This is a genomic window from Arthrobacter sp. KBS0703 (assembly GCF_002008315.2).
Classification (GTDB): Bacteria; Actinomycetota; Actinomycetes; order Actinomycetales; family Micrococcaceae; genus Arthrobacter.
The window spans coordinates 3,474,646-3,529,713 of sequence record NZ_MVDG02000001.1 but is presented as its reverse complement, the minus strand read 5'-3'; the positions used below and the strand labels follow the sequence as shown (position 1 = coordinate 3,529,713).

The 55,068-nt window shown below is 68.1% G+C and carries 54 protein-coding genes and 4 pseudogenes (2 of these 58 cut by a window edge); 35 read left to right on the top strand and 23 right to left on the bottom strand.

Translation table 11 applies throughout. The annotated features are described in order from the left end of the window. Positions 1–1,699, bottom strand: the 5' portion of a protein-coding gene (locus B1A87_RS23115; RefSeq protein ID WP_185982349.1) for a M1 family metallopeptidase. Its footprint begins 524 nt before the window's first position; the window shows 1,699 of its 2,223 coding nt (coding positions 1–1,699); it begins with the start codon at positions 1,697–1,699; its stop codon lies off the left edge, out of view. A gap of 136 nt (positions 1,700–1,835) precedes the next feature. Next, positions 1,836–3,188 carry a DUF445 domain-containing protein gene (locus tag B1A87_RS16400; RefSeq protein WP_078029096.1) on the bottom strand — a complete coding sequence of 451 codons (1,353 nt, stop codon included), beginning with the start codon at positions 3,186–3,188 and terminating at the stop codon, positions 1,836–1,838. A gap of 50 nt (positions 3,189–3,238) precedes the next feature. Between B1A87_RS16400 and B1A87_RS16395 the strand changes: the two genes are divergently transcribed. The 6 genes from B1A87_RS16395 to B1A87_RS16370 all read left to right on the top strand — a co-directional run bounded on the left by B1A87_RS16395 (position 3,239) and on the right by B1A87_RS16370 (position 6,783). After that, complete coding sequence (locus B1A87_RS16395; protein ID WP_078029097.1) at positions 3,239–4,114, top strand: glycerophosphodiester phosphodiesterase family protein; 876 nt, start codon at positions 3,239–3,241, stop codon at positions 4,112–4,114. Positions 4,115–4,155: 41 nt separating this feature from the next. Continuing rightward, a complete protein-coding gene (locus tag B1A87_RS16390; protein WP_139362875.1) occupies positions 4,156–4,932 on the top strand; it encodes an AzlC family ABC transporter permease in 777 nt (258 codons plus the stop codon). After that, positions 4,929–5,240 carry an AzlD domain-containing protein gene (locus tag B1A87_RS16385; protein WP_078029099.1) on the top strand — a complete coding sequence of 104 codons (312 nt, stop codon included), beginning with the start codon at positions 4,929–4,931 and terminating at the stop codon, positions 5,238–5,240. The genes B1A87_RS16390 and B1A87_RS16385 overlap by 4 nt, the downstream gene beginning before the upstream one ends. A gap of 107 nt (positions 5,241–5,347) precedes the next feature. After that, on the top strand, positions 5,348–5,590 hold the full coding sequence (locus tag B1A87_RS16380; protein WP_078029100.1) for a hypothetical protein: 243 nt from the start codon (positions 5,348–5,350) through the stop codon (positions 5,588–5,590). Between the two features lie 107 nt (positions 5,591–5,697). Then, a complete protein-coding gene (locus B1A87_RS16375) occupies positions 5,698–6,375 on the top strand; it encodes an SIS domain-containing protein (protein WP_078029101.1) in 678 nt (225 codons plus the stop codon). 111 nt (positions 6,376–6,486) lie between these two features. Continuing rightward, a complete protein-coding gene (locus B1A87_RS16370; RefSeq protein ID WP_139362876.1) occupies positions 6,487–6,783 on the top strand; it encodes a hypothetical protein in 297 nt (98 codons plus the stop codon). 90 nt (positions 6,784–6,873) lie between these two features. On the opposite strand, the gene B1A87_RS16365 is transcribed toward B1A87_RS16370, so the two are convergent. Together B1A87_RS16365 and B1A87_RS16360 are read right to left on the bottom strand one after the other, a co-directional pair. After that, on the bottom strand, positions 6,874–7,125 hold the full coding sequence (locus tag B1A87_RS16365; RefSeq protein ID WP_139362877.1) for a hypothetical protein: 252 nt from the start codon (positions 7,123–7,125) through the stop codon (positions 6,874–6,876). 171 nt (positions 7,126–7,296) lie between these two features. Next, positions 7,297–7,917, bottom strand: a complete 621-nt coding sequence (locus B1A87_RS16360; protein ID WP_078029103.1) for a TetR/AcrR family transcriptional regulator — start codon at positions 7,915–7,917, stop codon at positions 7,297–7,299. Between the two features lie 111 nt (positions 7,918–8,028). Here B1A87_RS16360 and B1A87_RS16355 point away from each other — a divergent pair, with 111 nt between their 5' ends. Then, on the top strand, positions 8,029–8,367 hold the full coding sequence (locus tag B1A87_RS16355) for a thiamine-binding protein (RefSeq protein WP_144275851.1): 339 nt from the start codon (positions 8,029–8,031) through the stop codon (positions 8,365–8,367). An 84-nt stretch (positions 8,368–8,451) separates the two neighbouring features. Next, positions 8,452–9,129 (top strand): O-methyltransferase, encoded by a 678-nt coding sequence (locus B1A87_RS16350; RefSeq protein WP_144275850.1) that lies wholly within the window; start codon positions 8,452–8,454, stop codon positions 9,127–9,129. A 118-nt stretch (positions 9,130–9,247) separates the two neighbouring features. Here B1A87_RS16350 and B1A87_RS16345 read toward each other — a convergent pair whose 3' ends face one another. After that, positions 9,248–11,458, bottom strand: a complete 2,211-nt coding sequence (locus B1A87_RS16345; protein ID WP_078029105.1) for a VCBS repeat-containing protein — start codon at positions 11,456–11,458, stop codon at positions 9,248–9,250. Between the two features lie 492 nt (positions 11,459–11,950). On the opposite strand from B1A87_RS16345, the gene lepB reads away from it, so the two are divergent. From lepB to B1A87_RS24120, 5 genes and pseudogenes are all read left to right on the top strand, one after another. Beyond that, on the top strand, positions 11,951–12,439 hold the full coding sequence (gene lepB, locus B1A87_RS16340) for a signal peptidase I (RefSeq protein WP_260680898.1): 489 nt from the start codon (positions 11,951–11,953) through the stop codon (positions 12,437–12,439). 255 nt (positions 12,440–12,694) lie between these two features. Next, entirely contained in the window at positions 12,695–13,822 is a 1,128-nt protein-coding gene (locus tag B1A87_RS16335) for a hypothetical protein (protein WP_078029107.1), read from the top strand. Continuing rightward, complete coding sequence (locus B1A87_RS16330) at positions 13,819–14,820, top strand: PIG-L family deacetylase (RefSeq protein WP_313902491.1); 1,002 nt, start codon at positions 13,819–13,821, stop codon at positions 14,818–14,820. The genes B1A87_RS16335 and B1A87_RS16330 overlap by 4 nt, the downstream gene beginning before the upstream one ends. Then, positions 14,821–15,204, top strand: coding sequence for a class I SAM-dependent methyltransferase (locus B1A87_RS24730; protein ID WP_313902490.1), 384 nt, complete (start codon positions 14,821–14,823; stop codon positions 15,202–15,204). A 15-nt stretch (positions 15,205–15,219) separates the two neighbouring features. Continuing rightward, positions 15,220–15,720 (top strand): annotated as a pseudogene (locus B1A87_RS24120) (glycosyltransferase); the annotation flags it as partial. 272 nt (positions 15,721–15,992) lie between these two features. On the opposite strand, the gene B1A87_RS16320 reads toward B1A87_RS24120, so the two are convergent. Further along, the gene (locus tag B1A87_RS16320) at positions 15,993–17,174 is read right to left on the bottom strand and encodes a YihY/virulence factor BrkB family protein (RefSeq protein WP_221937590.1); all 1,182 of its coding nucleotides are present in this window, start codon (positions 17,172–17,174) and stop codon (positions 15,993–15,995) included. Positions 17,175–17,193: 19 nt separating this feature from the next. Next, positions 17,194–17,436 (bottom strand): hypothetical protein, encoded by a 243-nt coding sequence (locus tag B1A87_RS16315; protein WP_078029109.1) that lies wholly within the window; start codon positions 17,434–17,436, stop codon positions 17,194–17,196. 192 nt (positions 17,437–17,628) lie between these two features. Here B1A87_RS16315 and B1A87_RS16310 point away from each other — a divergent pair, with 192 nt between their 5' ends. Continuing rightward, positions 17,629–18,075: a hypothetical protein gene (locus B1A87_RS16310; protein ID WP_078029110.1), complete on the top strand. Its 447-nt coding sequence runs from the start codon at positions 17,629–17,631 to the stop codon at positions 18,073–18,075. 104 nt (positions 18,076–18,179) lie between these two features. Here the strand turns inward: B1A87_RS16310 and B1A87_RS16305 are convergent, their stop codons facing one another. The 4 genes from B1A87_RS16305 to B1A87_RS16290 are packed head-to-tail and all read right to left on the bottom strand — an operon-like array spanning position 18,180 to position 21,293. After that, a complete protein-coding gene (locus tag B1A87_RS16305) occupies positions 18,180–19,229 on the bottom strand; it encodes a sulfate/molybdate ABC transporter ATP-binding protein (protein WP_078029111.1) in 1,050 nt (349 codons plus the stop codon). After that, positions 19,226–20,047: an ABC transporter permease gene (locus tag B1A87_RS16300; protein WP_078029112.1), complete on the bottom strand. Its 822-nt coding sequence runs from the start codon at positions 20,045–20,047 to the stop codon at positions 19,226–19,228. Before B1A87_RS16300 ends, B1A87_RS16305 begins: the two co-directional genes overlap by 4 nt. A gap of 22 nt (positions 20,048–20,069) precedes the next feature. Beyond that, on the bottom strand, positions 20,070–20,843 hold the full coding sequence (gene modA, locus B1A87_RS16295; RefSeq protein WP_144275849.1) for a molybdate ABC transporter substrate-binding protein: 774 nt from the start codon (positions 20,841–20,843) through the stop codon (positions 20,070–20,072). A 39-nt stretch (positions 20,844–20,882) separates the two neighbouring features. Continuing rightward, the gene (locus tag B1A87_RS16290; RefSeq protein ID WP_078029114.1) at positions 20,883–21,293 is read right to left on the bottom strand and encodes a molybdopterin-binding protein; all 411 of its coding nucleotides are present in this window, start codon (positions 21,291–21,293) and stop codon (positions 20,883–20,885) included. Between the two features lie 184 nt (positions 21,294–21,477). Between B1A87_RS16290 and B1A87_RS16285 the strand changes: the two are divergent. Further along, positions 21,478–22,266 (top strand): annotated as a pseudogene (locus B1A87_RS16285) (sigma-70 family RNA polymerase sigma factor); the annotation flags it as partial. Between the two features lie 26 nt (positions 22,267–22,292). Here the strand turns inward: B1A87_RS16285 and B1A87_RS24115 are convergent. Then, the gene (locus B1A87_RS24115; RefSeq protein WP_144275847.1) at positions 22,293–23,237 is read right to left on the bottom strand and encodes a glycosyltransferase family 9 protein; all 945 of its coding nucleotides are present in this window, start codon (positions 23,235–23,237) and stop codon (positions 22,293–22,295) included. 114 nt (positions 23,238–23,351) lie between these two features. On the opposite strand from B1A87_RS24115, the gene B1A87_RS16275 reads away from it, so the two are divergent. From B1A87_RS16275 to B1A87_RS16245, 9 genes and pseudogenes are all read left to right on the top strand, one after another. After that, positions 23,352–23,888, top strand: coding sequence for an HAD-IIIA family hydrolase (locus B1A87_RS16275; RefSeq protein WP_078029117.1), 537 nt, complete (start codon positions 23,352–23,354; stop codon positions 23,886–23,888). Then, on the top strand, positions 23,885–24,961 hold the full coding sequence (locus B1A87_RS16270; RefSeq protein WP_144275846.1) for a glycosyltransferase family 9 protein: 1,077 nt from the start codon (positions 23,885–23,887) through the stop codon (positions 24,959–24,961). The genes B1A87_RS16275 and B1A87_RS16270 overlap by 4 nt, the downstream gene beginning before the upstream one ends. Next, positions 24,958–25,992 (top strand): glycosyltransferase, encoded by a 1,035-nt coding sequence (locus B1A87_RS16265; RefSeq protein ID WP_078029118.1) that lies wholly within the window; start codon positions 24,958–24,960, stop codon positions 25,990–25,992. Before B1A87_RS16270 ends, B1A87_RS16265 begins: the two co-directional genes overlap by 4 nt. Next, a complete protein-coding gene (locus B1A87_RS16260; protein WP_078029119.1) occupies positions 25,989–27,239 on the top strand; it encodes a glycosyltransferase in 1,251 nt (416 codons plus the stop codon). The genes B1A87_RS16265 and B1A87_RS16260 overlap by 4 nt, the downstream gene beginning before the upstream one ends. Next, positions 27,236–27,955 (top strand): annotated as a pseudogene (locus B1A87_RS16255) (SIS domain-containing protein); the annotation flags it as partial. The gene B1A87_RS16260 and the pseudogene B1A87_RS16255, both read left to right, overlap by 4 nt. A gap of 390 nt (positions 27,956–28,345) precedes the next feature. Then, positions 28,346–28,507, top strand: a complete 162-nt coding sequence (locus B1A87_RS24725) for a hypothetical protein (protein ID WP_313902489.1) — start codon at positions 28,346–28,348, stop codon at positions 28,505–28,507. A 2-nt stretch (positions 28,508–28,509) separates the two neighbouring features. Beyond that, on the top strand, positions 28,510–28,632 hold the full coding sequence (locus tag B1A87_RS24720) for a hypothetical protein (RefSeq protein WP_313902488.1): 123 nt from the start codon (positions 28,510–28,512) through the stop codon (positions 28,630–28,632). Between the two features lie 208 nt (positions 28,633–28,840). Further along, entirely contained in the window at positions 28,841–29,389 is a 549-nt protein-coding gene (locus B1A87_RS24715; RefSeq protein ID WP_313902487.1) for an adenylyltransferase/cytidyltransferase family protein, read from the top strand. Positions 29,390–29,486: 97 nt separating this feature from the next. After that, positions 29,487–30,188, top strand: coding sequence for an SDR family oxidoreductase (locus tag B1A87_RS16245; RefSeq protein ID WP_078029121.1), 702 nt, complete (start codon positions 29,487–29,489; stop codon positions 30,186–30,188). Here B1A87_RS16245 and B1A87_RS16240 read toward each other — a convergent pair. After that, the gene (locus tag B1A87_RS16240; RefSeq protein ID WP_078029122.1) at positions 30,154–31,344 is read right to left on the bottom strand and encodes a glycosyltransferase family 9 protein; all 1,191 of its coding nucleotides are present in this window, start codon (positions 31,342–31,344) and stop codon (positions 30,154–30,156) included. The genes B1A87_RS16245 and B1A87_RS16240 overlap by 35 nt on opposite strands. 343 nt (positions 31,345–31,687) lie before the next feature. Between B1A87_RS16240 and rfaE2 the strand changes: the two are divergent. Continuing rightward, positions 31,688–33,225: pseudogene (gene rfaE2 / locus B1A87_RS25100) on the top strand (D-glycero-beta-D-manno-heptose 1-phosphate adenylyltransferase). Between the two features lie 165 nt (positions 33,226–33,390). Beyond that, positions 33,391–34,296: a spermidine synthase gene (locus tag B1A87_RS16230; protein WP_078029124.1), complete on the top strand. Its 906-nt coding sequence runs from the start codon at positions 33,391–33,393 to the stop codon at positions 34,294–34,296. A gap of 27 nt (positions 34,297–34,323) precedes the next feature. On the opposite strand, the gene B1A87_RS16225 is transcribed toward B1A87_RS16230, so the two are convergent. Further along, positions 34,324–35,241 (bottom strand): LysR family transcriptional regulator, encoded by a 918-nt coding sequence (locus B1A87_RS16225; protein WP_078029125.1) that lies wholly within the window; start codon positions 35,239–35,241, stop codon positions 34,324–34,326. Positions 35,242–35,470: 229 nt separating this feature from the next. Here B1A87_RS16225 and B1A87_RS16220 point away from each other — a divergent pair, with 229 nt between their 5' ends. Next, positions 35,471–36,220 (top strand): 3-hydroxybutyrate dehydrogenase, encoded by a 750-nt coding sequence (locus tag B1A87_RS16220; RefSeq protein ID WP_078029126.1) that lies wholly within the window; start codon positions 35,471–35,473, stop codon positions 36,218–36,220. A gap of 74 nt (positions 36,221–36,294) precedes the next feature. Here the strand turns inward: B1A87_RS16220 and B1A87_RS16215 are convergent, their stop codons facing one another. From B1A87_RS16215 to B1A87_RS16195, 5 genes are all read right to left on the bottom strand, one after another. After that, on the bottom strand, positions 36,295–36,930 hold the full coding sequence (locus tag B1A87_RS16215) for a LysE family translocator (protein ID WP_078029127.1): 636 nt from the start codon (positions 36,928–36,930) through the stop codon (positions 36,295–36,297). 54 nt (positions 36,931–36,984) lie between these two features. Further along, complete coding sequence (locus tag B1A87_RS16210; protein ID WP_078029128.1) at positions 36,985–37,224, bottom strand: helix-turn-helix domain-containing protein; 240 nt, start codon at positions 37,222–37,224, stop codon at positions 36,985–36,987. A gap of 52 nt (positions 37,225–37,276) precedes the next feature. Next, positions 37,277–37,531 carry a hypothetical protein gene (locus tag B1A87_RS16205; RefSeq protein ID WP_078029129.1) on the bottom strand — a complete coding sequence of 85 codons (255 nt, stop codon included), beginning with the start codon at positions 37,529–37,531 and terminating at the stop codon, positions 37,277–37,279. 303 nt (positions 37,532–37,834) lie between these two features. Beyond that, positions 37,835–39,310: an amino acid permease gene (locus B1A87_RS16200; RefSeq protein ID WP_185982348.1), complete on the bottom strand. Its 1,476-nt coding sequence runs from the start codon at positions 39,308–39,310 to the stop codon at positions 37,835–37,837. 167 nt (positions 39,311–39,477) lie between these two features. Next, the gene (locus B1A87_RS16195; protein ID WP_078029130.1) at positions 39,478–40,395 is read right to left on the bottom strand and encodes an SDR family oxidoreductase; all 918 of its coding nucleotides are present in this window, start codon (positions 40,393–40,395) and stop codon (positions 39,478–39,480) included. A gap of 164 nt (positions 40,396–40,559) precedes the next feature. Here B1A87_RS16195 and B1A87_RS16190 point away from each other — a divergent pair, with 164 nt between their 5' ends. The 4 genes from B1A87_RS16190 (at position 40,560) to B1A87_RS16175 (ending at position 45,376) form a co-directional block, all read left to right on the top strand. Beyond that, positions 40,560–41,396, top strand: coding sequence for an IclR family transcriptional regulator (locus B1A87_RS16190; protein ID WP_078029131.1), 837 nt, complete (start codon positions 40,560–40,562; stop codon positions 41,394–41,396). Positions 41,397–41,598: 202 nt separating this feature from the next. Then, positions 41,599–43,296, top strand: a complete 1,698-nt coding sequence (locus tag B1A87_RS16185; protein ID WP_078029132.1) for a urocanate hydratase — start codon at positions 41,599–41,601, stop codon at positions 43,294–43,296. An 88-nt stretch (positions 43,297–43,384) separates the two neighbouring features. Next, positions 43,385–44,977, top strand: coding sequence for a histidine ammonia-lyase (gene hutH / locus B1A87_RS16180; RefSeq protein WP_078029133.1), 1,593 nt, complete (start codon positions 43,385–43,387; stop codon positions 44,975–44,977). Positions 44,978–45,139: 162 nt separating this feature from the next. Then, on the top strand, positions 45,140–45,376 hold the full coding sequence (locus B1A87_RS16175; protein WP_078029134.1) for a hypothetical protein: 237 nt from the start codon (positions 45,140–45,142) through the stop codon (positions 45,374–45,376). A 96-nt stretch (positions 45,377–45,472) separates the two neighbouring features. Here the strand turns inward: B1A87_RS16175 and B1A87_RS16170 are convergent, their stop codons facing one another. Next, positions 45,473–45,733 (bottom strand): hypothetical protein, encoded by a 261-nt coding sequence (locus B1A87_RS16170; protein ID WP_185982347.1) that lies wholly within the window; start codon positions 45,731–45,733, stop codon positions 45,473–45,475. Positions 45,734–45,895: 162 nt separating this feature from the next. Here B1A87_RS16170 and B1A87_RS16165 point away from each other — a divergent pair, with 162 nt between their 5' ends. After that, entirely contained in the window at positions 45,896–48,160 is a 2,265-nt protein-coding gene (locus B1A87_RS16165; protein WP_078029136.1) for a transglycosylase domain-containing protein, read from the top strand. Here B1A87_RS16165 and hutG read toward each other — a convergent pair. Both hutG and B1A87_RS16155 read right to left on the bottom strand, forming a co-directional pair. After that, positions 48,157–49,221 carry a formimidoylglutamase gene (gene hutG, locus B1A87_RS16160; RefSeq protein ID WP_078029137.1) on the bottom strand — a complete coding sequence of 355 codons (1,065 nt, stop codon included), beginning with the start codon at positions 49,219–49,221 and terminating at the stop codon, positions 48,157–48,159. The two genes, B1A87_RS16165 and hutG, sit on opposite strands and share 4 nt — an antisense overlap. Before the next feature lie 88 nt (positions 49,222–49,309). Next, complete coding sequence (locus B1A87_RS16155; protein ID WP_078029138.1) at positions 49,310–50,752, bottom strand: NCS2 family permease; 1,443 nt, start codon at positions 50,750–50,752, stop codon at positions 49,310–49,312. Between the two features lie 196 nt (positions 50,753–50,948). Between B1A87_RS16155 and B1A87_RS16150 the strand changes: the two genes are divergently transcribed. Then, positions 50,949–51,542 carry a copper resistance CopC family protein gene (locus tag B1A87_RS16150; protein WP_144275845.1) on the top strand — a complete coding sequence of 198 codons (594 nt, stop codon included), beginning with the start codon at positions 50,949–50,951 and terminating at the stop codon, positions 51,540–51,542. 28 nt (positions 51,543–51,570) lie between these two features. Here B1A87_RS16150 and B1A87_RS16145 read toward each other — a convergent pair whose 3' ends face one another. Beyond that, the gene (locus B1A87_RS16145; protein WP_185982410.1) at positions 51,571–52,200 is read right to left on the bottom strand and encodes an FAD-binding protein; all 630 of its coding nucleotides are present in this window, start codon (positions 52,198–52,200) and stop codon (positions 51,571–51,573) included. A gap of 413 nt (positions 52,201–52,613) precedes the next feature. Here B1A87_RS16145 and B1A87_RS16140 point away from each other — a divergent pair, with 413 nt between their 5' ends. Next, positions 52,614–53,651: a universal stress protein gene (locus B1A87_RS16140; RefSeq protein WP_078029141.1), complete on the top strand. Its 1,038-nt coding sequence runs from the start codon at positions 52,614–52,616 to the stop codon at positions 53,649–53,651. Positions 53,652–53,654: 3 nt separating this feature from the next. Further along, on the top strand, positions 53,655–55,068 hold the 5' portion of the coding sequence (locus tag B1A87_RS16135; protein ID WP_078029142.1) for a PEP/pyruvate-binding domain-containing protein. It continues 1,352 nt past the right edge of the window; only the first 1,414 of its 2,766 coding nucleotides appear in the window; the start codon lies at positions 53,655–53,657; its stop codon lies beyond the right edge, outside the window.

The following is a 55,068-nucleotide window of genomic DNA, read 5'->3' as shown; positions in this document are numbered from 1 at the left end:
ACTGGTGTGCCAGCTCGTGGACCACCACCGAGTCGCCGCCCTTCGGCGTGGCAAAGAAGAGCCTGGAATAGATGGGCCTGGTCTGGTTCTCCAGCGCAAACCCGAGGTTCCGCACGTCATCCACGATCCCTCCGGCGGCCGTGAACGGGTACGGGCCCAGGAACCCGGCCAGGAACCTGATGATCTCCGGCTGCCTCTTGAAGGACGCCTGGACTTTGTCGCCGAGCGACGGCGGCCCTTGCGTTCCGGCGGTCCAGCCGCCTGCGCCGGGAGGACTGCCGGCAGGAGGGCCGGCTGCCGTCCAGCCGTCCAGGGTGTTGCCGTCCTTCTCGAAGGACGTGGAGCCTTCCCCGATGGAGACGGTGATGTCATCCACGGACACGCCGTCAAAGGGGATGGCGTTATCACTGACATAGGTGATCGAGACTTCCACGCTTTTCCCTGCGAAACCGGCCAGGTTGACCGCCCACGGTTCCCAGCCGGTGCCCTGCCCCGTGGCCGCCCACCACTTACCCGAGCTGCCTGCGGGCGCGCATGTTCCCTTGCCGCCGGACGTCTGATAGTGCTTCAGGAACGGGTGGAGCGCCAGCAGACCGGTGCACGACCGGCCCGTATCGGCGGACGTGTGGCCGTTGGCATCCGGCAGCGTGGTCCAGTCGGAGGCCCCTGCCGTTCGCGCTTCCACAAAGGTGAAGTCGCGGCCCGCTTCGATGTTCCGGGTGAGCCAGAAGGAGAGACGGGCTCCGGCCTGCGGAACGCGGATGGTCCTGGTCAGGCGCGTGTATGAACCCGTGCCGGCGTGCGACCACGCGAAGTCCGCGCCGGTCCGTGGCATCACCACCGGCGTGAAGAGGTCGGGATCGATGGCGTCCACGTAGCTGATCCGGCCGTCCCGGTAGGCGTGGAGCCGGAACTGGCCGACGCTCGCGGTCGCAAGGTAGGTGGCCATCGGTTCCTCGGCGTTCCAGACCCAGGTTGTCCGGCGCTGCCCCGATTCCGTCTCCGTCTCGTGTTCGCGGAGCACGCCGTTAGCCACTGCCTGCAGCCCCTCCGGAACCGTGATCCGGAACGTGAAGGCGGCCTTGTCCGACGGGTGGTCGTTGGCGGGGAACCACGTGGCGGCCACATGGGGCTGCCCGATCACCAGAGAGCCGTCGTCGGTGTGGATGAACCCGGAGGTGCCGAACTGGGCGGCAAGGGTCTTCGGTACGCCGCCGTACCTCACGACGGCTTCGAACTCCCGTCCGTCCCTGAGGCCCTCGCGCGGGGTCACTGTGAGCTCCGTGCCGCTGCGGCTGAAGGCCGCAGCCTCGCCGTTCACCGTGACGGAACGGACCGTGAGGCCGTCCAGGTCCAGGTTGAACGCGGAAAGGTTCTGCGTTGCCTCGGCACGGATCGTGGCGGAACCGGCAAGGACGTTGGACGCGGGGTCGTAGCTGAGGTCCAGCAGGTAGTGGGCGACGTCGTAACCGCCGTTGCCGTCCAGCGGATAGTACGGATCGCCGAGGCCGGGGCTGCCTGGCCGGTAGCCGCCGTCGGGATCAGGGCCGGCGCCGGCGGCCGGGAGGGACTGGGCAGAAAGTGCCGTGGTCAGCAGCAGGAGGCACAACAGCCGGCCCCTGTTCCGGGCCGGCGATCTCCGGCGGACGCGCCCGAACACTGTTGGTCCGCCAGGGGAGGAGCAGGGATTGCGGCTCATGGCACCTCATTCCGGACGCTGCGGAACCAACGCCGGGGCCGGATCGTGTCCGCACGGGATAGCCCGGGAGGTGACCGGCCGGCGCTGTAGACACCAACGTGGCCTCGGCGGTCCGCCCTGTCAAGAGCAGCCCGTGCTAGCCGAAGGTCAGGTGCGCAACCGTGAAGATCGCAAGCCCGGCCAGCGACCCCACCACCGTGCCGTTGATCCGGATGAACTGCAGGTCCTTGCCCACCTGGAGCTCGATCTTCTGCGACGTCTCCTCGGCATCCCAGCGCCCCACGGTATCGGTGATCACCCCGGCGATGTCGGACCGGTAGGTGCGCACGAGGTAGCCCGCGGCGTCGCCGATCCACGCGTTGACCTTGCCGGCCAGTTCGTCGTCGTTGACCAGCCGCGCGCCGAAGTCGCGGACGGCCGCCTTGAACTTCACGGTGAGCTCGCTGTCCGGATCGTCGACGGCGGTGAGCAGCGCGTCCTTGATGGTAGCCCACGTCCGGGAGGCCAGTTCGCGGACCTCCGGGTCGCCGAGGACCTGGGCCTTGATGCCTTCCGCACGGGCGATCATGGCCGGATCGTGCTGCAGGTCCTGCGCCAGGTCGGTGAGGTATTTGTCGATGGACAGGCGGACCTGGTGCTGCGGGTCAGTCTGGACGGCGCGCGTGAACTTGAGCAGCTCGAGGTAGACCTTGTCTCCCACCAGGCCGTCCACGAAGCTGGGAACCCACTGCGGCGAGCGGTCCGTTACCAGGCGGTTAACCGTTTCATGGTTGGCGGCCATCCAGTCCGCGGCGCGGTCCAACAGCAGGTCAACGAGCTTGTGGTGGTGCCCTTCGGCGAAGAGCCGCTCCGCCATCCTGCCCACCGGCGGTCCCCACGGCGGGGTGAGCAGATGCTTGCGGACCATCCCCTCGATCACCGCCTGGACGTCGTCGTCGTTCAGGACCTTGAACGCGCCACGGATGACCGCTGCACCTTCCTTGGCCACCCGCTCGGCGCCGCCCGGTCCGGACAGCCACTGGCCGGCCCTGCCGGAAATGTTCAGGCTCGCCAGTTTCTCCTGGACCACCTGCTCCGAGAGGAAGTTGGTCTCCACGAACTCTCCCAGCGACGCCCCGATCTGGTCCTTGCGGCGCGGAATGATGGCGGTGTGCGGGATTTTGAGGCCCATGGGGTACTTGAACAGCGCCGTCACCGCGAACCAGTCGGCGAGGGCGCCCACCATCCCGCCTTCGGCCGCGGCCCGGACGTACTCCAGCCAGGGGTACTGCTTCTGCAGGGCGAAGGCGACGACAAACACCACGGCCATGGCGATCAGCAAGGAAAGCGCGAGGAGCTTCATTTTCCGGAGGGCGGCGGCCTTCTCGGCGTCGCCGGCGCTGAGCTGCCGATTCGCGACGGCGGAACGGGGCGGCGCCGGGCTGGAGGGTGCCTGCGGTCCTGCGGGAGGAGCTGCCGGCTGGGTGGTTGGCTCAGAGTTCACCTGCATGTGCCCAGCCTAGTCCCGCTTCCGTACCGGCTGTCCGCTAACGTGTCACCATGACGATCGAGGACTCAGCCCCAGCCCGTCCCCTGGTCTATGCCCACCGCGGTGCCAGCGCAGACTTTGCGGAGCATACGCGGGCGGCTTATCTCCGGGCCCTGGCCGACGGGGCAGACGGCGTGGAATGTGATGTGCAGCTGACGCGCGACCAGCACGTCGTTCTGCTGCACGACGCCAACCTGGACCGCACCTCGGACGGCACCGGCCCGGTGGCCGAACGGACCATCGACGAACTGCGGCTGCTGGACTTCTCGTCGTGGAAGGGCGTCCATATCCCCTTGGCGTACGGCGCCCAGTCGGAGCAGTTCCTGACCCTCCCTGACTTGTTGGACCTGCTCCGGAATTCCGGGCGGGACATCGGGCTTGCCATCGAACTGAAGCATCCCAGCCCGTACCAGCTGAAACTCGAGGACAGGGTGCTGGAGGTCCTGCGCAGGGGAGGCTGGGATCCCTTGACGTCCCGGCTGGGCAACATCCGGGTCACTTTCATGAGCTTCAGCCCGGACTCGGTGCGGCATCTCCGCAAGACCGTACCTGGCGAATTCATCTGCCAGCTGCTGGACGACATCAACGTCGCCGAAGTCCGGGAAGAACTGGGCCTTGGGCCGATCACGGGCGGCGCGGTGGCCAACGTGATGAAGGCCGCCCAGCTGGAGGGCGAGCGGATCCTCAACGACTGCGAAGTGGGCATGGCCGGACCCGGTATCGACTATGTGCGCCAGCATGCCCGCACCGTTCAGCGCTGGCTGGCCTCGGGCCGCAGGTTCCGGGTGTGGACGGTGGACGCCGAGAACGACGTCGCCCTGTGCCAGGGGCTCGGCATTCACGAGATCACCACCAACAAACCTGCCCAGGTCCTGGCCCAGCTCTAGCCGGCTTAGCTCCCTTCCTGCCGCTGTGGTTGAGTGGTGCCATGCCCAACACCTGGCCCTCCCGGCTCCTGCAGTCCCCGGCGGTGCGCGTAGGCCTGTCCATCAGCATTGCCACCGGGCTGTACGGGGTCTCCTTCGGTGCCCTTTCCGTGACGTCGGGACTCGATTTCTGGCAGACGATGGCCCTCAGCCTGCTGCTGTTTAGCGGAGGCTCCCAGTTCGCGTTCATCGGCGTGGTTGCTGGCGGGGGTTCCGGCCTCGCCGCCATGGGCGCCGCCACGCTGCTGGGGATGCGCAACGGCATTTACGGCATGCAGCTCAACGTGCTGTTGCAGCCCAAGGGCTGGCGCCGCTACGCCGCCGCGCAGCTGACCATCGACGAGTCCACGGCCACGAGCACGGGTCAGACGGACCCTGCCGAGCAGCAGCGCGGCTTCTGGACCGCCGGGATAGGGATCTTTGTGCTCTGGAACATCTTCACGGCAGTCGGGGCGCTGGCTGGCGGCGCGCTCGGCGATCCGAAGCAATGGGGCCTCGACGGCGCGGCTGTGGCGGCGTTCCTGGGCTTGCTGTGGCCGCGGCTCAAGGGCCGTGAACCGGTGGCCATCGCCGTCGTGTGCGCGCTCGCAACCGTGCTGGCCGTGCCGTTCGTTCCCGCGGGCGTCCCCATTTTGATCGCGGCAGTGGTGGCGGCCGCCATCGGCTGGTTCAGCCACGGCCGCCGCGACGAAGGACTGGAACCGGATATCGATCCCTACACCGAGCACCACCACGGGCCGCGCCCCGGCTCCGGCACCCTCCCGGGCGGTGCTGCATGAGCCTCTGGATGTGGCTGTTGCTGGCCTGCCTGTTGGCCTACGGCTGGAAGCTGATGGGGTATCTTGTGCCGGCCAGCCTGCTGCGCAACCCCCGGATGTCCAGGGTGGCGGGCACCATGACCATCGGGTTGCTCGCGTCGTTGACCCTCGTCAACACAGTAGCGTCGGGTCAGGCGTTGGTGGTCGACGCCCGGCTGGGCGCCCTGGCCACGGCCGGCGTTGCCCTGCTCTTCCGCGCTCCCTTCCTGGTGGTCGTGCTGGCAGGCGCCGGCGCCGCCGCCCTGCTTCGCCTGGCGGGCTGGAACTGATCGGACCCGGCGCCACCCGGGGCGGCGCCTAGTGGCCTGCGTCACATGCGTTGTATGCTCTAAGAGGCTAAGCAGTCAGCCGCCATGAACCGTACTAGTGGTGAACTATGGACAATCGACTGCCTCCCGGAGCTTTTGGCATCCGCAGGCATGCCGTCGCGGGGCTGCCCGAGAAGCGATTCTTCACCCACTTCAGGTCACTTGCCGACGTTCCCGAAGCCGAGTTGGCCGCCCTCTGCCATCGTCTCGGGCGGGAGCTTGAGCTCTCCGGAAACCCCGCAAGGCTGGCGGCCCTGGCGGCGATAAACCGTGAGCTCCTGGCACGAGCCGCGGCCGCCAACGACGAGTGAGGCCAGGCGCGCCCTGCCATCAGGGGCGTGCCGCCCGTTGTGCAGTTACGCGCAGAGTGAGCCGAACAAAGCGCAGCAACTGCTCGAAGTGAAGAGGAGTTGGAAAAATGAAAGCCGTCAGCCGGTTGTCGCGCACTCGCGTCGCCGAGGCCCCGTTCGCCGTGAAAGCACCGGTGGACATCGTTCTGGAGCACCTGCGCCAGGTGGGTCCCGCCGTCGCCTCGCTCCGGAATGAATCCTCGCGCCTGGCGGAGTGGGGGGAGGAGCTGGCCCGGCGCCTCCTCGCCGGGAACCGGCTGGTTACCGCCGGCAGCGCCGGTTCGGCCGCCGAGGTGCAGCAGTTCACGGCCGAACTGCTGGGCCGCCACTCCGGCGAACGCCGGCCCTTCTCCGTCATCGCTCTCCGCGGAGCCCCTCCGGCGGCCGGGGCGGGAACGGCCGGCCTAATCGAAATTGCGCAGGGCACTGCGGAAGAAGCGGCCAGCAGGGTGGCAGCCCATATTCGCGCCGATGATGTCTTGCTGGTCGTGTCAGCCAGCGGGCACCGGCATGCCTTACTGGACGCGGCCGCGGCGGCCAAGGCGACAGGTGCCGTGGTGTGGGCAGTGACTGGCCGGGCCCCCAATCCGCTGGCACAGTCGGCGGATGAGGCCATCTGCATCAACGCACTCAAGCCCCAGGTCCGGGAAGCGCAGCTGATCGCGCTCCAGGCAATGAGTGAGTGCGTCAGCTCCGCATTGCGCACTCACGCCGCACGGCCAGAGGCCTTCCCGGGCGGCGTTTGACCCGGCCCCGGCATTGACGTGTCAGGCCGGGTGTGACTGAGTAGGTGGTGGAGCGACGCAGTTAATGCAGCGGCGCAGGGTTTTGTTGGCTTCAGAGAGGACGAACTGACCATGAACGAAAATTCAGCCCCGGGCGAGCCGGAGTCCCACAAGGATGGACATGACAGGACGGGCGCTCCTTACATCGAGGTAAGCGGCTCTCAATCCACGCGGGAGCTCCGCGACACGTCCCGGCGGCGCCGGGAGGCGGAGGAGAAGCTGCAGCAGCACCTGATCGAGGCGAAGGAGCACGCCCACGACGCTGAGCATCAGGCGCACGCAAAGGAGCACTCGCCCGCCAAGGACGCGGCCCCTGAATCAGCGGTCCAGGAATCCCGGGCGCCGGAATCCACGCCGAAGGATTCCTAGGCCAGGGATTCCAGGCGGCACCCTAAAGGCACAGGCGGCACCCTAAAGGCAGGCGACATCCTCCAAGGAAGGGCCCGGCCCTGGAATGGGCTAGGCGGCCCCGTAGGCGTCCGGAGAAGAAGCTGCCCCGTAAGAGTCCGATGCGGCGGAGGACGTGCGCCGGGCCAGTTCTTCGGTGGCGAGGTCATACCAGTCCTGGGCTCCGAAAACCGGCTTAGGCGTGTCCAGGTTGCGGTAGAGCGCGTCCACGATGATTCCGAGGTCATCGGTGGAGGCCGCGGTCAACGTGGCTTCGGGGTCCTCGGACAGCTTCATGAAATGTGCGAGCTGAGAGCGGTTCATGCTGACGCAGCCGGGGTGAAATGTTCACGAGTGGAGAATGACATTGTGTACTCCGTTATGGAATTCCCGAGGCTGGCTGCCTAACCACTGGTGCGCCTAGCTTACTGTGCAAGCCGGTTCGACGGAATAGAGGGGGCCGCGTCGAAAGGGCCCGGAAGGGGCGGAGCCGGGCTACTCGAACTGGGCGCTGGGCAGCGGAACCTGCGGCGGAAGCGGCCGGCCGGGCCGTTCCGAACGGATAGCGTCTTCGACCAGCGCGGCAGGGCGGCGCCAGGCATCGGATCCCGGTTCCATGGTGTCGACCACGCCGATCAGCATGGCCAGCAGCCTCACCATGTCCGTCAGTGAGATGTCGATGCGGAGCGTCCCTTGCCCCTGCCCGCGGCCAAGGAGCACGCCGACGGATTCGATCAGGCTGCCGGTGATACCGGTCAGCAGGTCCCGCCGCCCGGCGACGGCGCCCAGCAGGTTGGCGTTCTCGCTGGCGGCGGCCATGACGGCGTCAATGACATGGAAGAGGCCTTCGGCCGCGTCCGGGCCCGCCAGAGCAACATCGATGACGGGGTCCACGTGGAGCCGGAGCTGGCGGTTCAGCGCCGCCAGGACCAGTTGTTCCTTGTCCGAAAAATTACGGAAGAGCGTAGCCGGTCCCACTCCTGCAGTGGCGGCGATGGTCTGCAGCGGAACGTCCGGGCCGTACTCGCGGAAGCACTCGCGGGCCGCGTTGATGATCTTGTCCACGTTGCGGGCAGCGTCGGCACGGAGGGGTTTGCGCTCTACTGCGAGGTTCATGAATAAAGGTTAGCAACGCCGTGTCTTCCCGACTTCGTTACCCAGTGGTAGCGCCAAATATGACGCAGCACACGCCCGGGGGAGTCTGGCGGACCGTGTCAGACTGGACCCATGTTGCTTGCATTTTCAGTCGCCCCGTCCGGAATTCCTGCCGACCCTGCCTACGCGGGGGCCGGTGGCGCAGCGGATGCGTCCGTGCACGACGCCGTGGCCGCCGCCGTCAGCATCGTCCGGGAGTCCGGGCTGCCCAACAAGACCGATTCCATGTTCACCACTATCGAGGGCGAATGGGACGAGGTGTTCGCCGTGGTCAAACGCGCGACGGAGGCGGTGGGCAAGTTCGGCAGCAGGGTGTCCCTGGTGATCAAGGCGGACATCCGGCCCGGCTTCTCGGGTGAGATCACCGCAAAAGTCGATCGCCTGGAAAGCGCCATAGCCGGGGGTTCCTGACCCCGCCGCAGAAGGCAGCGGCGACGCCGGCGGGTGCTGGCAGTACGTCTAGCCCGCCAGCGCGGTTGCTGGGAGACTGGGGCCATGTTTGAGCACAAGCCCCGGCCCGAGTGGGTGGCCGTAGAAGAGTTCCTGTCCGACGTCGTGGTCCATCCGGACGGTGCGCTTAAGCGCGCGGTGCAGTCCGCCGTCGACGCCGGCATGCCGCCCATCGAGGTGACCGCCAATGCGGGCAAGCTGCTGAAGCTGCTGATCATGTCTTCCGGCGCGCGCCGGGTGTTGGAGATCGGCACGCTGGCCGGATTCAGCACCATCTGGATGGCCCAGGGACTTCCCGACGACGGCCAGCTGGTCACGTGTGAATATCTCACCAAACACGCGGACATAGCCCGCGCGAATGTGGACGCTGCCGGGCTGGGCCACAAAGTGGAGATCCGGATAGGCGCGGCGCTGGACACGCTTGCTGCGCTGCAGGCCGAGGGCGGCGCACCGTTCGACTTTGTCTTCATCGACGCGGATAAAGAGAACAACCCGAAGTACCTGGACTGGGCTGTCCGGCTGGGCCGGCCGGGAACCAGCATTGTCATGGACAACGTGGTGTGGGAGGGTGCGGTGCTGGATCCGTCCATGGACGAGGTCAACGCCCCGGGGATCGTCAGCGCGCTGAAGCTGATGGGGGAGGACGCCAGGCTCGACGCCACGGTGATCCAGACGGTGGGGTCCAAGGGCTGGGACGGCTTCGCGCTGGCCGTGGTCCGCTAGCCGGGTTCCCCGGCCCCCTGGCCGCGAAGCCTACAGAGCATAAACCCGGCACGACGCGGCACCGCCCGCGTACTGGCTGTACGCGGGCGGTGCTGCGTCGGAACTCAGAATGCCGGTGCTACATGATGGCGTTCATGGTGTTCCAGCCCGTGCCGATCTGGGCCTTGCCGAGGAAGCCGGTCGCCCCGTTGCCACGGTAGAGAATCAGGTTTCCGGCAGCATCGCGGGCCGTCAGGTCAGCCCGACGGTCGCCGTTGAAGTCCCCCGTCCCGGCAACGCTCAGGCCGTTCCAGCCGGATCCGATCTGGACCCTGCCGAGGAACGATCCGAAGCCGTTGCCACGGTAGAGCCAGAGGTTTCCGGCCGTATCGCGGGCGGCCAGGTCGGCCTTGCCGTCGCTGTTGAAGTCACCGGTAGCCACGATGGCATTCATCGTGTTCCAGCCGTTGCCGATCTGGGTCCGTCCGAGGAAGCCGCCCGTGCCATTGCCGAGGTAAAGGTACAGGTTTCCGGCGGCATCCCGTGCTGCCAGGTCGGGCTTGCGGTCGCCGTTGAAGTCGCCGGGGGCGACGATGTTGTTCAACCCGGTCCAGCCGTTGCCGATCTGGACGCGTCCGGTGAAGCCGCTTGCGCCGTTGCCGCGGTAGAGCCAGAGGGCACCAGCGGAGTCCCGGGCCACGATGTCCGCTTTGCGGTCACCATTGAAGTCGCCGGTGCTGACCATGGCGGTCATGCTGCCCCAGCCGTTGCCGATCTGGAGCCTGGGGAGGAAGCCGCCGGTTCCGTTGCCCCGGTAGAGCCAAAGCCTTCCGGCAGTGTCCCTGGACACGATGTCCGCCCGGCCGTCGCTATTGAAGTCCTGAAGCTTGGGCGTGGCGGCGGCCGCCGTGCCCTGCCCGATCTGCACAGTGCGGCTTGCGAGGGCGCTGACGTTTCCGGCCGCATCCGTGGCCCGAACGTTGAAGACGTACGTGCCGTTGGCCTGTGCATCCCAGGTCCTGGGTGAGGCGCAGGTGGCATCCCAAATGGGGTTGCTGGGCTGCAGCTGGCATTCGAACCTTGCCCCGGCTTCACCCGAGAAGCTAAGCGTGGGCGTGTTGTCCAAGCTCGGTGTTGACGGGAACGGCGCCGTGACGGAAACGCCGGGCGCAGTGGTGTCCACCGTGAACGTCAGCGTCGAGGAGACTAGGAACTGCGGCTGGGTGGGATCGGCTGCGAAGGCCGGATTGGTGATGCGGGACTGCACCCGGTGAACGCCCTGCGGCAGGGCCGCCAGCGTTGCGGAGTAGGTGGAGCCGGAAAGCGTTGTCGCCCGGGGGGCGCCGGCGTCGACAATCAACTGAACGGGTCCGGACGCGCCGGCTGGAAGCGTCCCGGTGATGGTCGGTGTTGTCACACGGGTGACGTTGTCCGTCGAGGAACGGCCGGTGTCGCTGGCCGCCGCCAGGTCGGGAGCGGACGGTGCGCCGTCTGAAGCTCCGTCTATGAGCCCCTGGACAGTGAACGTGTTGACCGTGAGCGTGTCGACTCCGGAGCCGCCAGCATCAGGGCCTGTCACGATGACGGCGTTGGTGCCGGACGGGGCGCCCGTGACGGTCCTGGCGGTATTGATGTCGCCCAATGTTCCGGCGGCGGCGCCGTCCTGGCGGAGGAAGGTGGCGGTGGATCCCGAGGCGAAGTCGCCAAGGAATGAAGCACCGACGCTGGCCCAGTCACAGGCAGCCGTAGCGGACGGAGTGCAGCCTTCATCGAGGGTCACGTTGATTTCACCCAGGCTCGGATCCTGCGGGTCCGCTGCTGCCGTGAAGGTGTGGACGCCGTAGGGGTGGGTGATGGTGTACGAGGCTCCCGCCACGAGGTTGTTCAGCCGGAACCGCAGCCGGCCGAATCCCATCTGGTCGCCGTCGACCACAGGCCCGTTAACGTGGGCTGCCTCAAGGGCAGCCTCGTAGAGACCGAGATTCCCGCCGCTGGCCTCGGCATTGAACCAGAAGGCCTCATCCGGGAAGTTGTCCGGGTAGGACGCCGGCGAGTTCGGGTCTGGCGGCTCGGTGAGGCACCCGCTGTTGGCGATGTAGCACAACTGCAGCTTGACGGTTCCGTCCGAATACCAGGTGGGGAAGCCGTTGGCCGAATCCACGGGACCCATTCCGGCCGTTTCGGCGCCGGCCGGAACCGCGCCCAGCGGTGCGAGTGCGGCGGCCAACAGGGCCCCCGCAGCAACAGGGGCGAGACGTGCCGCGGCGGTCGGCGTGGACCGGCGGTGGGCGGGTTCGATGCGGTTTGTTCCGTCCGGCATCATCGGCCGTTTCACGGATTGCGAGAACATGGTGACTCCTTAGATGGACACTCGATTTGTGGCCCCCAGTACCCTCAAGGCCAGGCCAGAAAGTCATTCCCGACCAATTTCAAAGTGAACTAAAGACCTTGGATAAAAGTCGGATAAAACCAGCCGCTGAGGCGGAAATATGGCTCCGCAGGCCGTTCTTGGGCGGACGCCGGGTCTGGTGCCGATGGGGATACGGCACAGGACCCGGCGGTCCTGGTCCGTCACCGGCGGCGGCCACCGTCCGGTTCAGGACAATGACAAGCGTGCGGGCAGGGACTTGGGAATTTCCCGGGACCGGCCTCTTCGCAGGTCTCTGGACCGCCCAGCGAGGGGGTCGGGAGGGTCCTTCCCGGCCTGCGGGGTTAGACCATCGATTTGAGGGGGCCTAAATAGGGGTGGCGCCAAATCAGCCCCTGCGGGCCTGCTGGCGGCTCCGGTTTTTTCCAAGACGGCCCGGTCATGCTCCTGGCAGCATACGAAAGGAGCTCCGTCGTGACCGATTCCCGGCGGGGAAAGAAAATCACGACGGCGGCCCTGCTGGCGGCGGCCGTGCTGGCCGCGCGCCTGTGGGTAGTGGAGCCGGTGACGGTCAGCTCGGAAAGCATGGAACCGGCAGTGCCCCGGGGGAGCACTGTGCTGATATTCAAGCCAGGGCCGGTCCTGGGCGGACTCAGGGCCGGCGATCTTGTGGTGTTCACGAGTCCGGAGGACGGCAGCCCTGCAATTAAGCGTGCCATTGCCTTCCAGGGCCAGACGGTGGCAATCGAGGACTCAGTGCTGGTGGTGGACGGCGTACCGCAGCCCGAACCGGGCATTGACCACAGCCGGATCGACGGTACGTATTTTGGGCCGGTCACGGTGCCCGCCGGCCACGTTTTTGTCCTCGGCGACAACCGGGCCGGGTCCATCGACTCACGGACATACGGCAGCGTGCCGGTGGGAAACGTTCAGGCCACCGTGCTGTGGCCGGCCGGGCACTAGGAACAGCCGGACACCACCGGCAGCCGGACCGAGGAGCGTCCCGGCGCCCGGAACCGGGCGGAAACCGTGCAGCGCGCGCGGCCTGCGGCGCCGAAGCTAAGTATGCTTGGAATGATGGTCCCGGCCGCAGGCGGCCGGTCCCTGGCATACTGCAGCGGAGGAAGAGATGAAAGCATCCCAGGCGTTGGCCGCCAACCCTCAAAGGGTCGTCGCCGACCTGGTCGAGCTGCAGCGCGCGATGTCAGCGAGCAGTGCATGACCCCGCCGCACCGCCCCTGGCAGGCAGTTGGCATCAGTTCCTCCCCGAAGCAGCTGGCGGAGCTGGACACCACCCTGGAGGCGATGGCCGCTGCCGTGGGGGACGTACCGGCACTCCTGGCCGCAGCCAATCAGGCGGGCCGGTTCGCTCCCAAGCCGGGAGAAGGCCAGACAGCCCGGCTGTGGGAACTCCTGGCCTCCGTAGCTGCGATTGACGTGGCTGCGGGCCGCATCCTGGAACCCCATCTGGACGCCGGCGCCATCCTGTCCCAGGCAAGGGCCGCAGACTCCTTCACCGGAACCTGGGGCGTCTTTGCCGCCGAGGCCCCGGGCACACGCCTTACCGCCGTGCCCCAGTCCGGCGGCGAACCATCCGACGGCGAACACGGCGGCGAACACGGCGGCGTGCGCCTCAGCGGGTCTAAACCGTGGTGCTCGCTGGCGCAGTTCGTGGACCATGCCGTCGTGACGGCACATACGCAATCAGGCGGCCGGGCCGCTTTCGCCATAGACCTCAGGGATGCCGGTGTGACCTGCGTCGACCCGGAATGGACAAGCCGGGGCCTGCGGGAAATACCCAGTGGAACCGTCCACTTCGACCGTGTTCCGGCGGTGCCGCTGGGCGGAGACGGCTGGTATTTCCAGCGCCCGGGCTTCGCCTGGGGCGGCATGGGGGTCGCCGCGTGCTGGCTGGGCGGCGCGGTGGCGCTGGGCCGGCATTTCAAGGCAGCCCTGATACGCGGGGCACAGTCCCAGCGGGAACCTGACCAGGTGGCGCTCGCGAGCCTCGGCGAAGTGGACCGGATCCTCACATCCGCCCTCCAGTATCTTGCCCGGACTGCAGAACTCATCGACGCCCGCCCGGGACATGGGGAACTGCCGGAAGAACCGGGCAGGAGTTCCGGCGCGTGGAGCGAGGCGCTCCGGGTCCGCGGGACCGTTGCTGCCGCCGTCGAACGCGTCCAGCTCCTGGTGAGCCAGAACCTGGGACCCGGGCCGCTGGCGTTCGACGAGCGGTATGGCAAGTGCATGGCGGACCTGTCGCTGTACGTCCGGCAGCACCATGCCCTGCGGGACGACGCGCAGCTGGGCGCCCTCACGCTCAAGGGCGAGCACGAGTGGTGAGCTTTTCGCACACTGACGCCGGCACGGACGAATCAGCCTGGGAGGCGGCCGGGCTGGCCACGCTGGGCGAGTTGCCGCTGGACCAGGGCGAGCTGGCCGGCACGGCATTCATCCTCCTTGCAGCCCACCCGGACGACGAAACGCTTGGAGCAGGCGGCCTGCTGGCGCGGCTGAAGGCGGCAGGTGCCGAGGCGGAGGTGCTGTTGTGTACCGCGGGGGAGGCGTCCCATCCGGTCTCTCCGACCACCACGCCGGAGCAGCTGGCCGCGGTCCGGCTCGAAGAGTTCGGGCGCGCGATGTCCGTGCTCCGGCCCACGGGCGGCTGGCAGTTCCTGGAGCTTCCGGACGGCCGGCTGGCAGAACACCGCGGGGAGATAGCGCGGCACGCTCAAGACGCCATCGGCCGGCACCGCGGCCCGGCTGAGCGGCTGGTGATTGTTGCCCCCTACCGCTCCGACGGGCACCCGGACCACGACACGCTGGGCGCTATCGCGGCCGAACTCGCGCAGGCGGGCGGCCACGGGCTGCTGGAATATCCCATCTGGTACTGGCTTTGGGCAACTCCGGAACACCCGGAATGGCGCCGCTGGGTGCGGCTGCCGCTGGGCGCCGAGGAACAGCGGGCGAAACAGGGCGCCCTGCGGACCCACGCCTCGCAGCTGGAACCCCTGTCCGAGCGGCCTGGGGACGAGGCGCTCCTGGCGGACCATTTCCTGGCGCACTTTGAACGCCCCTTCGAGGTGTTCTCCTGGCTTCCTCCGGTATCCGGAACGCTGGGCGCCCGCGACGCCGAGGGCGTCTTTGATGCCCTGCATCGCCGGGCCGATGACCCGTGGGGGTACGACGTCAGCTGGTATGAGCAGCGCAAGCGGGCGCTGACGCTCGCTGCCCAGATGTGTATAAGAGACAGCCGGGCTGGAAGTGGGTTGCTCGATCGGCACCTTGAGCGCGGAGCTAGCCGGGCGGTGCGGACGGTCCTGTCTCTTATACACATCTAGATGTGTATAAGAGACAGGGCCAGGGCGGCCCAGCGGCTGGCACCCTTTGCCGCCGCCGAGGCCAGGCAGCTCACGGTTCCGCAGCACTGGCCGGACGGCGGCTTCGACCTGATCGTGCTGTCCGAAGTGGGCTACTACCTTGCGCCGTTGGAGCTCGACGGGCTGTTCACGAGGATCGTCGGATCGCTGGCCCCCGGCGGGACCCTGCTGCTGTGCCATTGGAGGCATCCCATTTCCGGCTGGGAGCTCGACGGCGATGGCGTCCACGCGCGGGCACGTCACCGGCTCGGATGGCCCACCGCCGGCCTGTACCGGGAGCGTGATTTTGTGATCGAAACGTTCCTTGCGCCGGAGCCGCCGAGTGAGGCCGGATCCGTTGAATAACGCCGGAGGCTTCGGATGAGCCCTGAGCCGGTGCGGCCGCCGGTCCGCAGGGTTGAGGTGGTGATGCCGGCCCATGACGAGGAATACCACATCGAGCACGCCCTCCGTGCGCTCCAGGCGGCAGCGCAGGCACTGGCCGAACGGCGGCCCTCAGTCACCGTCGGAATCACCGTGGTCCTGGACCACTGCACCGACGGTTCGGCTGACATCGCTGCCCGCATCGCCGCAACAGACGAGCGGTTCAGCGTGCTGCACCAAACCTTCCGCAACGCCGGCGCCAGCAGGGCCGCCGGAGTGGCGGCCGCCCTTGGCCACGGCCCGCCGCGCCTGGAAAACACCATCCCGGAAAGCCCAGGCCCGGAACGCCCGGGCCTGGGCGGCATCTGGCTGGCCAGCACGGACGCCGATTCGCGTGTCCCGGAGAACTGGCTATGGCGCCAGCTCGAGTTGGCCGATGCCGGCTGGGACGTGGTGCTGGGTTCCGTCGAGCCGGATCCCCGCGGCATGGATCCTGAAGTCCTCCGGAGGTGGCGCAGCCGGCATCCCGTTCAAGAGCGCCACCCCCATGTGTACGGAGCCAACCTGGGCGTCAGGGCGTCGGCGTACCTGCTGGCCGGAGGCTTTCCGGAAATACCGTCCTCGGAGGACAGCGTCCTGGTGGGCCGGCTGCGGCGGCGCGGATTCGCGGTGGTGGCCACCGATACCATCCGTGTGGTGACATCGGGGCGGACCTCCGCGCGGGCACCCCACGGCTTCGGAGCGTACCTGCGGACGCTGGGGGCTGTCTCTTATACACATCTAGATGTGTATAAGAGACAGTGGCTGTCGCGCCCGGCTGACCGGCCGCCGCGGTCCGGGGCCGCGCCTGCGCGGCGGTTCCCGCCGTCGTCGTCCGCCCCGGCGCCGCCTTCCTCGCTGTACTTCTCGCGCAGTTCCCGTCCGCGCCGGATGTCCTCTTCTTCCTTCTCCTGGAGTTTGTCGCTCTTCTTGGTATCGCGGGGCGGCAGCTGAATCGTTTCCTCCGCCTCGATGCCCGCCTGCAGCTGCCTGCCGCGCTCCATTTCGGCGTCAAACTCCGCGCCAAACAGGAGGGACATGTTCAGGATCCACAGCCACAGCAGCATCACAATGACGCCGCCGATCGCACCGTACGTCTTGTCGTAGCTGCTGAAGTTGGCCACATAGAACCCGAACCCGACGGAGGCGAGCACGAACGCCATCAAGGCAATGACGGAGCCAATGCTCATCCACCGGATCTTCGGCTGCCTGACATTGGGAGTGGCGTAGTAGAGCACGGCAATGATCACGATGACCAGCAGGAGGATAACCGGCCACCTCGCAATGTTCCAGACCGTCAGGAACACGCCGCCGAGCCCCAGGACGCCGCCCACAGCTTCGGCCACCGGGCCACTGACCACCAGCATTGCCGCCAGGAGCGCCGCGATGACGACGGCAAGAAGCGTAACTCCGAGCATCGTCCCCCTGAGCTTGACGAACCCGCGGCCTTCATCGATTTCGTAAACCCGGTTCATGGCGCGGCCGAACGCGCCCACATACCCGGAAGCGGACCAAAGAGCCGTCGCGAGCCCGATCACCAGGGCGAACCCGGCGGCGGGGGACCTGGTGAGTTCCTCAATAGGCTGGCGGATCATGTCCACGGTGGAACCGGGCGCGATGCCCTGCACAATGTCGAGGAGTGCCGCCGTCGTCTTTTCCGGCTGGCCAAAGATCCCCAGCAGCGAAACCAGTGCGAGCAGTGCCGGGAACAGCGATAGGACGCCATAGTAGGTGAGGCCGGCCGCGAGGTCGGGGCACTGGTCCGACGTAAACTCGCGGAGCGTCTTGCGGGCGATGTACTTCCACGACGGTTTGGTGACGTCCGACGGGCTGTCGGGCTTGCGTTCGTCGTCCGGGGCCGGCGCTGTGGCCGCTTTGGCCGTACTGGTGTCGGGGGCTTCGTTCGGGGCCATGAGGCCATCCTTTCCGTCGTCACTCACCCTGCGGGCGGGCGGCGTTCCTGCGGTCGAGGGTGAGCGGGTCGCTGCCCGAAGGGTCGTCGGCCGGCTGCTTTCCGGCGAGCGGATCATCAGCCATCCCCGTGCCGGATGCTGGACTTTCGGCCAGTTGGGTGGAATTCAGCGGGTTGGGGACGTGGGGAGGCACGCTGGCCGGAGTGCCTGTGTCCCCGGGCGCTTCAGGGCCGTCCTCCGGAAGCTGTTGGTCGTCTTTCATCGCCGCTCTCTCTCGAAGAAGGTGGGCCGCGGATCACCACCCGGCATTGCTGGCCCTAAATAGTAAGCATGATTACTATTAGATTGTAAGTACCACGATTGCCGCTAGTTCAATTGGTCGCGCGTTCAGGTGCAACCCGCTGTACGCGCACATGGCCGGCCGGTGCTGGATAGGGAGAGAGGTGGATCCACGGTGGATGCAACCGTCTGGATTTGGATCGTCGTTGTCATTGTCGTCATCGCACTCATTGTTCTGCTCATGAACCGCAGGCGCAGGGAAGCGTTCCGGCAGAAGCGCGATGAGCAGAACCGTCAGCATGCGGCCGAAATCCGCAGCAAAGCTGAGGAGTCGGAACTTCAGGCCCGTGAAAATGAAGCCCAGGCCATGCGTGCCAAAGCCGATGCCGAGAAGGCCCAGGTTGAGGCGGCAAGGCTCCGCCAGCAGGCCGAGCAGCGGCAGGCTGAGGCGCAGGGCTTCCGGACGGACTCCGAGAAGCACCTTCACAAGGCCAATGCCCTGGACCCGGACGTGGATGAGGACGGCGGCCGGCGGGCTGACGCGGACGCTGGGCGCGACGTTGACGCGGACCGGGATCCGCGAACCGATGCGGACACGCGGCGGACCAACCCGCGGGAGTAGCGGGCCGCCCGGATTCGCCACGGCCGGCTATTCCGTGCCCCGGCTCTTCCCTGCTGGCGCTGGGGGAAGGTGTCCGGGGCTCCCCGTCCTGAGGCGGCAGCTGCCTAGGCCGGGTAGATGGCGATGGCGGCTGCCTTGATGACAAAGTAGACGGTCATGCCGGGCGTCAGTCCGAGGTCGGCCGACGCGGCCGGTGTGATGTCGGCGGACAGGCCGCCTCCGTGGACGCGGATCTGGTCGCCGTGCGGCTCGAGGTCCGTGATGGCGACGCGGAATGAGTTGCGCGGGCTGCCGTGCTCCGCCGTGAGGAACACGGACACTGCCGAGGGCGGAAAAGCCGCAACGCCGTCCTGCCCGGAGGCGATGGTGTCGGCGGAGTTGCCGGCGACAAACTGTCCTTGGGGAGTGGTGATGCCGTGGTCGCCGACAATCCCGGTCACGAGGTTCAAGCCGGCCAGTCCTGCCGCGAACCGGCTGCGCGGCTTTTCGAGGACGTCACGCGTGGGTCCTTGCTCACTGATCCGGCCGTCCTCAAGGACGATCACCCTGTCTGCCAGCATCAGGGCGTCAAGGATGTCGTGGGTGATGATGATGGCCCTGCGGCCGGCAAGGACGCGCTTGAGGAGACGGCGGAGCAGCGGGGCGGCGTGGATGTCCAGGGCAGCCATGGGCTCGTCGAGGAGCAGCAGTTCGGGGTCGGCGGCCAGGGCGCGGGCAACGGCAACACGCTGGGCTTGTCCCCCCGAGAGCTGTCCGGGTCGTCGTGAGGCGAGGGATTCGGCGTCGACCTCGGTCAGCCAGTGCATTGCTGTGGCGCGGGCCTCGGCGCTGGAGGCGCCGGCGCTGCGCGGTCCGAACGCGACGTTGTCCAATGCGCTCAGGTGCGGAAACAGCAGGGCCTCCTGGGCCAGGAGCGCCGTGCCCCGGCTGTGCGGAGCACTCCAGGCGGTCCGGCCGGCCGCCAGGTCGAAGAGTACCTCGTCCCCGATCGATGCCTTGCCGGTGTCGGGGCGCAGCAGGCCGGCGATGATCGCGAGGAGCGTTGACTTGCCGGCGCCGTTGGGGCCGAGGACGGCGACGGTCTCGGCCGGCCCCAGGCTGAGGGAGACATCGAAGCCTCGTGCCGCAAGGCTGGCATCCAGCTGAAACGTCATTGCGGCGCCCTTTCCGGCAGTGCCCCGCTGCGGGGGCGACGGTAGGAGAGTCCGACGACTGTGACGGCCACGGCAACAAGGACGAGGGAGAGCGCGACGGCGGCATCGGCGTCGGTCTCCCGTTGCAGGTAGATCTCCAGCGGGAGGGTTCGGGTCACGCCTTGAAGGCTGCCGGCGAAGGTAAGGGTGGCCCCGAATTCCCCCAGGCTGCGTGCGAACGACAAAACCGCGCCGGAGGCCAGGCCGGGCAGGACCAGCGGGATGGTGACGCGGCGCAGCACGGTGGACGGGCGCGCCCCGAGCGTTGCGGCGACGGCCTCGTATTTGTTGCCGGCGGTGCGCAGGGCGCCCTCGAGGCTGACCACGAGGAACGGCAGTGCGACGAACGTTTGGGCAAGGACGACGGCGGTGGTGGAGAAGGCGATCTGGATTCCGGCGAGTTCGAGGTTCTTGCCAAGGAGGCCCTGGCGTCCGAACGTGTAGAGCAGGGCGATGCCTCCCACGACGGGAGGCAGGACCAGGGGCAGCAGGACGAAGGCCCGGAGCAGCCGCTGGCCGGGGAACCGGTTCCGGGCCAGGACCAGTGCCAAGGGCACGCCAAAGATGACGCACAGGGCAGTGCTTCCGGCTGACGTCCGCAGGCTCAGGCCCAGGGCCGTGACTGAGGATTCGGATGTGATCAGCGGGATGAACTGCGGCCAGTTGACCTTGGCCACCATGGCCACCAGCGGCAGCAGGACAAAAAGTGCTCCTGCCGCCGCGATGGCGTAAATCCATGGCGGGATGCCGGTGTAGCCGGTGCCGCTGCGTCGGTTCATGCCGTCCTTACGGGGTGCCGAATTAGGGGGTGCCGAATCCGGCGTCGTTCAGCACTTTCTTGCCCTCGCTGCCGGTGACCATGGCGATAAAGGCGGCGGCCAGGTCCTTGTTCTTGCTCGCGCCGACGGTGGCGATCGGGTACGTGTTCACGGCCTTGCCCGACTCGGCGAAAGGGATGCCCTTGACCTTGCCGCCGGCGGTTGTCACATCGGTCACGTAGACGAGCCCGGCATCAGCCTCGCCGGAGGTGACCTTGCCCAGGACGTCGGTGACGGAGGACTCTTCGCTGACCGGCTCCAGGGTAGTGCCGGTAGCCTGTTCGACCTTGTCGGTGGCAGCGCCACACGGGACCTGGGGGGCGCAGACGACCACCTTCACCCCCGGCTTGGCCAGATCGGCAAAGGAGCTGATCGACGCCGGGTTGGCCGGCGGGACGGCGATCTCGAGGACGTTCGTGGCGAAGTTGCTGGCGGTCCCGTCGATGAGTTTCGCCTCGGAAAGCTTGGTCATATTCTTCGTGTCGGCGGAAGCGAAGACGTCGGCCGGGGCGCCCTGGCTGATCTGCGTGACCAGGTCCGAGGATCCGGCGAAGTTCAGCGTGATTTTGGTCCCGGGGTTCTTGACCTCGAAGTCGCTGGCCAGCTTGGTGAAGGTCGACTTCAGGGACGCCGCGGCGAAGACAGTGATGGTGCCGGACTTTCGGGCGGCCTCGCTGGCGTTGGCCGAGCCGCCCGCAGCCGGGCTCGTAGTGCCGGAGGCGCAGCCGGACAGGCCCGCGGCCAGCGCGCCGGGCATAAGAGACAGGCACTGCGGCGAGCCGTGTGCGGGTGATCCTCATACGATGCTCTTTCCTCGGGGTGTTTCGATGATGACGGTGGTGGCTTTGACGACGGCGGTAGCGACGGATCCGAGCTCAAGCCCGAGTTCCCGCACGGCCTCGCTGCTCATGAGGGACACAACGCGGAACGGGCCGCATTGAAGCTCGACCTGCGCCATGACTTTGTCGGCCGTGATGCCGGTGACAAGGCCGACGAAGCGGTTGCGGGCCGAGCTGCCCACGCGGGTGGGGTCCCCGGGCAGCTGCGCCTGGTCGCGGGCGAGGTGGGCGAGTTCCAGTCCATCCACGGCCAGGCGGCCGGACTCATCCTTGCCCGGCGTCAGGATCCCGCTCTCCGTCCAGCGCCGTACGGTGTCGTCACTGACCCCGAGAAAACGCGCTGCTTCTGACACTCGAAATTTCGGCATGCTCCCATATTCCCCTATTTGCGGTTCTTTTGGGCATTATGAGCCGCAAATCAGTATGTGACTGTTCCGAGGGGGCTTGCCCGGGATGCATGGGACCGTTGTTTTATAAGTACACTTATGATTTCCTTCTCCTAAGTCTTGCCGCAGGCTTTCTAGAGATCCAGGTCGAAGGAATCCGACGACAATGCCAGAGAATCCTCCACTAATGGCCGTGACCGTGACACCGGTGCCCACTGCAGATCTCCACTACGACGGCGCCGGCGCCCGGTCCGCTGAGCGTCGTGACAGGCATCCTGCCCCGGGGGCGGGCGGCGTCCATGACGCGGTCCAAAATGAGCTGGTGCTGAACTACCTCGACCTTGCCGAGTCCCTAGCGTCACGCTTTGCCGCGCGCGGCAGGGAGCGCTCCGATCTGGTCCAGGTCGCGTACCTGGGGCTGATCAAGGCAGCCAGGGGCTTCGACAAGGAAAAGGGCGAGAGCTTTCCGGCGTACGCCGCCCCGACCATCAGCGGTGAACTGAAGCGGTTTCTGAGGGACCGCTGCTGGACCGTGCGGCCCCCGCGGCGCGTCCAGGACGTGCGGACGCAATTGCTTCGCACCGTGCCGGACCTTACCCAGGCACTCGGCCGCGTTCCTTCAACCGAGGAACTGGCGCACGAACTCGGCGTCAGCCCGGAGGACGTCCGGGAGGCCCACGCGGCGGCCAGCAGCATGCATCCGTATTCGCTGGACACCGCCGATCCTTGGGGCGGTCCGTCGATGGCGGAGGTGTTGGTCTCGCCCGAGGCACCGATCGAGCATCTGGAGGACCTGCTCTGCCTGAACGAGGCGATCCTGGAGCTTGACCCCGACGACCGCGAACTGCTGTATTTGCGGTATTTCGAGGAGGTGACCCAGGCTGATCTCGGCAGGCGGTTCGGGATCTCCCAGATGCAGGTATCGCGGCGCCTGGCGCGCATCCTCGTGCGGCTGCAGCGCAGGCTGCTGGCAGAGGACGATCAGGCCGGCCGGAGCTCGCGCGCCGCCGCAAGCACATCCTGCACGGTCACCGCCAGCAACGCGGGGTCCGGTGTGGCTGCGAACGCGTCGCCCCGGCGAACCCGGGCATCGGTAAGCACAACGTGCGGGCCCGGCGGCGGGCCCCAGGCCTCCACCGGCGCGGGGCCGAACAGCACTACCGAGGGCCGGGAGTAGGCGGAGGCAAGGTGGGCCGCGCCGGTGTCCGCTGAGATCACCAGCCCGGCTTCCCCAATGCAGGCCGCAAATTCGGACAGCCGAAGACGGCCCGCCAAAACGACGTCTTCACCGAGTCCCGCCATGTGTGCCACCTCGACTGCCCGCTGACGCTCCGCGGTGCTGCCGGTGAAGACTATCTGGTGCCCTTCCGCGGCCAGCTTCCTGGCGACCCCGGCGAAGCGCTCCCCGGGCCACAGCCGGCTGCCGTACGCGGCGCCGACGTGCAGGACCGTTGCACCCGGGCAGGGGCTGGCCACCGCCGGAGGGTGAAGCCTGTAGTCGGCGGAGTCGGCTTCGATGCCGTGCCACCGGAGCAGCCGGGTCCACCGCTCGCGCTCGTGGATCCCGTCGACCCACCGCGGGCCCGGCCTGGCCGCGGTCCGGTGTCCGATTACCGTGTGTGCCGCCAGGGCCGAGAGGCGCGCTTCACTCTCCGGCCCGCAGCCGTGGAGGTTCACCGCCACGTCAACCCGGCCGGGTTCGATGGGAATCGGGACGTCCAGTCCGTGCGTGGGCAGCAGTTCGTACCCGCCCACCAGTTCCAGTGCCTCCTCCAGCCAGCCCTGAGCGGCGTACACCAGCCGGTGGTCAGGGTAGGCCCGCTGCAGCGCACGGAGCGCCGGCACAGCGACCAGCAGGTCGCCCAGCTTCAGTGCCCTCAGTACCAGCAGCAGCGGCCGGTCCGGGCCGCTGTTCGACGCCTCCACCGCTTGGCCTCCTTCGCCGCCGACAGCCCGGGCGGGCCGCCTGCCGAGGAGTCTAGCCCGAAGAAGTGTCCCGCAGGCTGTTTAGGCCCAGCCCGGACGGGGAACGGAGGGGGTATGGCAGGCAATGCTTCCCCACTCAAAGCCGTGCTGTTCGACCGGGACGGAACCTTGGTTGTGGACGTGCCCTACAACGGCGATCCCCTTAGGGTGGAGCCGTTCCCCGCGGCGCGTGACGGGCTCGACGCCGTGCGCAGCCGCGGCCTGGCAACCGGTGTGCTGAGCAACCAGTCCGGCATCGCCCGGGGCATCCTGACCAGCCGGCAGGTCGAAAGCGTGAACGCGAGGGTGGAGCAACTGCTCGGCCCCTTCGACGTCTGGGAAGTCTGCCCGCATGCCGCCGAGGACGGCTGCCCCTGCCGCAAACCGGCCCCCGGAATGATCCGCAGCGCGTGCAGCCGGCTGGGCATTGACCCCTCGGAGGCGGCGTTCATCGGCGACATCGGCAGCGACATCGAGGCGGCACGGGCGGCCGGAGCCCGGGGTGTCCTGGTTCCCACTCCGCTGACACGGGCCGAGGAAATCGCCGCCGCCCGCGAGGTCGCCCACGATCTGGCGCACGCCGTCGCCCTGTTGCTCGCGGATCCGCTGTGAGCAGGGTGCTGGTGGCCCGGCTGGACAGCGTGGGCGATGTCCTGTTGGCGGGACCCGCCGTCCGGGCAGTGGCCCACGGACGGCGGGCCGACGGCGGCAGTCCCAACGACGTCGTCGTGCTCTGCGGAGCGCAGGGAAAGTCCGCGGCTTGGCTGCTGCCCCAAGTCTCCGATATTTTCGCGTGGGACGGCCCCTGGATCAGTAATCCCGCGCCGCGTCTGACGGGTCCCCACGTGGACACCCTGGTGGACTATGTCCGCAATTCCAGGATCATCGAGGCGGTCATCCTCACCTCCTTCCATCAGTCCCCGCTTCCGCTGGCGCTCCTGCTCCGGCTGGCCGGGGTGGAGCGCATCACGGGTGCCTCGACGGACTACGCCGGATCGCTGCTCGACGTCCGGCTGAAGCCCGGAGAAGACTTCCCCGAAGACCAGCCCGAGCCTGTGCGCGCGCTGGGCATCGCCCTGGCTGCCGGATTTCGTCTGGGGCCCGGCGACGACGGCAAGCTCATGGTGAAGGAGCCACCGGACGTCCGGGACCTGGTGGGGAGCGACCCCTACGTCGTGGTGCATCCGGGCGCAACAGTAGCGGCGCGGTCCTGGCCGCCGCTGCATCATGCGGCTGCCGTGGAACTGCTCGAACGGGCCGGTCACCGGGTAGTAGTGACCGGAGGGCCCGGCGAGCAGCAGCTCACCGCCATCGTGGCGGGACGGTCGGCGATCGATCTGGGCGGTCGTACCGGCCTGGCTGCCCTCGCCGGAGTCCTGGCCAACGCCGGGGTGGTGGTCGCCGGAAACACCGGCCCCGCGCATCTGGCGGCCGCAGTCGGAACCCCCGTGGTGAGCCTCTTCGCACCGGTTGTGCCGGCCATCCGGTGGGCGCCGTACGGCGTTCCGCTGGAACTGCTCGGCGACCAGAACGCGCCGTGCAGGCTCAGCCGGGCACGCGAGTGTCCGGTGCCGGGGCACCCGTGCCTGGGGTCGGTTTCCCCGGAAAACGTGGTTGACGCGGTCGAGCGCCTGCTGCGCGGAGTGTCCTCGCTCAGCACCCGGAGAAAGGTTCGCCGGCCGTGAGAGTCCTCCTATGGCACGTCCACGGGTCATGGACGGACGCGTTCGTCCGCGGCAGACACGAGTACCTGCTGCCCGTCCTGCCCGAAGGCGGTCCGTGGGGCCTCGGACGGGCCGGCAGGAACTGGCCCGCGTCAGTGCGGGAGGTGGCGCTGGCGGAGCTGGACGCGGACAGCGTTGACGCCGTCGTCCTCCAGCGCCCCGGGGAGGCAGACGAGGTGCGGCGGGTCCTGCGGCGGCGACCCGGCGTCGACCTGCCGGCCGTCTTCGTGGAACACAACACGCCCAAGGGAGATATCCCGTTCACCCAGCATCCGCTCGCTGAGCAGCGGGAGATACCGCTTGTCCACGTGACGCACTTCAACGGGCTCTTCTGGGACAGCGGCAGGGCCCCCACCACCGTCATCGAGCACGGCATCGCGGATCCGGGCTACCTCTACAGCGGCGAACTCGCGGAGCTCGGCGTGGTGGTGAACGAACCGGTCCGCCGGGGGCGCGTGACCGGCACGGACCTGCTGCCCCGATTTGCGGCAGCGGCACCGCTCCAGGTCTTCGGGATGGGCGGCGCCGGGCTTCCGGCCACTAGCGGCATCCCGCCGTCGCGGCTCAGGGTCCGGGGAGACCTCCCGACCGGAGAGCTGCACCGGGAACTCGCCTGCTGCCGGGTATACCTGCATCCGCTGCGCTGGACGTCGCTGGGCCTGGCGCTGCTGGAGGCGATGCACCTGGGCATGCCGGTGCTGGCCCTGGCCACCACCGAAGCGGCGAGGGCCGTGCCACCGGAGGCGGGCGCCATCTCGACCAGCGTTGAGGAGCTCCTCCGGTGCGCCACGCTGCTCGTCAACGATCCGGAGGAGGCCCGCCGGCGCGGCATGGCGGCACGGGAAGCGGTGTTGGAACGCTACGGTCTTGACCGGTTCCTGGCGGACTGGGACGAAATGCTGGCCGCGCTGGGGAGCCGGACACGGAACGGATCTTTGAAGGGGCCCGGACCGGTGGCCCTTGCCCCGGCGCGAGAGAGGAATGCCACGTGAGGATCTCCATGATTTCAGAACACGCCAGCCCGCTTGCCGCGCTCGGCGGAGTGGACGCGGGCGGCCAGAACGTCCACGTTGCGGCGCTGTCCGGTGCGCTGGCCAGGCGCGGGCACCGCGTCACGGTGTACACGAGGCGCGATGCACCGGACTTGCCCACGCGGGTTCGCGTGCAGCCCGGGCTGGAGGTGGTCCACGTCGATGCCGGCCCGGCCGCCTATGTACCCAAGGACGATCTGCTGCCCTTCATGGGCGCTCTCGCGGACGCGATAGCGGAGGACTGGGCGGAGGCCGCACCTGATGTGGTCCACGCACATTTCTGGATGTCGGGCGTCGCCGCCCTTGACGCCGCGCGCCGCGGGCCGGCCGGTTCCGGGGTTCCCGTGGTGCAGACGTTCCACGCGCTGGGCACTGTCAAGCGCCGCCATCAGGGCGCTGATGACACGAGCCCGCCCGAACGCCGCTTCCTTGAGCCGTCCCTTGGCCGGGCGGCAGACCGCATCATCGCCACCTGTTCCGACGAAGCCTTCGAACTGAAAGCCATGGGCATTGACACGCGCACGGTATCAATCGCCCCGTGCGGCGTCGACCTGGAACTCTTCTCCAGTGAGGGCCCGGCCGACGCCAAGCGCCGGGCGCACCGCATCCTTTCGGTGGGCCGGCTGGTTCCCCGCAAAGGCGTTGACCTGGTGATCCGCTCCCTGCCCCATTTGAAGGACTTGGGGTTCGCCGACGTCGAGCTTCTGATTGTGGGCGGCGGCGGCACCGGAGGCCGGGATCCCGAGGCCCGCAGGTTGGTCGAACTCGCCCGCAGCCTGGGCGTAGCCGGCCAGGTGGAACTGCGCGGGCAGGTCCCGAGGGACGCCATGCCGGGCATCTTCCGGAGCGCAGACGCCGTGGCGTGCACCCCCTGGTACGAGCCGTTCGGCATCGTTCCGCTTGAAGCCATGGCCTGCGGAATCCCGGTGGTCGCTGCCGCGGTTGGCGGGTTGACGGACAGTGTTGTGGACCGCGGAACCGGCCTCCACGTGCCGCCCAGGAACCCCGAGGCCATAGCAGGGGCGCTGGCTGCGCTTCTTGCCAGCCCCCGGCTCCGCACCAAGCTGGGCCGGGCGGGGGAGCGGCGGGCACGGGCCCGGTATTCCTGGAACCGCGTGGCCGAGGAAACCGAAAAGGCCTACCGGCTGGCCATCGCTGGAATGGCCGGCGCCGCCAGGCTGGAACCGATGGAAGGAGCGGCGCTGTGACGACGGAATGGTCCTTGCGGGAAGCCGAACTTCCTCCGTTGTCCGTGAACGCCGGAACGGCGGCGGCCTTTGGAGCGCCGGCGGCGTCCGGGCCGCCGGCCGTCGCGCCGGGCGGCGTGACGCCGGGCACCGGCACAGGCGTCCCGATTGGGTCGCGGGAGGCCGTCAGGGCGCACCTGGCAAACGTCCTGCCCGCCCTTCGGTCACTCGAAAGCCAGGCCGACCGCCTGGCGGCATGGGGCGTGCAGCTGGCTCAGCGGCTGCTCAGCGGGCAGCGGCTGCTGGCTGCGGGCAACGGCGGCTCCGCTGCCGAGGCCCAGCACCTGACGGCCGAGCTCGTGGGCAGGTTCGACGGCGAACGGGTGCCCTTTTCCGCCATCTCGCTGCACGCGGAGAGTTCCGCGGTAACGGCCGTCGCCAACGACTACGGGTACGCCGAAGTGTTCGCCCGGCAGGTCCGCGCGCACGGCAGGTCCGGCGACATCCTGTTGCTTCTCTCCACGAGCGGCCAGAGCCCTAACCTGCTGCGCGCCGTGGAAGCCGCTTCCCGGCTCAACGTAACCACCTGGGCGCTCACTGGCCCGGCGCCGAATCCGCTGGCCTCCTGCTGCGATGACGCCGTGGCCGTCGACGCGGTCTCGGCGAACGCGCAGGAAGGCCACCTCATCGCCCTCCACGCGATGTGCCGCGCGTTCGAGGCGGAGGTCGCTCGCCGCGGCCGCCCATGGACGGTTCCGGGGGTGGCCGCTGATGAGGATCACCGTGGTGGGAGACGTGCTGCTGGACGTGGACCTGACCGGCGAAGCAACCCGGTTGTGCCCGGACGCGCCCGTGCCCGTGGTGGACCTTACCGATGCCCGACGGCGAGCCGGCGGCGCCGCCTGGTGGCCCGGATGCTCGCCCGGGACGGACACCGCGTCACGCTCGTGACCGTCCTCTCCGACGACGCATCGCTGGAACTGGCGGGAACGCTCGCCGCCTGACGGTGGTGGCCGGACCGTCCGGCGCACGCACACCGGTGAAGACCCGCATCCGGGCGGGCCGCTACCCTCTGCTCCGGGTCGACGAGGCCTGCGGCCGTCCGGACGTGCCCGGGTGACGCCGCCATGCTGCGGGCCCTCGAGGACTCCGACGCGATCGTTGTGGCCGATTACGGCCGGGGCCTGGCCGCCAACCCGGAGCTCCGGACCCTCCTCGGCGACCTCGCCGATGACATTCCGATCGTGTGGGATCCGCATCCTCCGGTGCCGTGCCGGTGCCAGGCATAGCGGTGGCCACACCGAATCTGGCCGAAGCGGCCAAAGCCGCTGGCACCCGAGCGGTGACACCTGCTGAAATCGCCGAGGCGGGCAACGTCCTCCTGGAACGCTGGGGAGCCAAGCCGTTCTGGTGACCATGGGCGAGCGGGGAGGCCTGCTGATGCGGCCGCCGAACCGCCCGCCGCGGGCCATCCCGGCGCCGCCGCCGACGTCGCCGATCCATGCGGGGCGGGGGACCGGCTGGCGGCCAGCCTCGCCGTCCGCCTTGCCGAGGGACGCAGCCTCGACGACGCCGCCGAACTGGCCATCCACGAAGCCGCGGACTTCCTGGCCGCCGGGGGAGTGGCCGCCCTTTCCAACAGTTACGTTTCAGACCGGGACCCTTCCGGCGGGAACCTTACGAGCCGGCACCGTCCCGCCTGGCGCCACAGCCGGGACGAAGACGCCCTGGCGCTGGCCCGGAGAGTGCAGGCAAGCGGCGGAACCGTGGTGGCGACCGGGGGCTGCTTCGACCTGCTGCATGCCGGCCACGCCCGCACCCTGGCAGCGGCCCGGGACCTGGGCGACTGCCTGATCGTCTGCCTGAACTCGGACGCATCCGTCCACCGGATCAAGGGCGAACCCAGGCCCATCGTGAGCCAGCAGGACAGGGCCGAGCTCCTCCTTGCCCTCGAATGCGTGGACGCTGTGATGGTTTTCGAGGAGGACACCCCGCAGGCCTGCCTCGACGCGCTGCGGCCGGCCGTCTGGGTCAAGGGCGGAGACTATCGGGTGTCACTGCTGCCTGAGGCGGACCTCGTTGCGAGCTGGGGCGGGCGCTGCGTGACCGTGCCCTACCACCAGGCCCGCTCCACCTCCGTATTGGCGGACGCGCTTGCCAAAGTGAGCTGAGGCCGGCGCAACCCGGCAACTGGCTGAGCTGCCGTGCAACCAGGGCTGCCCACGCGAACCACACGAACACTGAACCCGACCCCCTGAAAGGAACACCATGAACCACATCTCAATCCGGCCCGGACGGGTGCTCGTCACTGGCGGGGCCTCGGGCCTGGGCGCCGCCGTCGTCGACGCTGTCCTGAAGGCGGGCGGAACCCCGGTGGTGCTGGACCGGGACATCCGGAACGTCGCGGCGGCGAAGGCCTTCGAGGTTGACGTGTCCGACCGGGCCGCGGTGAGCGAGGCGGTGCAGCAGGCCGCCGAAACGCTCGACGGCCTGGATGCCGTGGTCACCGCCGCCGGGATCGACCGCTGCGGAAAACTCGAGGACGTGGCCGCCGACGAATGGGAACGGGTCATCGGCGTCAACCTCCTGGGCACGGTATCAGTGGTGCGCGCGGCACTGCCCTACCTGAAACAGTCCCGGGGCAGGGTTGTCACCGTTGCCTCCACGCTGGGCAAGAGGGCGTTGCCCGAGGCCAGCGCCTACTGCGCGTCGAAGTTCGGAGTGGTGGGCTTCAGCCATTCCCTTGCGGCCGAGACGGGAGGGGAGATCGGCGTGACCACCATGATCCCTGGCGGAATGAAGACACGCTTCTTCGACGACCGCGCCGAGCAATACAAGCCGCAGGACGATTCCCGCCTGAACGATCCGGCCAATGTGGCACAGGCCATCCTTTTCGTGCTGTCGCAGCCCGCCGGGTGCGAAATACGCGAGATGCTCATCTGCCACGAGGACGAGGGGTCATGGCCGTGAGCTGGAGGACGTCCTCGTAGACGGCGTCGGCTGCCACGGTCTCCACCGTGGACACATCGTGCCGGCACCGCGGCGCGGTCCACCCCACCTGGGTGATGTCGATCCCGCACACGGCGCAATGGGTGGCCCAGCCAAGGTGGATCCGGTGCATGCTGCGGCCCAGCGGCGCGGCATTGATGGCATTGCCCGCCCAGAAGATGCCAACCGTCGGCGTCCCCAGGGCCTGCGCCAAGTGCCGGGGGCCGCTGTCGTTGGCCACCACCACGCTGCAGCCGGCGAGCAGCCCCGCGAGCTCGCCCAGGCTCAGTTTTCCGGCGAGCGACGCCACCGGCGGATCGGAACTGCTGCCCCTCGCGTCGTCCGCTCCGGGCGGGACAGGGCCGACGGCGAGTTCCACCACTGTTTCTGCCAGTTCCCGTTCGCTCTGGTCACCGATTACCAGAACCCGGAAGCCGTCGTCGGCCGCCCGCCTGGCCACGGCGGCGAAGCGTTGGGCCGGCCAGCGCCGACGGGGATCGGTGGCGCCCGGGTGGATCACCACCACGGTGTGCGTGTCACCCGCGAGGCTAACGGCCAGTTGCCTCTCGAACTCCGGCCGGGGACGCAGCCGGGCTTCGAGGTCAACCGGCGGCGCGCCGGCGTAACCCGCCACCTCGAGCGCCCGCAGCGGCTCGTGCTGGTAATACGTGTAGGGCACGGTGCGCTCCAGCCTGGCGGCGTCCGGCGTTCCGGCACCCACGGTGTGCCGTGCGCCAAGCCGGAGCAGGAAGGGGTTGGAATGGCGGCCGCCGCCATGCAGCTGGACGGCGAGATCGAAATTTCGGGCGCGCATCGCGGCGATGAACCCGTCCTGATGTTCCTCAATCACGGGCCCGGGGCGTACACCTTCCGCGAACGGAAGGATGGCAGTTTCATCCACCGGACTCTCAACCTGGGCAAGAAGCTCGGCGTGAATGGGCGTGCCCAGCAGCGTCACCGTGGACTTCGGATAAGCCGCTTTCAACGCCGTGACGGCCGGGACGGCGTACATCAGATCGCCCAATCCGCCGCCGCGGAGTACGGCGATCCGCGAGACCCCGGTGAATTCCTCCAACACGGGTCCAATTCCAAACCCGGTCATGTGTGCTCCGCCAAAATCGGCGTTGAGGTGTCCCATGGCGTCAGCCCCTTCGGCTCTTTCCGGGCGGACCAAGGTCCTGCGGGTACGGTCCGTGGTGCCACCATACGGCGCGTCGGCGCTCTGCCGCCAGCGCTGAAACTACTGCCGCGGCGGCGTGTAAACCCGCCGGCGCGAGGGTACGGATGACGTCAGAAGTAGGCGGCGTCCAAGACCCAGCGAAACCCACAACGAGGAGCCCCCCATGCGATCGACAATCGTGGCCGCTGCGGCGGACGAGCTCACCATTCGGGACCCCATCGGCGCAGCCCCGCCGGGCAATGGCGCTGCCGGGCCAGGCTGCCCAGGCACCGGCCGCACCACCGGCGGAAGAGGCCGAAGCGTGAGCGGCGGCCCGGCCCGGGATGGCTGGCAGGAGCTTTCCGAGCAGCGGGGTCTTGCCGCCTGGCTTCCGCGTCGGCTCGCAGCGGAACGCCCTGCCATAACCGTGGTGGGCGATTTAATGCTTGACGGCTGGTGGCGGGGTTCGATCGACAGAATGTGCCGCGAGGCGCCCGCTCCTGTGGTGGACATCGAGCGCCGGGATTTTGCCCCGGGTGGCGCAGCGAACACCGCCATGAACCTGGCCGCGCTGGGGGCCGAGGTCAGGGTCGCCGGAATTATCGGCCGGGATGACGCCGGTGGGGAACTGAAGCGGAAGCTGCTGGCCGCGGGCATAGACGCCGGCCCGCTGTGCGAGCACCAGGACATGGTCACCACCACGAAGGTCAGGATCAGCAGCGGCGGGCAGGTCCTGTTGCGCTTCGACGACTCCGCGGGCGACATCCCCGGCGACGCCCTGGCCGCGCTGGCCGCAGCGGTGCCTGCCGCCGTCGAACGCCAAGCCGCCGTGGTGATCTGCGACTACGGAACAGGCGTGCTGGCCGGGCCGGTGCGCCGTCGGCTCATCGACTGCCTGGCCCGGCGGGGGCCGGAAACGCTTGTGGTGGTGGACGCCCACGACCCCGACCTTGGGCGGAGCTCATGCCGGACCTCGCGACCCCCACGCGCAGGAGGCTGCCGGGCTGCTGGACCTCCGGCTGCCGGCCGGGCCAGAACGTGCCGCCGTGTCTCTTATACACATCTAGATGTGTATAAGAGACAGCAACTGGGGCGCGCGCCGTCGTCGTAACCCTGGACCGGGACGGCACCGTCCTGATTCCGGCCACCGGCAGTTCGCACCGGACCTGGGCACGGCCGGTCGCAGAGAAGCAGGCCTCGGGAGCAGGGGATACTTTTGTTGCCGCCCTGACCCTGGCCCGCGCCGCCTCGCTCCCGCTGACGGCCAGCCTCGACCTGGCCCAGGCCGCCGCCGATGTGGTGGTCCATCATCCCGGCACTTCGGTGTGCGGCACGGACGAACTGGGGCGCTACCTTGAAAGCTTCGCTGACACCGCCCTGACCGCCGACGAGCTGGAGCGGCACCTGCGGGCACACCGAAGTGAAGGGCAGCGCGTGGTCCTCACCAACGGCTGCTTCGATGTGCTGCACCGGGGACACACGCGCTACCTGAACCAGGCAAAGCAGCTGGGGGACGTCCTGGTAGTGGCCCTGAACAGTGACGACTCGGTGCGCAAACTCAAAGGACCCGGCCGGCCCATCAACGGCGTGGCGGACCGGGCGGCCGTGATCGCGGCGTTGAGCTGCGTGGACTACGTCACCGTCTTTGACACCCCGACGCCCATTCCGCTCATCGAGCGGCTGCGCCCGGAGGTTTACGCCAAGGGCGGCGACTACACTCCCGAGATGCTCGCGGAAACCGAGGCGGTGGAGGCCTACGGCGGCAGGGTTTCCATCCTCGACTATGTGGCGGAGCGCTCCACCACGGCCGTGGTCCAGCGCATCCGCAGCGGAGAAGGCGCTTCCGTGCCGGACGCCTAGCGGGCTCTGCCGGAGTGGCCCGGTTTTGGCGGGGCAGGTCTGATTGGCGCGGCGGCGCCGAGGCAATGCGGCCCAAAGCTGGCCCAGTTCAGCCGGACACCGCCCGGCCCGGCGGGCGTGCCCCGTCAACTAGGGTTGAAGCATGACGGAAGCGGCGGAGAACTGATGGCACGGCGCGGAAAGTCGGGAAGAAAGTCGGACGACTCTGGGCCCGGAGTGGTGGAGCTGCCGCGGGGCGTCCGCCCTGACGGTCCCGTTGAAGGCGTCTACTACATCGACACCGGAGACTGCGAACTCATCGCGGACCAGGACAATTCCACGGGCTGGCTCCTGCGCATTAACGGGGTCATGAGCTCGCACATTGACGTCGCCGACCCGCTGTTCCTCGAGTTCGAGTACATGCGGTGGATGGCGGCCCTCATTGAGTCGCGCTGGCCCACCGAGTCCCGGCCCAAACTGCGCGGGCTGCATCTTGGCGGCGGGGCATGTTCGCTGGCCCGATACTTCCACGCCGCCTATCCCGAGGCGCGGCAGGTCGTCGTGGAACTGGACGGCAAGCTCGCCGAATACGTCCGCGGCTGGTTCGACCTCCCCAAGGCTCCGCTGCTGCGGCTGCGCGTGGGCGAGGCCCGGGCCGTCACCGAGACCCTGACGCCGCAGACCCGCGACTTCATCATCCGCGACGTCTTCGCCGGTGCCCTGACGCCGCGTCCCCTGACCACGGGGGAGTTCAATGACCACGTGCGCCGGGTGCTGGCACCCGGCGGCATCTACGTGGTGAACTCCGGGGACGGACCGGACCTGAAAAACGCGCGCGAGGATGCCGCCACCATCGCGGCTTCATTTAAGCACACGGTGATCATCGCGGATCCCGCCATGCTGAAGGGACGCCGGTACGGCAACATGGTGATGGCCGGCAGCGACGAGCCCTTCAACGACGATCCAGGGCTGGCGCGCCGCCTCCTGGGCGGGGCAGTGCCAGCGCACATTTGGAATGATGCGAAGGTCCGCGCCTTCGCCGCCGGCGCGCGCGTCCGCCACGATCCGGAGCCGGCGTCGCCTGCTCGCTGACTGCGGTTTGAGGGAGCAGCAGGGCAGTTACGGTGCGGCAGTTGAGTCGCCGCCGTGCCCCAGCAGCCACTCCCGGTGAGCCGCGGTCTGTTCCCGCACTGCCTGCACAACGGCCGCGACCGCCGGCCGGCGCATCGAGTCGGGGCGCAGCACCATCCAGTAGGGCAGCCGTTCGCCGATGTCCCCGGGCAGCAGGCGGACCAGGTCGTCATGCCGGTCCGCCATGAAGCACGGCAGGAACCCGATGCCGGCGCCAGCCCGCGTTGCCTCCACATGCACAAACACGTTGGTGGAGCTCACTCCGTCCCGCATGGCCGGTACCAGGCGCCGCGGAGCGTCGAGGTCGTCCACCTGCAGCATGGAGTCCACGAAGTACACCAGCGGATGCGTGCTCAGGGATTCCACGGAGTCGGGCATGCCGTTCTCCTCCAGGTACGCCCGGGATGCGTACATGCCCAGGACGTATTCGCCCAGCCGGAACGCTTCGGCCCGGTGCACCTGCGGTTCGCCCACCACCACCTCGATATCCAGCCCCGAGCGCTGCTGCAGCGCCCGCCTCGTGACAGTGACGATCTCCACGCTGAGCCCCGGATGGTTCCGCCGCAGCCGCGCCACCGCCGGCGCGGCAATGTACGCGCTGAAACCGTCGGTGGCGGTCATGCGGACGACGCCGGTGATGGGGTCCGGCGCACGGCCTGACGGTCCCAGCGCGCGCACCGCAGTTTCGACCTGCTCCGCGACCACCACGGCCTGCGCGCCCAGTTCGGTCAGTTCCCAGCCGCCGGCCGCCCGGGAGAGGACCCTCCCGCCCAGGGCCTTCTCCAAGGCTGCTATCCGGCGCGAAACCGTGGTGTGGTTCAGGCCCAAAACCTGCGCCGCCGTCGTGAATTTTGCCGAGCGCGAGACGGCGAGCAGGACCAGCAGATCATCCGGGTTGGCATCCATATCTGCAATTTTGCACGACTCAAGTGCCGGATTAGTTATTGAACCGCGTTCTTTCTGCAGCAATACTCAGGTGAACCGGATGCGCCGAAATGCGCAGCACGTGTCAACGTGGACACCTTGAGGAGCCAACCATGAACGCGAATCCATCCTTGCCGGCGGGGCAGTGCCCGGCCGCAGACTTGTCGACCGCTCCGGCCCGGCGCCACACGACTCGATAGGCGGTCCTGGGATGGAGAAGACACTGAACGGCCGCAAGGCAGTGGTAACCGGCGGCGCCAGCGGAATAGGTGCCGCCTGCGTGCGCGCGCTCGCGGACCGGGGAGCCAAAGTGGTGGTGGCGGACGTGGACGAAGCCGGGGCCGCGGCGCTCGCCGATGAGGTAGGCGGCACCGCCTGGGCGGTGGACCTCCTGGACGTGGACGCCCTGGCCGCGCTGAGCCTGGACTGCGACATCCTGGTCAACAACGCCGGAATCCAGCGGGTCAGCCCCATCGAGGAGTTCGAACCGGAAGCCTTCCGCAAGATTATCTCGCTCATGCTCGAGGCGCCGTTCCTGCTGATCCGGGCTGCGTTGCCGCACATGTACGCCAACGGTTTCGGCCGCATCATCAACGTCTCGTCCGTGCACGGGATCCGGGCCTCCCCGTTCAAGAGCGCCTACGTTTCGGCCAAGCACGGGCTCGAAGGGCTGAGCAAGGTCACGGCGCTGGAGGGCGGCGAACACGGAGTCACATCGAACTGCATCAATCCCGGGTACGTGCGGACGCCTCTCGTGGAAAAACAGATCGTCGACCAGGCGCGCGTCCATGGAATTCCCGAGTCGGAGGTCCTGGCCAAGGTCATGCTGACCGAGTCCGCGGTCAAGCGGCTCGTCGAGCCCGAGGAGGTGGCCTCGCTCGTGGTGTGGCTGGCCTCCAACGCCGCCGGCATGGTGACCGGAGCCAGCTACACCATGGACGGCGGCTGGTCGGCTCGCTAGCCCCGGTGGCTGAACCTGTCGAAACCCGGGCGGACCCGCTGACGCGATCCGGCGGTTGAGCCTGTCGGAACACGCTAGGTCTTGGTGCCTGTCAAGGCGAGGGTGCCGCCCAGGGCTATCATCATGGCTCCGCCGGTGGCGCTGACTGCGGAGATGCGGCGGGGCGAACGGGCGAACCATTGCCGGGCGGTGCCGGCGGCGAGGGCCCAGGCACTGTCCGAAATCAGGGCGATCGCAAGGAACGTGGCCCCCAGCACGGCGAGTTGGAGCGGAATGGCCCCGGCAGCGTGGTCCACGAACTGGGGGAGCACGGCCACGAAGAACACCACGGACTTGGGGTTCGTGGCTCCCACGATGAACCCTTCCCCGAGAATGCGCAGCGTGGAGGCGGAACGCGACACGTCCCGCGCCGCCGAACGCCCCTTGCGTTGCCGGACCGCCTGGATGCCCAGATAGATGAGGTAGGCCGCTCCGGCGAATTTCACGACGGTGAACAGCAGCACCGACTGTGCCAGCACCACGCCGAGGCCCAGCGCCACCACCGCGATCTGCAGCAGTTCGCCTACGGCATTTCCCGCAACGCTGAGGAGGCCGCCCCGCCGGCCCAAAGCCAGTGACCGCCCGATGACAAAAAGGACACTCGGTCCGGGGACAGCTATCAGCAACGCGGAGACCAGGGCAAAAGCCACCAGGTTGGTCAAAGGCACCATGCCTGATCGTAACTCCGGCGGCCCCGGCCAGCCACCCGCCGGACCTGCCTGGCCTTAGCCTGGCCCGACGTCCCCGGCGGCCCGGGTGTCCCCGGTGTCGCCAGTGGCCGGGGTGCCGGCCTGCCGGATGTACTCCTCGACAGCCGATTCCGGGACCCGGTACGACTTGCCGAAGCGGTCCGCCGCCAGCGTTCCGGCCCTGACCATGCGGTACACGGTCATCCTGGAGAGGCGCATGGCCGCGGCGACTTCGGCGATGGTGAGGTACGCGGTGGGTAAGTTGGCGATGGACATGGCTTCGGGGCTCCTCGGTCGGGTGGACTGGACTGACGCCGCATTACCGGGCCTAGTCCGGCCGCCTCAGCTGCCGGTAGTCGTAGAAATACGTCCGGCCCAAGGACCGGAGCCCGACCGAATGGCCGTCTTTGACCACCACGGTGCCTTCGTGCCTCCCGTTGAAGGGATCATCGCCCACGAGGACGTCGCCAAGCTTGTACGGCACACCCGCCGTGCGTGCACGGTGCAGGGTCTGGCTTAGGAGACCGGAGAGCTGGCCGCTTCGGGTTCTGTCAGCCGGGGCTCCGGCAGGGATTTTCAACATCAGTGACCACTCCTTCACAGCGTGACCGATCGTCGGTTCACTGGCGGCGCGGATCCGGAATGTCTGACAACGGAGAATCGTCCCCGTGGCCGGCTGGCACCGTGGAGTCAACTGTACGAAGCAATCCCATCCATCACACGAGTAATATCTACCCCATTTATCACATTGATCACTCGCGTAACAGTCGGTTAAGTACCCGATTTCGGCCCCGACGGTACTTGGAAGTGGGAATGCCGGCTAGAGTAGTCCGGCGTCCCGCCAGCCCGGCGTCCGGCCAGCCCGGCGGCCCTTGAATCCCCGCCGTCAGCCCCGAACTACGGGCAGCGGTGAAGTTTCGTCCTCAAGGTGGGCCCGCCGTCGTCCGTTCCCCTTGACCCAGAGCCGGTAGGCGAGGAACAGCAGGCCCAGCCAGGCCACGCCCACGTACAGCGCTATGCGGGTGTCCTCGAAAATGCCCAGGACGGCGATCACCATGGCCATGAAGCCGATGTTGAGCGCGGAGGCGGCCGGCCACCAGGGTGACGGGAATTCCGACGCCGGCAGTCCGTCGCGGGCGATCTCGCGCTTCATTGCCACATGGGAGGCCAGGATCATGACCCACACCCAGACGGTGGCGAACGTGGCGATTGAGGCGATCAGGAGGAAGACGTCCTCGGGGATGACCGCATTCAGGACAACGCCCACCAGGAGAATTCCGGCCATCATCACCACCGTCATCCAGGGCACGCCGTGCCGCGATACCCGGCCGAAGCTCTGCGGAGCGTGTCCCTGCCGGGCCAGGCCGAACAGGATGCGGCCGGCGCCGAAAATGTCACTGTTGATCGCCGACAGGGCCGCGGTGATGACCACGGCGTTGAGGATGTGGGGTGCTGCCGGAATGCCCAGGCCGCTGAAGATCTGCACGAACGGGCTGCCGTTGCTGCCGATCTCGTTCCACGGGAAGAGGGACATGAGGACGCCGAGGGTGAGCACGTAGAACAGCAGCACGCGGACAGGCACCGTGTTGACGGCCTGGGGAATCACCTTCTTGGGGTCGGCGGCTTCGCCGGCCGTGATGCCAATGGTTTCGATCCCGCCGAAGGCGAACATCACGACGGCGAAGGACGCCAGGAGCCCCTCGAATCCGTGCGGGAACATTCCGCCGTGCTCCACCAGGTTGCCCAGGCCCGGCGCTGGCGAGGACCCGCCGGCCTGGAACCCGAACGCGAGGATTGCCGCGCCGCCCGCGATCATCGCGATGATCGCCACCACCTTGACCAGGGTGAACCAGAACTCAAGTTCGCCGAACACCTTCACGCTCAGCAGGTTCAGGGCCGCGAGGAGGAAGATGATGGCCAGGACCCAGATCCAGCGCTCCACGGCGGGGAACCAGAAGCCCATGTAGATACTGAAGGCGGTGACATCGGCGATGGCAACGATCGCCATCTCGAACACATACGTCCAGCCGGTCACGAAGCCCGCCAAGGGGCCGAGGTAGCGGCTGGCGTACTGCCCGAACGAGCCCGACACCGGGTGCCTTACTGCCATTTCGCCCAGCGCCCGCATCACCATGAAGACGGCGGCCCCGCCGATCATGTAGGCGAACAGCACGGCGGGCCCGGCTTTCTGGATCGCGGACGCGGATCCGTAGAACAGGCCCGTGCCGATGGCCGAGCCCAGCGCCATGAAGCGGATGTGCCGGACGCTGAGTCCGCGGGTCAGGACGGTTTCCACCGCGGCGGTCGCCGTCCGGATCGCGGCTGCGGGTGCCGTCTTGATGGCGTCTGGTGCTTGCTGCATACGAATACCTTCTCGTCTTTGGGAGGGGGATCGTTTACCAGCAGACCATTTCCGGGGCACACGTGATGAGCCTCACGGCGTACCGGTGTCTTCAATTTCAGACTGTTCGACGGTAGCCATATCCGGCGGTAGCCGCCGTCGGCATTGACCTGAGCGAGCTGGCGCCGTCAGCGGTAACCGGCGGGATCCGCCGGAAGTCCGGCATCCTGGACCTCGGCCAGGTACCGCCAGCAGTCGGGCTGCGAGCCGTCAACATCGGTGAAACCATACTCGCGGGCCAGTCCGCCGGAGGAGTACGAGCCGCCGTTGCGGAGATGCAGTTCCGGGTCCGCCGCGAGTGCGGCCACTGCACGGCCGACGAAGCGGGGGCTTTCGGAGATCGCGGCGAAGTGCGGGTTCACTGCTGCCCCGTCGCGCCAGTTCGCTTCCGTCACGCCGTAGTGTTCGAGCATCATTTCCGAGCGCATCCACCCGGGCGTGAGGGCCAGCGCCGTGCATCCGAAAGGTTTCAGCTCCTCGGCCTGGCTGAAGGCGAGGCGGAGGACGGCGGACTTTGCCAGGTCGTAGAACGCGGAAAGCCGGTAGTGCGCCGCGTTGTAGTCCCGGGTCCCGTCCGTCATCTCCACCACGAGCCCGCCAGGGCGACGGATGAGCAGGGGGAGCGCGAAATGACTGGTGACCAGGTGCGTGTCCACGGCGCCGTGCAGCATTTTCAGGCCGGCATCGAGGTTGTGCTCCCACAGCGGCGTATTCCACTCGATGAGGTTCTCGCCGCCCCACACGTCGTTGACCAGGATGTCCAGCCGCCCGCGTTCGGCGTCAATCCGGCGGATCAGTTGTTCCACTTCTGCGGCACTGAGGTGGTCGACGGCGGCGGCGATGCCGGTCCCGCCGGCGGAGGTCACCATCGCGGCCGTCTCCTCGATGGTTTCGGCGCGGTTGTAGGCGGACCTGCGGTCCTTGGTGGTGCGGCCTGTGCAGTAGACGATGGCGCCTGCTTCGCCCAGCGCCACAGCGGTGCCTCGCCCGGCCCCGCGGGTGGCACCGGCAACCAGGGCGACTTTCCCAGCCAGCGGTGAGTCCATGCCTAACGCTACCTCCGGCGCCCGCCGGTGGAACATGCGGCAATTGTCTGGTATTCCGGACAGGTAGGTCTTCGCTTCGACCCGCAGGTCAGTCCCGAAGGTGCACGCTTAAGTACGGTATCCCGGACACGAGCCCCGCACGGGACCGGAACGACGGAGGAAAAATGGCAGACACCCCGGCGCCGCAGGCAGCGGTGCGGGCACCGAAGGCGGCTGCAAAGGCGACGTCGAAGGTGCCGGCGGCCGAAAACACCCTCAGGATCCTCAAACTGCTGGCCTCAAGGCGGGGCCCGATGGCGGCGTCGAACATTGCCACTGCGCTAGGACTGCCGCGTTCGAGTGTCTACCACCTCCTGGGGGTGATGGAGGCCAACGGCTTTGTCCTGCACCTGCACGAGGAACAGCGCTATGGCCTCGGCATCAGCGCCTTCGAACTGAGTTCCGCCTACTCGCGGCAGGAGCCGCTGTCCCGGCTGGGGCGGCCCGTGCTCGCTTCCCTCGTGGACGCGATCGGCGAGAGCGCGCACCTTGCGGTGCTGCACGGTCGGGACGTGCTGTACATCGTGGAGGAGCGCGCAAAGAACCGGCCGTCGCTCGTGACCGACGTCGGCGTGCGGCTGCCGAGCCACCTCACCGCCAGCGGGCGGGCCATCCTCGCCGCGCTGCCCAAGTCCCAGGTCCGGGCGCTGTATCCCAATGCCGCCGCGTTCAGCGCCCGGCACGAGGTGGAGGGGGCCATCATGAAGTACTCGGCTCTCTCCTCGCACCTGGACCAGGTCCGCCAGCGCGGCTACGCCACGGAACACGGCGAGGTGACGCCCGGCTTCGGTTCCATCGCCGCCGCCGTCACGGACCACCTGGGATGGCCGACGGCGGCAGTCGCCGTGACCTTCCTCGAGGACAAGCTCCCGGCTGACCAGTGGCCGGCGCTCGCCGCGCGCGTGCAGAAGGTCGCCGACGAGCTCTCCGTCCGCATCCACGGCCGCCGGCAACCCGCCTGACAACCCCACCCCCGGTTGAGCTATCACTTTGGGCTGTCATTCGCCCGTTTTAGCCACCGGGAGTGATAGCGCAACGGGGGGAGGGGTGCGTCTGGAATCCCGGACAGCACCGGCCTGAACCCCCTGTTTCCGGGGCCCGGGACAGGCTTTAGTTGATACAGAACCACTTCCCCGAACCACTGAACACACGAAGGAGCCCCTCATGGCACCCGCCGATTTCACCACCGGTGCCCGCCCGGTCAAAGCTGCCCGCGGTACCGAGCTCACCGCCAGGTCCTGGCAGACGGAAGCCCCGCTGCGGATGCTGATGAACAACCTGGACCCGGAGGTTGCCGAGCGCCCGGATGACCTGGTGGTGTACGGCGGGACCGGCCGTGCGGTCCGGTCCTGGGCCGCGTTCGACGCGATCACCCGCACCCTGGAGACCATGGAGAAGGACGAGACGCTGCTGGTCCAGTCCGGCAAGCCGGTGGGTGTGTTCCGGACCAACGAGTGGGCGCCGCGGGTGCTGCTGGCGAACTCGAACCTGGTGGGGGATTGGGCGAACTGGCCCGAGTTCCGCCGGCTCGAGGCCGAGGGCCTGATGATGTACGGGCAGATGACCGCCGGGTCCTGGATCTATATCGGCACCCAGGGCATCCTGCAGGGCACCTTCGAGACCTTCGCCGCGATCGCGCGCAAGCTCACCGGGGACGAGAACGGCACCCTGGCCGGCACGCTGACCCTCACCGGCGGTTGCGGCGGCATGGGCGGGGCCCAGCCGCTCGCCGTCACGCTGAACGAGGGCGCCTGCCTGATTGTCGACGTCGACGAGACCCGGCTGCGCCGCCGGGCCGGCAAGCGCTACCTCGACGAGGTCGAGACCGACCTGGACGCCGCGATCGCGAAGGTCCTGGCGGCCAAGGCCGAGCGCCGCGGCTGGTCGGTCGGGTATGTGGGCAACGCCGCGGAGGTCTTCCCGGAGATCCTGCGCCGCCACAATGCCGGGGAGCTGACCGTGGACATCGTCACGGACCAGACCAGTGCGCATGACCCGCTCTCCTACCTGCCCGAGGGCATCACGGTCGCCGAATGGCACACCGAGGCCGCGGCGGATCCGGAAGGGTTCACCAAGAAGGCCCAGGCCTCGATGGCGAAGCAGGTCCAGGCCATGGTGGAGTTCCAGGACGCCGGCGCCGAGGTCTTCGACTACGGCAACTCCATCCGTGACGAGGCCCGCACGGGCGGCTATGACCGGGCGTTCGAGTTCCCCGGGTTCGTCCCGGCCTACATCCGGCCGCTGTTCTGCGAGGGCCTGGGCCCGTTCCGCTGGGTCGCGCTCTCCGGGGACCCGGAGGACATCGCGGTCACCGATGCGGCGATCAAGGAGCTCTTCCCGGAGAACAAGCACCTGCACCGCTGGATCGACGCCGCGCAGGAACGGGTGGAGTTCGAGGGCCTGCCGGCGCGGATCTGCTGGCTCGGCTACGGCGAACGCGCCAAGGCCGGCCTGCTCTTCAACCGGCTGGTCAAGGAGGGCAAGGTCAAGGCGCCCATCGTGATCGGCCGCGACCACCTCGACTCCGGCTCCGTCGCCTCCCCGTACCGCGAGACCGAGGCCATGGCCGACGGCTCCGACGCGATTGCCGACTGGCCGCTGCTGAACGCGCTGCTCAACACCGCCTCGGGCGCGACCTGGGTCTCGATCCACCACGGTGGCGGCGTCGGCATCGGCCGGTCCATCCACGCCGGCCAGGTCTCCGTGGCCGACGGCACCGACCTCGCCGCGCAGAAACTCGAGCGCCTCCTGACCAACGACCCGGGCATGGGCGTGATCCGCCACGCCGACGCCGGCTACGACCGCGCCCTCGAGATAGCCAACGAACGCGGCGTCCGCATCCCCATGAAAGAAAACCGCTAACCAACCGCTGGTCGAGCTTGTCGAGATCGAGGTTCGACAGGCTCAACCAGCGGTCCTCAGGCTCAACCACCAGAATTAAGTAGGGATCATGACTCTCACCACCCACGAACCGCTGACCGTTACTCTCGGCTCCAGCGGGGTCACCCCCGAGGACGTTGTCGCCGTCGCACGCCACAACGCCAAGGTGGCCATCTCTCCGGAAGCGCTGGCCACCGTCGCCAAGGTCCGCGCCCACATCGACGAACTCGCCTCCAGCGACGTCCCCGCATACGGCATCTCCACGGGCTTCGGGGCCCTCGCCAACCGGCACATCCCCAACGAGCTGCGCACACAGCTGCAGAAGTCGCTCATCCGCAGCCACGCCGCCGGCATGGGCCCGGCCGTCGAACGCGAAGTGGTCCGCGGCATCATGTTCCTCCGTGCCAAGACCCTCGCCTCCGGCCGCACCGGCGTCCGCCCGGTGGTCCTGCAGACGATGGTGGACGTGCTCAACGCCGGCATCACCCCGGTGGTCCGCGAATTTGGCTCGCTGGGCTGCTCCGGCGACCTCGCGCCGCTCTCGCATTGCGCCCTGGTGCTCATGGGCGAAGGCGAAGCCACCGGACCCGACGGCGTGCTGTACGGCGGCAAGGACTGCCGCCCCGTGTCCGAGCTCCTCGCCGACCACGGCATTGAGCCCGTCGTCCTGGCGGAGAAGGAGGGCCTGGCACTCGTGAACGGCACCGAGGGCATGCTGGGCATGCTCCTCATGGCCATCGCGGATCTCCGCCAGTTGCTGACGACGGCGGACATCACCGCCGCGCTCAGCGTCGAGGCGCTGCTCGGCACGGACCAGGTGTTCCTCCCCGAGCTGCACGCGGCCCTGCGGCCGCACCCCGGCCAGGCCGCCAGCGCGGACAACATGCTGCGCGTGCTGTCCAATTCCCCGATCGTTGCCTCACACCGCGTCGGCGACTCCAGGGTCCAGGACGCCTACTCGCTGCGCTGCGCACCGCAGGTTGCCGGCGCGGTCCGCGACACCGTGGACCACGCGGACCTGGTGGCTTCCCGCGAACTGGCGGCGGCCATCGACAACCCCGTGGTCCTCCCGGACGGCCGGGTGACCTCCAACGGCAACTTCCACGGTGCCCCCGTGGCGTACGTCCTCGACTTCCTGGCGATCGCCGTGGCCGATTTGAGTTCCATCGCCGAGCGCCGCACCGACCGCATGCTGGATCCGGCGCGTTCGCACGGGCTCCCGGCATTCCTCGCCGCCGATCCCGGCGTGGATTCGGGGCTCATGATCGCGCAGTACACCCAGGCCGGGCTGGTCTCGGACAACAAGCGGCTGGCGGTGCCGGCTTCCGTGGACTCCATCCCGAGCTCCGCCATGCAGGAGGACCATGTGTCCATGGGCTGGCACGCCGCCCGGAAACTCAGGAAGTCCGTCGAGAACCTGCGCCGCGTCCTGGCGATCGAACTGGTGACGTCCGCCCGCGCCCTCGACATGCGCACCCAGCTCTCCGGCGGCCAGCTGACTCCGGGACCGGCGGGCGCCGCGGTGGTCGCTGCGCTCCGCGGCGTCGTCGAGGGCCCGGGGGCCGACAGGTTCCTCTCACCGGAACTGGAAGCAGCCGATGTGCTGGTCGCCTCCGGCGAGGTCAGGGCGGCGGCCGAATCCGCCGTCGGAATCCTTGCCTAAAGGTGAACAATCTGCGCCGCCGGCAAACATTTGCCGGCGGCGCCGAAATACTCTGCAACGCTCCACGCACGGGCTCGCGGATTGTAGTAGAACTGAAGGTGTAGTGAAAGTCACATCAAAGACGCTGTGGCAGAGAACATCCACAAAGGGGTAGAAGTTCAAATGAAAGCACGCGGGGCAGTCCTGTCCAGGCGCATCGCACACACGGCCACGGTTTCCGATTGGGGATCGTTGCACGCGGGCGAGCGGGTCGAAATCATCAAGCACGCGCATGTTATTGCCGCAGGCGAGGTGGAGGAAGTCTCACGGAGCGGAAACGTTCTGTGGCTCGTCAGCAGCGGGATCTCCGAGACGCAGCTCTTCATGAAGTCCGACGGCGTGCAGGTCCGACGGACGTAAGCCAGGCAAACAAAAGCCCCCGACCCTGGGATCATCCGGCCGATTAAGGCACTGGATGAGACCAGAGGCGGGGGCTTTTTGCTTTGTTGGGCCGTGCTAGGCTGCGATGTCCTCGTGGGTTTCGCCAAAGGGGACCGACTCGTCGAGGGCCACCTTGTAGCGGCCCGGTTCGAGGCGCGTGACCCTGATGCCGCAGTTGCCGTCCTGGGCTGCCGTTTCGATCAGGGCTTCCACCGCATTCTCCAAGCCCTCGTGGACCTGGTCCGCGCTGGTGAAGGCCAAATCGATGGACCGGGAATCCGAGGAGCCTGCCGCGTTTGAAGGAGCGGTTGGGCGCTCCATAGTTGCTGTGCTCATGTACTGACTTTCTGTGATTCGTGCCGAGACTGCAGCCCATTCTAGCCGCCTGGGGCAATAAACGTAAGATGACTGGCATTTGACGGCTGCCAGGACCGGGTTTGTCGAGCATGGGCCGGCGGGTATTCTAAGTTCACTTCCGACGTTTGGTGAGCTGACTTCATGGCAGGCAAAAGCTTTGTATTCCGGACGGCGCGGGCCTTGGCGGCGATGCTGGGATTCGTGATCGTCAGCGGCATCTGCGGCGTTTTGGTGGCCAGCTTCCTGGTTCCGGGCGCCGCCATCGCGGGCACCACAGTCAGCAAGTCGATCTCCTATTTCAAGGGCCTCCCCACTGAACTTGTAGTTCCCACGCCGGCGCAGACCACCAGGATGGTGACGGCGGACGGGAAGCTGATCGCCACGTTCTACGCGGAAAACCGGGTGCGGGTCCCGCTGAAGCAGATGTCCCCGTTCATCCGGGACGCCGTGGTGGCCATCGAGGACAGCCGCTTCTACGAGCACAGCGGTGTGGATGCGCAGGGCGTTCTCCGGGCCCTGGCCAGCAACCTGACGCGCGGCGAGCGGCAGGGGGCCTCGACCCTGACCCAGCAGTACGTCACCAACGTGGCCAACGAGACCCTGATTTCAGCCGGCCGCGAGGACCAGGTGGTGCTCAGCGGGCAGAAAAGCGTGGGGGACAAGCTCCGCGAAATGCGGTTGGCGATGGCGCTGGAGAAGAAGTTCACCAAGGACCAGATCCTCGAGGGCTACCTCAACATCGTCTTCTTCAACCGGACAGCCTACGGAATCGAAGCGGCGGCCCGGTACTTCTACAGTGTGCCGGCCAGCAAACTGACCCTTCCCCAGGCGGCGCTGCTCGCGGGGCTGGTGAACAGCCCCAGCTTCTATGATCCCGTGGCCAACCCCAAGAACTCCATCGCCCGGCGCAACCAGGTCCTGGCGGCAATGCTCAGCCAGGGCAAGATCACCAAGAAACAGCATGACGCCGCTGTGGCCACGGGCGTGGGGCTGAAGGTCGCGCCCTCTCAGCAGGGCTGCGCCGCGGCCACCATAGCGCCCTACTTCTGTGATTACGTCACCCACCTGATCCTCAACAGCCCCGCGTACGGGGCGGACACGGCAGCGCGCGAGCAGAAGCTCTACCGCGGCGGATTGACCATCACCACCACTTTGGACAGCCGGCTGCAGGAAAAGGCGCAGGCGCAGGTGAACGCCACGGCAGGGGCAAACCCCGCCAAGTGGGGCGCCGCGCTGGTCACGGTCCAGCCGGGCACGGGCAAAATCCTCGCCATGGCGCAGAACACCGTCTTTTTGCCGCAGCGCGGAAGGTTCGATACCCAGCTGAACTTCAATGTGGACTCCACGGACCCCGACGGCAATGACCTCAACGGCGCCGGCGGATTCCAGCCCGGATCCACGATGAAACCGTTCACGTTCGCCGAATGGCTGCATCAGGGGCGGGTCATGACGGAGGTGGTGGATGCTTCGCGGCGGGAGTACCCGCTGGGATTCCGCTGGCGGTCCTCCTGCGGGAAGGTGCTCGGCGCCTACAGCAGCAAGCAGAATAAGGCGGGCCTGGAAGCGGCCGAGGACCTGCAGAATGCCTCCGCCGGCTACTACCGGAAGATGCCGGCCGACTACGGCCTCTACAACTCCATCAACACCGCAACGTTTGCCGAGGCGGCGCAGCTGGACTTCTGCGGGATCCAGAACATGGTCAATGCGGTGGGCCTGCACAGCGGACTCGACGGGAGCCCCATCAACATGCACCAGCTGGGCAACCTGCTCGGCGGCACCGGAGTGTCCCCGCTGTCCATGGCCAACGCCTTCGCCACGTTTGCCGCCGACGGCCGGTATTGCACGCCGTTCGCACTCCTTCGCGTGGCGGACGTCGCCGGGCAGAAACTTCCCGACCAGGCGCCGGAATGCCGCAGCGCCGTGGACCGGGACATCGCCCGGGGCGTGAACAAGGCGCTGCAGGACATGCTCGCGAAGGGCTCGGGAATCTATATCAACCCCAAGGTCCAGAGCCTTGTGCCGGTGGCCGCCAAGACCGGCACCAACAACAACAACGGCGCCAGCTGGGTGGTGGGCTACACCACCGGCCTGGCCACGGCCTCCTTCTTCGGCGATGCCCTGGAGGGCCAGCAGCGGCCCGGCCGGAACCTCACTATCAACGGCAAGTTCTACTCGCGGATTGACGGCTACATGATCGCCGGCCCGCAGTGGGCGAATTACATGCTCCAGGTGGCAGGGCTGTATCCGGCCGCTGCGTTCCCCAAGCCGCCGGCGGCCATCGTCACAAAGCCTGCTCCCAAGCCGGCGCCGAAACCGGCACCGACACCGACGCCGCGCTCATCGGCAAGCCCGCGCGCGTCCGCGGGCCCTCCCGCCGCCAGTCCTCCCGTCCGCGCAAAGGGTTAGTCCGGCAGGCCCGTGCCCTGGCTTGCCGCTGCCGTCCTGCCCAAGAGGGTGTTGACCAGGCGCGCCGCCACCCGGGCCGTGCGGTTGTCAATGTCGAAGGAGGGGTTCAGTTCCGCCACGTCGGCGTGCAGCAGTTTCCCGCTCGCGCACACCTGCCGGCACACGGCACTGATCACCGGCAACGGGACGCCGAACGCCGCCGGGGCGCTCACTCCAGGGGCCACGGACGCCGGCAGGACGTCCAGATCGATGGTCAGGTACAGGACGTCGACGTCGGCCAGGAAGTCCGCCACGAACGCCTGCACGGCGTCCGGCGCACAGTCCTCGTCCAGGAGGTACTTCACGCCCAGTGCGCGGGCCGTGCTGAACAGCGCTCCCGTGTTGTTCGGTTCGGAAATCCCGACGACGGCGTACTTCAGTTCGCGCCCCGCGGCGGCTTCCGCCCGGGCCATCTGGAGGAACGGCGTGCCAGAACCGGGCACGGCCTCGTCGCGGAGATCGAAATGGGCGTCCAGGTTCAGCACCCCCAGGCGCCGTCCGTCGCGTACGGCCCGGGAACCGGCGACGCCGAGGTAGCTCGCGAACGCTGTCTCGTGGCCGCCGCCGAGCACCACGGTGAGGTTGCCGGCGTCGAGCAGTGCCGCGACCGCCACCCCGGCCCGGGCCTGGCCTGCCGCGAGTTCGCCGTCCCGGACGGTCACGTCACCGGCGTCGAGGATGGGCCGGTCCAGGTGGAAGGCCAGCGGGCCCAGCGCAGTGCGGATGGCGGCGGGCGCCTTCGCGGCACCGGTCCGTCCCTTGTTGTTCCGGACGCCCTCGTCGCTGCAGAAGCCCAGCAGCACGGCCGGCCGGGAACTGCCCGGAGAGGTTGTGCCGGCGGCCGCGCCGCCAGGCGGGGTGACCCTGACCGGCGGGTCGGCGCGGAGCGGACTGCGCTGGTGCCGGGCGGCCGCGTATGGAACCACCGCCTGCCACCAGCGGCGGTGCGCTTCGCCGTCGCCGTCGAAACGGCCGCTCCACGGCGGCGGAGGGGCATCGACGGAAAGCGCGGGAAAATCCATGCTTCAAGCTCACCGCACAGGGCCGGACAATGCCAGCAGCGCCGGGGTCGTACTGTCTGGAATCCCGGAACCGCGCAACGGGAAGAGGCTAGAGCATTCCGAGGGCCTGCTCGATGGGCCCGATGCCGAAGAACAGGACAAAAGCGGCGGCCACCGCCCACATGAGCGGGTGGACCTCCCGCGCACGGCCCTGGAACGTCCGGATGACGACGTAGGAGATGAATCCCGCGCCAAGGCCGTTCGCGATCGAGTAGGTGAACGGCATCAGGGTGAACGTGAGGAAGGCCGGCAGGGCGATGCCCCAGTCCTTCCAGTCGATCTTGTCCACCTGGGCCACCATCATGAAGCCGACCACCACCAGGGCGGGTGCCACGGCTTCGAACGGCACCAGGTTGATGAGCGGGGTGAAGAACATGGCCACCAGGAACAGCAGGCCGGTCACAATCGAGGCGAGGCCGGTCCGCGCGCCTTCACCGATGCCGGCGCCGGACTCGACGTAGATCTGGTTGGAGGACACGGACGCGCCGCCGCCCACGATGGCGCCGAGGGCGTCGACCTGCAGCACCCGGTCGACGTCGGGGATGTTGCCCGCTTTGTCCACGGTTCCGGCCTCGTTGGCCAGGCCAACCATGGTGCCCATGGCGTCGAAGAAGATGCTGAGCAGGATCACGAACGCCAGCAGGGTTGCGGCCACGAAGCCCAGGTGGTCGAAGGCGCCGATCGGGTTGGCCTTGCCGATCAGCGAGAGGTCCGGGGCGGCCCACTCGGTGAACTTGGGGGCAACCAGGGACCAGCCCTGCGGGTTGACGTTCTTGCCGTCGAAGCTCGGGCCGATGTGCAGGGTGAATTCCAGGATCACGGACAGGATGGTGGACGCGATAATGCCGATGAGGATGGCGCCCTTGACGTTGCGGACCAGGAGGCCGATGGTCAGGATGAGCCCGAAGACGAACACCAGCGTGGGCCAGCCGAGGAGCTTGCCGTCAACCCCGAGACCCACCGGCACCGTGGTTCCGGCAGCATCCGGGATGCGGCGCACGAAGCCGGCGTTGACCAGCCCGATCAGGGCGATGAAGAGGCCGATGCCCACCACGATCGCCGTCTTGAGCCCGTCCGGAACCGCCTTGAACACGGCGGTCCGGAAGCCCGTGAGGACCAGGATCAGCATGGTGACCCCGGAGAGGACCACGAGCCCCATCATGTCCGGCCAGGTCAGTCCAGGGTTGGTCGCGACGGTGACGGCCACGAAAGCGTTGACGCCGAGGCCGGTGGCCATCGCGAACGGGTGCTTGGCCCACGCTCCCATGAGGATGGTCAGGACGCCCGCCGCGAACGCGGTGGTGGCGGCGACGGCGGGAAAGCCCAGGGTGGCGCCGGAGGAGTCGGGACCGGACAGGATCAGCGGGTTCAGCACCACGATGTAGCTCATGGCGAAGAACGTGGCAAAACCGCCGCGGATCTCGCGGGAGTAGTTTGACCCCCGTTCGGAAATCTTGAAATACCGGTCCAGTGCAGAGCCCTGCTTAAGCATTAGTCCTCCGGGGGTTTTGGGGTTGGTTGAATCCTATTGGGCGGCAAGGGGCCTTCCCGGCATTTTCGCCTAGTCTGTAAGGAAGCCAACACAAGGGAGAAGTCCGTCCATGCGTTCCACCCGTCAGCTGCTAAGCGCCGTCCTGGGCGCGCTCGCCTTCGCAGCCCTGCTTCTCACCGCCGCCCGGCCGATCTAGATGTGTATAAGAGACAGCGATGCCGCCGAGGCCAGCAGCCCGGCCGACGGCGCCACGGTGGCCACGCCGCCGGGGAAGGTGTCCATCACCTTCAACAGGAATCCGCTGGGGCTCGGCTCGCAGGTCAGGGTCAGCGACTCCGCCGGAACTGACTGGGCGGACGGCAAGGTGGAAATCGTCGACAACGTGGCCTCGCAGAAACTGCGGGAGGGCGCCCCGGCGGGCAAATACACGGTGGAATGGCGCGTGGTCAGTTCGGACTCGCACCCCATAGAGGGGACGTTCACGTTCACGGCAACGACCGGGGCCGCGGGATCGACGGCGGCAGTCCCGGTTCCCACGGCCGGCAAGCCCCAGCCGGGCATCACCCCCGCACCGGAAAAGGTCCCTGACGCTTCGGAGCCGTTCCCGTGGAGCGTCGTGGTGTTCGCCGTGGTGGCGCTCGGGCTGCTCGTGACACTTGGGGTACTGGCCCGCCGGAGGCTGGGCGCCGGCAATGACCAGGAGGGCCCGGACGCCGGGGAGGCATCCGATGCCGAGGATAACGACGCCGGTGCCCGCCCCGGCGGGTCCGGCGGCCAGGGGGCACAGTAGGCCGGCCGCCAGGCCGGTGCCGTTGCCGTCAGGCCGGTGCCGGGAGGGCCGCGAAGCGTCCCGTCAGCACTGACGGGACGCTGTCCGGGTAGACCTTGGCCGCGATGGCCTGGCCCACCACCTTCGCCTGCCGCAGGACTTCCTTGGGCGTCGGGGTGATCAGCTCTCCCACACCCACCAGGTAGATACCGATGGCGCGCATGGCCGACACAAGGTTCTGGCCCACGGAGATGCCGAGGTCGGTGAGCATGCGGCGCAGTTGGCTGTGGGCGCAGCGGGTCAGCACAATGTGGTCGGCCAGCAGGACGCCGTCGGGGGTATGGACGGCCCAGCGGAGCGAAGCCTCCGCCGTTCCCCCGCCCATCTTGTCCAGGTGAACGGCGGCGGTGCCGTTTCGGATGTCCAGATGGTGGCTCGAAGCATAATTGCGCAGGTGGCGCAGGATTTCGTTGCGCTCCTGAAGGGAGGATGCCCCGGCTGCGTCGCACCGCTGCAGGGGCGCTGTCTGGGACGCCTGCCCGGTGCCGGGCGCTTCAAGCCTGCTGACGGTGATCGAGTCCACGCCCCGCCGTCGGAGCTCCGTGGCGATGGCCAGGCCGGGAAGGCCGGCGCCGATGACCACGGTGGTGGTCCGTTCAGCCCCGCTGAGACCAGGCATGCTTGACACTAAGCTTCCTCCTCGAAAATTTTCGAAGCACAGGGCGTCTGCGCCCTGCACGGTCCGCTGCCCCAGCAAGCAGACACAAAATATCGTCCGGATGTGTTCTGAAACACAAATCTCGGATCAACAGTGCCTCGAAGACTACAGAATTTTTCGGCCTCTGGATAGCCCGCCGGAAACAATGGGCCGGTGACCAGCGCGGGGGCTTCGGGCCGCGGTTGGACCCGTGCGCCCGGCCGCCGGAAAGGGCCACCGGGCCTTCTTGCTAACAAGTCGCCGACCGAGAATAGTTGGACTTGAAAGCAGGCCTGACGCAACCGGGAACTGAAGGCCTGCCGGTGACGGCGAAAGTCCCTGCTTCTGGCAGAATAGCCGCATCATCAGGGCAGTATCGCGAGGAGGCGGACCGAATGGACGCACACGAGTTGCATCCGGACCCGGCACGGCCTGGCGACGGACGGGCCGCCAGGCCCGAGGGGATCGTAGTCGGCGTCGACGGTTCAGATCATGGGCAGTGTGCCCTGGTGTGGGCGGCCCGCGAAGCCGAGCGCCGCCGTCATCCGCTCCATATCGTCACCGCCTACTCCGTGCCCATCTTCGCGGCGTCCGGACTCGACGGCGGCTATGCCACCGTGGACGATTCGGTGATCCGCGAGGGCGCCGAAGCCATCCTGCAGCACGCGGTGGACAAAGTGGCCGGCTACAACATCGACGTCAGCGCCTCGGTTGAAAACGGGGACGCTTCCGGCGTGCTGCTGGAAATTTCGGAATCCGCGGAACTGCTGGTCGTCGGGACCCGCGGCCGGGGCGGTTTTGTGGGACGGCTCCTCGGTTCCGTGAGCAGCGCCCTGCCCGCCCACTCCAAATGCCCCACGGTTACGGTTCCCCTGATTTGCGCAAACCGGCTGGGTGAAACCACGCAGGACAAACATGTCCGGGCGGAACAGGCCAAGGCAGGATCCGGCCCGGTGGAAAACGTGGTGGTAGTGGGCGTGGACGGCTCTGAACAGGCCCGCGTCGCCGTCCTCGAGGCAGCCGCCCAAGCCGAGCGGCTGGCGGCACCGCTTCGGGTGATCTGCGCCGTGCCCCAGTACAGCGGATCCCTGGCGTGGGTTCCGGCGCCGTTGGACAGGGAGGCCCTGTTTGCGGATATCCAGGTCCAGCTGAAGGCCGGCGTCGCCTGGCTGCAGAGCCACTACCCACGGCTGACCATCGAAACCCGGCTCGTGGACGGTTCGCCCGTGGAGGTGCTCGTCGAAGCCAGCCGCCACGTTGAGCTGGTTGTCGTCGGCACGCGCGGGCGCGGCGGGTTCACCGGTATGCTCCTGGGCTCCACCTCCGACGGCGTCCTGCACCACGCCAAGAGCCCCGTGATGGTGGTGCCGGACAGGGAGGACCCCCGGCTCGCCGACCGTGCCAGTTTCGGGCCGATGCTCGGCGCCGCATAGGCCATGAGCGGGCGGGTGCTCGGCCTCGGAGACCTCAACGCACATATGCTGCCGCAGGTGGGCGGGAAGGCCGCCAACCTGGGCGAGCTGCTCTCCGCCGGGTTGCCCGTGCCGGACGGCTTCTGCCTCACCACCGGCGCCTACGCCGAAGCGTCGGCCCCCCTGGGCCTCGGCGCGGTGCACGGGGACCTGCTGGCCACCCCGGCGGACCACCTGGACACCCTGGCCGAGCTCGCTGCCCGGGCCCGAAAGATCATCACCGCGGCCGAACTGCCGCCGGAGATCGCCGGCGAGGTGCTGTCCGCCTATGAGGCGCTGGGCTCCGGACAGGGACCAGGCGTTCCGGTCGCGGTCAGGTCGTCGGCCACAGCCGAGGATCTCCCCTTCGCCAGTTTTGCCGGCCAGCAGGACACCTACCTGAACGTTGTGGGCGCGGATGCGTTGCTGGCGGCAGTCCGGGACTGCTGGGCTTCCCTGTGGACGGACCGTGCCGTCGCCTACCGCGCCAGCCGCAGCATTGACCCGTCCACGGTGACGCTCGCCGTCGTCGTCCAGCGCATGGTGGACGCCGCGGCAGCCGGGGTCATGTTTACGGCGAACCCGGTGACCGGCCGGCGCCGGGAATCCGTGATTGATGCCAGCCCGGGGTTGGGCGAGGCCGTGGTGTCCGGTGCCGTGAACCCTGACCATTTTGTGGTGGACACCGCGACCGGAAGGATCCTGGAGCGCCGGATCGGAGACAAACGCCTGGTCATCCGCGCGCTGTCCGGGGGAGGCACGGAAAGCATCGACCAGGCGGCCGCGGGGGACATGCCCTGCCTGACGGACGTGCAGGTCCGTGAGCTCGCCGCGCTGGGAGCCAAAGCCGAGGAGCACTACGGGGCGCCGCAGGACACGGAGTGGGCGATCGACGCCGCCGGCAAGGCCTGGCTGACCCAGTCCCGTCCCATCACCACGCTGTACCCGCTGGCGGACAAGGTGCTGCGCGGCGAGGTGTCGGAGTACGACGCGCGGATTTTCCTGTGCTTCAGCCTGGCCCAGGGGCTGACCCGGCCCATCACCCCCATGGGGCTCGCCGCCTTCCGCCGCATCACGGCCGGCGTGGCGGCGGAAGCAGGCTTCGACGTTCCCGATCCGCGGAACGGGCCCCCTCCCTATGCCGAAGCAGGCCAGCGCATCTTCTTCGACCTGACAACCGTGGCACGGAGCACGGTGGGCCGGCGGATCGTCCCCCGGGTATTCGACATCATGGAGTCGCGCTCCGCGATGCTCCTGCGCCAGATGTTCGCCGACCCCCGGTTCTCGATCACCCGCCGCACGCCCTGGGGCCTGATCAAACACGTGGCACCGGTGGCCGTGCGCGCCCGGGTGCCGGAAACACTCTTACGGGCGCTGTTCCGGCCGGAAGCAGCGCTGC

Excerpts from the sequence above, each read along its gene's own strand:
- hutH (WP_078029133.1), top strand. The coding sequence starts at position 43,385 with ATGACTCTCACCACCCACGAACCGCTGACCGTTACTCTCGGCTCCAGC.
- B1A87_RS16175 (WP_078029134.1), top strand. The coding sequence starts at position 45,140 with ATGAAAGCACGCGGGGCAGTCCTGTCCAGGCGCATCGCACACACGGCC.
- B1A87_RS16300 (WP_078029112.1), bottom strand. The coding sequence starts at position 20,047 with ATGAACCGACGCAGCGGCACCGGCTACACCGGCATCCCGCCATGGATT.
- B1A87_RS16195 (WP_078029130.1), bottom strand. The coding sequence starts at position 40,395 with ATGGACTCACCGCTGGCTGGGAAAGTCGCCCTGGTTGCCGGTGCCACC.
- B1A87_RS16240 (WP_078029122.1), bottom strand. The coding sequence starts at position 31,344 with ATGGGACACCTCAACGCCGATTTTGGCGGAGCACACATGACCGGGTTT.
- B1A87_RS16375 (WP_078029101.1), top strand. The coding sequence starts at position 5,698 with ATGAAAGCCGTCAGCCGGTTGTCGCGCACTCGCGTCGCCGAGGCCCCG.
- B1A87_RS16290 (WP_078029114.1), bottom strand. The coding sequence starts at position 21,293 with ATGCCGAAATTTCGAGTGTCAGAAGCAGCGCGTTTTCTCGGGGTCAGT.
- B1A87_RS16165 (WP_078029136.1), top strand. The coding sequence starts at position 45,896 with ATGGCAGGCAAAAGCTTTGTATTCCGGACGGCGCGGGCCTTGGCGGCG.
- B1A87_RS16230 (WP_078029124.1), top strand. The coding sequence starts at position 33,391 with ATGGCACGGCGCGGAAAGTCGGGAAGAAAGTCGGACGACTCTGGGCCC.
- B1A87_RS24725 (WP_313902489.1), top strand. The coding sequence starts at position 28,346 with ATGCTGCGGGCCCTCGAGGACTCCGACGCGATCGTTGTGGCCGATTAC.
- hutG (WP_078029137.1), bottom strand. The coding sequence starts at position 49,221 with ATGGATTTTCCCGCGCTTTCCGTCGATGCCCCTCCGCCGCCGTGGAGC.
- B1A87_RS16245 (WP_078029121.1), top strand. The coding sequence starts at position 29,487 with ATGAACCACATCTCAATCCGGCCCGGACGGGTGCTCGTCACTGGCGGG.
- B1A87_RS16395 (WP_078029097.1), top strand. The coding sequence starts at position 3,239 with ATGACGATCGAGGACTCAGCCCCAGCCCGTCCCCTGGTCTATGCCCAC.
- B1A87_RS16400 (WP_078029096.1), bottom strand. The coding sequence starts at position 3,188 with ATGCAGGTGAACTCTGAGCCAACCACCCAGCCGGCAGCTCCTCCCGCA.
- modA (WP_144275849.1), bottom strand. The coding sequence starts at position 20,843 with ATGCCCGGCGCGCTGGCCGCGGGCCTGTCCGGCTGCGCCTCCGGCACT.
- B1A87_RS16215 (WP_078029127.1), bottom strand. The coding sequence starts at position 36,930 with ATGGTGCCTTTGACCAACCTGGTGGCTTTTGCCCTGGTCTCCGCGTTG.
- B1A87_RS16275 (WP_078029117.1), top strand. The coding sequence starts at position 23,352 with ATGGCAGGCAATGCTTCCCCACTCAAAGCCGTGCTGTTCGACCGGGAC.
- B1A87_RS16385 (WP_078029099.1), top strand. The coding sequence starts at position 4,929 with ATGAGCCTCTGGATGTGGCTGTTGCTGGCCTGCCTGTTGGCCTACGGC.
- B1A87_RS16205 (WP_078029129.1), bottom strand. The coding sequence starts at position 37,531 with ATGTTGAAAATCCCTGCCGGAGCCCCGGCTGACAGAACCCGAAGCGGC.
- B1A87_RS16150 (WP_144275845.1), top strand. The coding sequence starts at position 50,949 with ATGTGTATAAGAGACAGCGATGCCGCCGAGGCCAGCAGCCCGGCCGAC.
- B1A87_RS16335 (WP_078029107.1), top strand. The coding sequence starts at position 12,695 with ATGACCCCGCCGCACCGCCCCTGGCAGGCAGTTGGCATCAGTTCCTCC.
- B1A87_RS16145 (WP_185982410.1), bottom strand. The coding sequence starts at position 52,200 with ATGCCTGGTCTCAGCGGGGCTGAACGGACCACCACCGTGGTCATCGGC.
- B1A87_RS16365 (WP_139362877.1), bottom strand. The coding sequence starts at position 7,125 with ATGAACCGCTCTCAGCTCGCACATTTCATGAAGCTGTCCGAGGACCCC.
- B1A87_RS16345 (WP_078029105.1), bottom strand. The coding sequence starts at position 11,458 with ATGTTCTCGCAATCCGTGAAACGGCCGATGATGCCGGACGGAACAAAC.
- B1A87_RS16390 (WP_139362875.1), top strand. The coding sequence starts at position 4,156 with ATGCCCAACACCTGGCCCTCCCGGCTCCTGCAGTCCCCGGCGGTGCGC.
- B1A87_RS16380 (WP_078029100.1), top strand. The coding sequence starts at position 5,348 with ATGGACAATCGACTGCCTCCCGGAGCTTTTGGCATCCGCAGGCATGCC.
- B1A87_RS16220 (WP_078029126.1), top strand. The coding sequence starts at position 35,471 with ATGGAGAAGACACTGAACGGCCGCAAGGCAGTGGTAACCGGCGGCGCC.
- B1A87_RS16355 (WP_144275851.1), top strand. The coding sequence starts at position 8,029 with ATGTTGCTTGCATTTTCAGTCGCCCCGTCCGGAATTCCTGCCGACCCT.
- B1A87_RS16320 (WP_221937590.1), bottom strand. The coding sequence starts at position 17,174 with ATGGCCCCGAACGAAGCCCCCGACACCAGTACGGCCAAAGCGGCCACA.
- B1A87_RS16170 (WP_185982347.1), bottom strand. The coding sequence starts at position 45,733 with ATGAGCACAGCAACTATGGAGCGCCCAACCGCTCCTTCAAACGCGGCA.
- B1A87_RS16350 (WP_144275850.1), top strand. The coding sequence starts at position 8,452 with ATGTTTGAGCACAAGCCCCGGCCCGAGTGGGTGGCCGTAGAAGAGTTC.
- B1A87_RS16155 (WP_078029138.1), bottom strand. The coding sequence starts at position 50,752 with ATGCTTAAGCAGGGCTCTGCACTGGACCGGTATTTCAAGATTTCCGAA.
- B1A87_RS24730 (WP_313902490.1), top strand. The coding sequence starts at position 14,821 with ATGTGTATAAGAGACAGGGCCAGGGCGGCCCAGCGGCTGGCACCCTTT.
- B1A87_RS16185 (WP_078029132.1), top strand. The coding sequence starts at position 41,599 with ATGGCACCCGCCGATTTCACCACCGGTGCCCGCCCGGTCAAAGCTGCC.
- B1A87_RS16210 (WP_078029128.1), bottom strand. The coding sequence starts at position 37,224 with ATGTCCATCGCCAACTTACCCACCGCGTACCTCACCATCGCCGAAGTC.
- B1A87_RS16305 (WP_078029111.1), bottom strand. The coding sequence starts at position 19,229 with ATGACGTTTCAGCTGGATGCCAGCCTTGCGGCACGAGGCTTCGATGTC.
- B1A87_RS16190 (WP_078029131.1), top strand. The coding sequence starts at position 40,560 with ATGGCAGACACCCCGGCGCCGCAGGCAGCGGTGCGGGCACCGAAGGCG.
- B1A87_RS16315 (WP_078029109.1), bottom strand. The coding sequence starts at position 17,436 with ATGAAAGACGACCAACAGCTTCCGGAGGACGGCCCTGAAGCGCCCGGG.
- B1A87_RS16360 (WP_078029103.1), bottom strand. The coding sequence starts at position 7,917 with ATGAACCTCGCAGTAGAGCGCAAACCCCTCCGTGCCGACGCTGCCCGC.
- B1A87_RS16200 (WP_185982348.1), bottom strand. The coding sequence starts at position 39,310 with ATGCAGCAAGCACCAGACGCCATCAAGACGGCACCCGCAGCCGCGATC.
- B1A87_RS16225 (WP_078029125.1), bottom strand. The coding sequence starts at position 35,241 with ATGGATGCCAACCCGGATGATCTGCTGGTCCTGCTCGCCGTCTCGCGC.
- B1A87_RS16370 (WP_139362876.1), top strand. The coding sequence starts at position 6,487 with ATGAACGAAAATTCAGCCCCGGGCGAGCCGGAGTCCCACAAGGATGGA.
- B1A87_RS16140 (WP_078029141.1), top strand. The coding sequence starts at position 52,614 with ATGGACGCACACGAGTTGCATCCGGACCCGGCACGGCCTGGCGACGGA.